Source organism: Paenarthrobacter sp. NPDC089988 (genome assembly GCF_044748465.1).
In the GTDB taxonomy this organism is placed as follows: Bacteria; Actinomycetota; Actinomycetes; order Actinomycetales; family Micrococcaceae; genus Arthrobacter.
Genome location: NZ_JBIVGD010000009.1, coordinates 22,109 through 79,263 on the forward strand (window position 1 = coordinate 22,109; position 57,155 = coordinate 79,263).

49 protein-coding genes and 1 pseudogene (1 of these 50 cut by a window edge) are annotated in these 57,155 nt (G+C 64.3%); 27 read left to right on the top strand and 23 right to left on the bottom strand.

Features of this window, described 5'->3' with window-relative positions:
* The first annotated feature begins 203 nt into the window (after positions 1 to 203).
* Positions 204 to 1,208, top strand: coding sequence for an aldo/keto reductase (locus tag ACIPV6_RS12100; protein WP_400271114.1), 1,005 nt, complete (start codon positions 204 to 206; stop codon positions 1,206 to 1,208).
* 4 nt (positions 1,209 to 1,212) lie between these two features.
* The gene (locus tag ACIPV6_RS12105; protein ID WP_400271115.1) at positions 1,213 to 1,863 is read left to right on the top strand and encodes an MBL fold metallo-hydrolase; all 651 of its coding nucleotides are present in this window, start codon (positions 1,213 to 1,215) and stop codon (positions 1,861 to 1,863) included.
* 183 nt (positions 1,864 to 2,046) lie between these two features.
* On the opposite strand, the gene ACIPV6_RS12110 is transcribed toward ACIPV6_RS12105, so the two are convergent.
* Together ACIPV6_RS12110 and ACIPV6_RS12115 are read right to left on the bottom strand one after the other, a co-directional pair.
* Entirely contained in the window at positions 2,047 to 3,789 is a 1,743-nt protein-coding gene (locus ACIPV6_RS12110; protein ID WP_400271116.1) for a DEAD/DEAH box helicase, read from the bottom strand.
* A gap of 328 nt (positions 3,790 to 4,117) precedes the next feature.
* A complete protein-coding gene (locus tag ACIPV6_RS12115; RefSeq protein ID WP_400271117.1) occupies positions 4,118 to 5,518 on the bottom strand; it encodes an MFS transporter in 1,401 nt (466 codons plus the stop codon).
* 63 nt (positions 5,519 to 5,581) lie between these two features.
* Between ACIPV6_RS12115 and soxR the strand changes: the two genes are divergently transcribed.
* Entirely contained in the window at positions 5,582 to 6,043 is a 462-nt protein-coding gene (gene soxR / locus ACIPV6_RS12120) for a redox-sensitive transcriptional activator SoxR (protein WP_397323528.1), read from the top strand.
* Positions 6,044 to 6,154: 111 nt separating this feature from the next.
* The gene (locus ACIPV6_RS12125) at positions 6,155 to 6,916 is read left to right on the top strand and encodes an SAM-dependent methyltransferase (protein ID WP_400271118.1); all 762 of its coding nucleotides are present in this window, start codon (positions 6,155 to 6,157) and stop codon (positions 6,914 to 6,916) included.
* Between the two features lie 122 nt (positions 6,917 to 7,038).
* Here ACIPV6_RS12125 and ACIPV6_RS12130 read toward each other — a convergent pair whose 3' ends face one another.
* Positions 7,039 to 8,076, bottom strand: a complete 1,038-nt coding sequence (locus ACIPV6_RS12130) for an Lrp/AsnC family transcriptional regulator (protein ID WP_400271119.1) — start codon at positions 8,074 to 8,076, stop codon at positions 7,039 to 7,041.
* A gap of 139 nt (positions 8,077 to 8,215) precedes the next feature.
* On the opposite strand from ACIPV6_RS12130, the gene ACIPV6_RS12135 reads away from it, so the two are divergent.
* Complete coding sequence (locus ACIPV6_RS12135) at positions 8,216 to 9,433, top strand: M20 family metallopeptidase (protein WP_400271120.1); 1,218 nt, start codon at positions 8,216 to 8,218, stop codon at positions 9,431 to 9,433.
* A 25-nt stretch (positions 9,434 to 9,458) separates the two neighbouring features.
* Complete coding sequence (locus ACIPV6_RS12140; protein ID WP_400271121.1) at positions 9,459 to 10,751, top strand: MFS transporter; 1,293 nt, start codon at positions 9,459 to 9,461, stop codon at positions 10,749 to 10,751.
* 71 nt (positions 10,752 to 10,822) lie between these two features.
* Here the strand turns inward: ACIPV6_RS12140 and ACIPV6_RS12145 are convergent, their stop codons facing one another.
* Positions 10,823 to 12,079 carry an MFS transporter gene (locus ACIPV6_RS12145; RefSeq protein WP_400271261.1) on the bottom strand — a complete coding sequence of 419 codons (1,257 nt, stop codon included), beginning with the start codon at positions 12,077 to 12,079 and terminating at the stop codon, positions 10,823 to 10,825.
* A 700-nt stretch (positions 12,080 to 12,779) separates the two neighbouring features.
* On the opposite strand from ACIPV6_RS12145, the gene trmB reads away from it, so the two are divergent.
* The 3 genes from trmB to ACIPV6_RS12160 are packed head-to-tail and all read left to right on the top strand — an operon-like array spanning position 12,780 to position 14,589.
* Positions 12,780 to 13,685, top strand: coding sequence for a tRNA (guanosine(46)-N7)-methyltransferase TrmB (gene trmB, locus ACIPV6_RS12150; protein ID WP_400271122.1), 906 nt, complete (start codon positions 12,780 to 12,782; stop codon positions 13,683 to 13,685).
* 21 nt (positions 13,686 to 13,706) lie between these two features.
* Positions 13,707 to 14,099 (top strand): hypothetical protein, encoded by a 393-nt coding sequence (locus ACIPV6_RS12155; RefSeq protein ID WP_400271123.1) that lies wholly within the window; start codon positions 13,707 to 13,709, stop codon positions 14,097 to 14,099.
* A gap of 1 nt (position 14,100) precedes the next feature.
* Positions 14,101 to 14,589: a type II toxin-antitoxin system RatA family toxin gene (locus ACIPV6_RS12160; RefSeq protein ID WP_400271124.1), complete on the top strand. Its 489-nt coding sequence runs from the start codon at positions 14,101 to 14,103 to the stop codon at positions 14,587 to 14,589.
* Here the strand turns inward: ACIPV6_RS12160 and ACIPV6_RS12165 are convergent.
* Together ACIPV6_RS12165 and ACIPV6_RS12170 are read right to left on the bottom strand one after the other, a co-directional pair.
* The gene (locus ACIPV6_RS12165; RefSeq protein WP_400271125.1) at positions 14,572 to 15,234 is read right to left on the bottom strand and encodes an anti-sigma factor family protein; all 663 of its coding nucleotides are present in this window, start codon (positions 15,232 to 15,234) and stop codon (positions 14,572 to 14,574) included. The two genes, ACIPV6_RS12160 and ACIPV6_RS12165, sit on opposite strands and share 18 nt — an antisense overlap.
* Positions 15,231 to 15,728: a sigma-70 family RNA polymerase sigma factor gene (locus ACIPV6_RS12170; protein WP_400271126.1), complete on the bottom strand. Its 498-nt coding sequence runs from the start codon at positions 15,726 to 15,728 to the stop codon at positions 15,231 to 15,233. The genes ACIPV6_RS12165 and ACIPV6_RS12170 overlap by 4 nt, the downstream gene beginning before the upstream one ends.
* Positions 15,729 to 15,862: 134 nt before the next feature.
* On the opposite strand from ACIPV6_RS12170, the gene ACIPV6_RS12175 reads away from it, so the two are divergent.
* Positions 15,863 to 16,384 (top strand): hypothetical protein, encoded by a 522-nt coding sequence (locus ACIPV6_RS12175; protein WP_400271127.1) that lies wholly within the window; start codon positions 15,863 to 15,865, stop codon positions 16,382 to 16,384.
* A gap of 750 nt (positions 16,385 to 17,134) precedes the next feature.
* Positions 17,135 to 17,335: a hypothetical protein gene (locus tag ACIPV6_RS12180; RefSeq protein WP_400271128.1), complete on the top strand. Its 201-nt coding sequence runs from the start codon at positions 17,135 to 17,137 to the stop codon at positions 17,333 to 17,335.
* Between the two features lie 186 nt (positions 17,336 to 17,521).
* Here the strand turns inward: ACIPV6_RS12180 and ACIPV6_RS12185 are convergent, their stop codons facing one another.
* Positions 17,522 to 18,370, bottom strand: a complete 849-nt coding sequence (locus tag ACIPV6_RS12185) for a hypothetical protein (protein ID WP_400271129.1) — start codon at positions 18,368 to 18,370, stop codon at positions 17,522 to 17,524.
* A gap of 165 nt (positions 18,371 to 18,535) precedes the next feature.
* Between ACIPV6_RS12185 and ACIPV6_RS12190 the strand changes: the two genes are divergently transcribed.
* On the top strand, positions 18,536 to 21,946 hold the full coding sequence (locus ACIPV6_RS12190; RefSeq protein WP_400271130.1) for an SNF2-related protein: 3,411 nt from the start codon (positions 18,536 to 18,538) through the stop codon (positions 21,944 to 21,946).
* Positions 21,947 to 22,411: 465 nt separating this feature from the next.
* Here the strand turns inward: ACIPV6_RS12190 and ACIPV6_RS12195 are convergent, their stop codons facing one another.
* Both ACIPV6_RS12195 and ACIPV6_RS12200 read right to left on the bottom strand, forming a co-directional pair.
* Positions 22,412 to 23,587, bottom strand: a complete 1,176-nt coding sequence (locus ACIPV6_RS12195) for an MFS transporter (protein WP_400271131.1) — start codon at positions 23,585 to 23,587, stop codon at positions 22,412 to 22,414.
* The gene (locus ACIPV6_RS12200; RefSeq protein WP_400271132.1) at positions 23,584 to 24,249 is read right to left on the bottom strand and encodes a GntR family transcriptional regulator; all 666 of its coding nucleotides are present in this window, start codon (positions 24,247 to 24,249) and stop codon (positions 23,584 to 23,586) included. Before ACIPV6_RS12200 ends, ACIPV6_RS12195 begins: the two co-directional genes overlap by 4 nt.
* A 269-nt stretch (positions 24,250 to 24,518) precedes the next feature.
* Between ACIPV6_RS12200 and ACIPV6_RS12205 the strand changes: the two genes are divergently transcribed.
* Entirely contained in the window at positions 24,519 to 28,025 is a 3,507-nt protein-coding gene (locus tag ACIPV6_RS12205; protein WP_400271133.1) for a discoidin domain-containing protein, read from the top strand.
* Positions 28,026 to 28,209: 184 nt separating this feature from the next.
* Here ACIPV6_RS12205 and ACIPV6_RS12210 read toward each other — a convergent pair whose 3' ends face one another.
* From ACIPV6_RS12210 to ACIPV6_RS12225, 4 genes are all read right to left on the bottom strand, one after another.
* Positions 28,210 to 29,010 carry a GNAT family N-acetyltransferase gene (locus tag ACIPV6_RS12210; protein ID WP_400271134.1) on the bottom strand — a complete coding sequence of 267 codons (801 nt, stop codon included), beginning with the start codon at positions 29,008 to 29,010 and terminating at the stop codon, positions 28,210 to 28,212.
* 112 nt (positions 29,011 to 29,122) lie between these two features.
* Complete coding sequence (locus ACIPV6_RS12215) at positions 29,123 to 31,015, bottom strand: DUF2264 domain-containing protein (RefSeq protein ID WP_400271135.1); 1,893 nt, start codon at positions 31,013 to 31,015, stop codon at positions 29,123 to 29,125.
* On the bottom strand, positions 31,015 to 32,151 hold the full coding sequence (locus ACIPV6_RS12220) for a LacI family DNA-binding transcriptional regulator (protein WP_400271136.1): 1,137 nt from the start codon (positions 32,149 to 32,151) through the stop codon (positions 31,015 to 31,017). The genes ACIPV6_RS12215 and ACIPV6_RS12220 overlap by 1 nt, the downstream gene beginning before the upstream one ends.
* The gene (locus ACIPV6_RS12225; protein WP_400271137.1) at positions 32,141 to 34,096 is read right to left on the bottom strand and encodes a heparinase; all 1,956 of its coding nucleotides are present in this window, start codon (positions 34,094 to 34,096) and stop codon (positions 32,141 to 32,143) included. The genes ACIPV6_RS12220 and ACIPV6_RS12225 overlap by 11 nt, the downstream gene beginning before the upstream one ends.
* Before the next feature lie 161 nt (positions 34,097 to 34,257).
* Between ACIPV6_RS12225 and ACIPV6_RS12230 the strand changes: the two genes are divergently transcribed.
* From ACIPV6_RS12230 to ACIPV6_RS12250, 5 genes are all read left to right on the top strand, one after another.
* Positions 34,258 to 35,271 (top strand): hydroxyacid dehydrogenase, encoded by a 1,014-nt coding sequence (locus tag ACIPV6_RS12230; RefSeq protein ID WP_400271138.1) that lies wholly within the window; start codon positions 34,258 to 34,260, stop codon positions 35,269 to 35,271.
* A gap of 62 nt (positions 35,272 to 35,333) precedes the next feature.
* The gene (locus ACIPV6_RS12235; RefSeq protein ID WP_400271139.1) at positions 35,334 to 36,617 is read left to right on the top strand and encodes an ABC transporter substrate-binding protein; all 1,284 of its coding nucleotides are present in this window, start codon (positions 35,334 to 35,336) and stop codon (positions 36,615 to 36,617) included.
* An 8-nt stretch (positions 36,618 to 36,625) separates the two neighbouring features.
* Positions 36,626 to 37,555, top strand: a complete 930-nt coding sequence (locus ACIPV6_RS12240) for a carbohydrate ABC transporter permease (RefSeq protein WP_400271140.1) — start codon at positions 36,626 to 36,628, stop codon at positions 37,553 to 37,555.
* Positions 37,555 to 38,490: a carbohydrate ABC transporter permease gene (locus ACIPV6_RS12245; RefSeq protein WP_400271141.1), complete on the top strand. Its 936-nt coding sequence runs from the start codon at positions 37,555 to 37,557 to the stop codon at positions 38,488 to 38,490. Before ACIPV6_RS12240 ends, ACIPV6_RS12245 begins: the two co-directional genes overlap by 1 nt.
* Positions 38,487 to 39,191 carry a hypothetical protein gene (locus ACIPV6_RS12250; protein WP_400271142.1) on the top strand — a complete coding sequence of 235 codons (705 nt, stop codon included), beginning with the start codon at positions 38,487 to 38,489 and terminating at the stop codon, positions 39,189 to 39,191. The genes ACIPV6_RS12245 and ACIPV6_RS12250 overlap by 4 nt, the downstream gene beginning before the upstream one ends.
* Positions 39,192 to 39,300: 109 nt before the next feature.
* Here ACIPV6_RS12250 and ACIPV6_RS12255 read toward each other — a convergent pair whose 3' ends face one another.
* Complete coding sequence (locus ACIPV6_RS12255) at positions 39,301 to 39,669, bottom strand: hypothetical protein (RefSeq protein WP_400271143.1); 369 nt, start codon at positions 39,667 to 39,669, stop codon at positions 39,301 to 39,303.
* A 59-nt stretch (positions 39,670 to 39,728) separates the two neighbouring features.
* Between ACIPV6_RS12255 and ACIPV6_RS12260 the strand changes: the two genes are divergently transcribed.
* Entirely contained in the window at positions 39,729 to 40,379 is a 651-nt protein-coding gene (locus ACIPV6_RS12260; RefSeq protein WP_400271144.1) for a hypothetical protein, read from the top strand.
* Between the two features lie 84 nt (positions 40,380 to 40,463).
* Positions 40,464 to 40,934, top strand: a complete 471-nt coding sequence (locus ACIPV6_RS12265; RefSeq protein ID WP_400271145.1) for a hypothetical protein — start codon at positions 40,464 to 40,466, stop codon at positions 40,932 to 40,934.
* Here the strand turns inward: ACIPV6_RS12265 and ACIPV6_RS12270 are convergent.
* A complete protein-coding gene (locus ACIPV6_RS12270) occupies positions 40,931 to 41,248 on the bottom strand; it encodes a DUF3040 domain-containing protein (RefSeq protein ID WP_400271146.1) in 318 nt (105 codons plus the stop codon). The genes ACIPV6_RS12265 and ACIPV6_RS12270 overlap by 4 nt on opposite strands.
* Before the next feature lie 272 nt (positions 41,249 to 41,520).
* On the opposite strand from ACIPV6_RS12270, the gene ACIPV6_RS12275 reads away from it, so the two are divergent.
* A complete protein-coding gene (locus ACIPV6_RS12275) occupies positions 41,521 to 41,916 on the top strand; it encodes a hypothetical protein (protein ID WP_400271147.1) in 396 nt (131 codons plus the stop codon).
* 9 nt (positions 41,917 to 41,925) lie between these two features.
* Here the strand turns inward: ACIPV6_RS12275 and ACIPV6_RS12280 are convergent, their stop codons facing one another.
* From ACIPV6_RS12280 to ACIPV6_RS12310, 7 genes are all read right to left on the bottom strand, one after another.
* A complete protein-coding gene (locus tag ACIPV6_RS12280) occupies positions 41,926 to 42,357 on the bottom strand; it encodes a heat shock protein transcriptional repressor HspR (protein WP_397323575.1) in 432 nt (143 codons plus the stop codon).
* Between the two features lie 10 nt (positions 42,358 to 42,367).
* On the bottom strand, positions 42,368 to 43,342 hold the full coding sequence (locus tag ACIPV6_RS12285; protein ID WP_400271148.1) for a DnaJ C-terminal domain-containing protein: 975 nt from the start codon (positions 43,340 to 43,342) through the stop codon (positions 42,368 to 42,370).
* An 87-nt stretch (positions 43,343 to 43,429) separates the two neighbouring features.
* Complete coding sequence (locus ACIPV6_RS12290) at positions 43,430 to 44,083, bottom strand: nucleotide exchange factor GrpE (RefSeq protein WP_400271149.1); 654 nt, start codon at positions 44,081 to 44,083, stop codon at positions 43,430 to 43,432.
* 2 nt (positions 44,084 to 44,085) lie between these two features.
* The gene (gene dnaK, locus ACIPV6_RS12295; protein ID WP_400271150.1) at positions 44,086 to 45,954 is read right to left on the bottom strand and encodes a molecular chaperone DnaK; all 1,869 of its coding nucleotides are present in this window, start codon (positions 45,952 to 45,954) and stop codon (positions 44,086 to 44,088) included.
* Positions 45,955 to 46,142: 188 nt separating this feature from the next.
* Positions 46,143 to 47,039 (bottom strand): DUF817 domain-containing protein, encoded by an 897-nt coding sequence (locus ACIPV6_RS12300; protein ID WP_400271151.1) that lies wholly within the window; start codon positions 47,037 to 47,039, stop codon positions 46,143 to 46,145.
* Positions 47,032 to 47,832 (bottom strand): oxygenase MpaB family protein, encoded by an 801-nt coding sequence (locus ACIPV6_RS12305; protein WP_400271152.1) that lies wholly within the window; start codon positions 47,830 to 47,832, stop codon positions 47,032 to 47,034. Before ACIPV6_RS12305 ends, ACIPV6_RS12300 begins: the two co-directional genes overlap by 8 nt.
* A gap of 22 nt (positions 47,833 to 47,854) precedes the next feature.
* Complete coding sequence (locus ACIPV6_RS12310) at positions 47,855 to 48,568, bottom strand: TetR/AcrR family transcriptional regulator (RefSeq protein WP_400271153.1); 714 nt, start codon at positions 48,566 to 48,568, stop codon at positions 47,855 to 47,857.
* A gap of 134 nt (positions 48,569 to 48,702) precedes the next feature.
* Between ACIPV6_RS12310 and ACIPV6_RS12315 the strand changes: the two genes are divergently transcribed.
* Positions 48,703 to 49,635: an NAD-dependent epimerase/dehydratase family protein gene (locus ACIPV6_RS12315; RefSeq protein WP_400271154.1), complete on the top strand. Its 933-nt coding sequence runs from the start codon at positions 48,703 to 48,705 to the stop codon at positions 49,633 to 49,635.
* Between the two features lie 13 nt (positions 49,636 to 49,648).
* Here ACIPV6_RS12315 and ACIPV6_RS12320 read toward each other — a convergent pair whose 3' ends face one another.
* Positions 49,649 to 50,668, bottom strand: coding sequence for an Abi family protein (locus ACIPV6_RS12320; RefSeq protein WP_400271155.1), 1,020 nt, complete (start codon positions 50,666 to 50,668; stop codon positions 49,649 to 49,651).
* Between the two features lie 343 nt (positions 50,669 to 51,011).
* Between ACIPV6_RS12320 and ACIPV6_RS12325 the strand changes: the two are divergent.
* The 5 genes and pseudogenes from ACIPV6_RS12325 to ACIPV6_RS12345 all read left to right on the top strand — a co-directional run.
* Positions 51,012 to 52,593, top strand: a pseudogene (locus ACIPV6_RS12325) (alkaline phosphatase D family protein).
* A 186-nt stretch (positions 52,594 to 52,779) separates the two neighbouring features.
* Complete coding sequence (locus tag ACIPV6_RS12330; RefSeq protein WP_400271156.1) at positions 52,780 to 53,442, top strand: hypothetical protein; 663 nt, start codon at positions 52,780 to 52,782, stop codon at positions 53,440 to 53,442.
* Between the two features lie 32 nt (positions 53,443 to 53,474).
* Positions 53,475 to 54,722 carry a phage tail sheath family protein gene (locus tag ACIPV6_RS12335; RefSeq protein ID WP_400271157.1) on the top strand — a complete coding sequence of 416 codons (1,248 nt, stop codon included), beginning with the start codon at positions 53,475 to 53,477 and terminating at the stop codon, positions 54,720 to 54,722.
* A 1-nt stretch (position 54,723) separates the two neighbouring features.
* A complete protein-coding gene (locus ACIPV6_RS12340; RefSeq protein WP_397323589.1) occupies positions 54,724 to 55,203 on the top strand; it encodes a phage tail protein in 480 nt (159 codons plus the stop codon).
* A gap of 1,235 nt (positions 55,204 to 56,438) precedes the next feature.
* On the top strand, positions 56,439 to 57,155 hold the 5' portion of the coding sequence (locus ACIPV6_RS12345) for a hypothetical protein (RefSeq protein ID WP_400271158.1). Its footprint extends 42 nt past the window's final position; 717 of the gene's 759 nt are visible here — the first part of the coding sequence; it begins with the start codon at positions 56,439 to 56,441; its stop codon lies beyond the right edge, outside the window.

Below are 57,155 nucleotides of genomic sequence, written 5' to 3' on the forward strand. Positions count from 1 at the left end.
GAGAGCGGGCGAGGCCCGGCGAGAGCGGGCGAGGCCCGGCGAGAGCGGGCGAGGCCCGGCGAGAGCGGGCGAGGCCCGGCGAGAGCGGGCGAGGCCCGGCGAGAGCGGGCGAGGCCGGGCGGTGCTCACATGAGACGCAGGAATACCCCAGCGCGCCCTCGGGTTCACGCCTTCAAGAGCACCCGAACGCATTGGAGATCTTCATGAACGCAGTTCAACTCGGCGACGGCCTTACCGTGAGCCCACTCGGATTTGGCGGCATGGCGCTCACCCCGGTCTACGGCGGCATCGAGCCTGAGGAGGGCTTGAAAACCCTCCGGCACGCGGTGGATGCCGGTATCACGTTCATCGACACTGCCGATGTCTATGGCGCGGGAAGCAATGAAGAACTTGTAGGCAAGCTCCTCAAGGAACGCCGCGACGAGATCCAGTTGGCCACCAAATTCGGAATCGAGGGCAACCCCGCGGACGGATACACGGGCGTCCGCGGGGATGCTCCCTACGTCAAGCAGGCAGCGGAAGCGAGCCTCCGCCGCCTGGACACTGACGTCATTGACCTCTACTACCTGCACCGCCGCGACCTCCGCGTTCCGATTGTGGAAACCGTGGAGGCCATGGCGGAGCTGGTCCGTGAGGGCAAGGTCCGGTACCTCGGCCTGTCCGAAGTGACAGCCGAGGAACTCCGGCAAGCACATGCCGTGCATCCCATTGCCGCGGTCCAGAGCGAATGGTCCATCTGGAGCCGGGATGTTGAACAGCATGTTGTTCCTGCAGCCAAGGAACTGGGGGTTGGCTTTGTGCCATATTCACCGCTGGGCCGCGGGTTCCTCACGGGAACCGTAAGCGCCAGCGACTTGGGCGATAACGACTTCCGACACAAGATCCCGCGCTTCGGCGAAGGTGCCCTTGATGCCAACCAGGCCGTGGTGGCAGCGGTCCGCCACGTAGCCGGGCAACTGGACGCAACTCCCGCCCAGGTGGCCCTCGCCTGGTTGCTCAGCCAAGGCGATCGCCTCGGCATCCCCGTGGTTCCCATCCCCGGCACGCGCAAAACGCAGCGGATCGACGAGAACCTGGGGGCGCTGTCCCTGGAGTTGGGTGAAGCGCACCTGGAGGTACTCGACCAGGCGGCTGCCGCCGTCGTGGGTTCACGCTCTGCCGACCCCAACTGGGTGTCGCAAGGCCGCGAAGCCAACAACGTAGGCTGAATCCATGGACTCGCTTATTCACTCACTGCGTGAGGTCACCATCCGGAGCATTTCGGTCAGCGAAATGAACAACAATGTGTACCTGCTGACGTCCAAGTCGACCGGGGCGCAGTTGCTGATCGACGCCGCCGACGACCTTCCGGCCATCCAACAGCTTCTCGAGGACAGCGCGGCCGACGCGTCCGAGCCCACCAAACTGCTCCGGATCGCCACTACCCACCAGCACTGGGACCACGTGAGGGCACTCCCGGAACTGGTGAAGGTTGCCGGGGCTACCACCTCAGCAGGAGCGGACGACGCCGATGCGCTGCCCGTTCCGGTGGATGTCCGCCTTGGTCACGGCGACGTTGAGCGGTTCGACGACTTCGAGATCCGGGCGGTCCACCTGCGCGGGCATACGCCTGGGTCGATCGCGTTCGTCTACCAGGATCCGGAGGGGCCGGCCCACATCTTCAGTGGGGACTCGTTGTTTCCAGGCGGTGTCGGCAACACACAGAACGATTCCGCACGCTTCACGTCACTGTTGAACGACGTGACGGAACGGCTGTTCGACGCCTACCCGGATGACACGGTGGTCCACCCTGGACATGGGCTGCCCACCACCCTCGGTGCCGAGCGGCCACACCTGGAGGAGTGGCGCGCCAGGGGCTGGTGATCCCCACACTTGCGGGGCCTGCTCCGCGCGCCATTCCTTAGCAGGGCCCACGCCGCCCGGTTCCCTGACTGAGCTTGCGAAGTCAGGGAGGCGGCGGGGATGTTGAGCGGGCCTTCCAAAGCAGGGCCCACGCAGGCAGGGGTTCCCTGGCCGAGCTTGCGGGGCGAGGGAACCTGCGGGGACCTAGCGGCTGCGGCGTTCGTTCGACGCCGGAGCCGAAGCACGGCGCGGACCACTGCGGGCCGGACGACCCGAGCCGGATCCCCCACGACCGGAGTTTCCGGAGTTCCCCGAACCGTACGAGCCACCCGAAGTCCCGCCAGTGTTCGACGACCACACGGCCTTGTTTCCGCTGCTGCGCGTCGTAGTGGCCGAGGCAGAACGCGGAGCCGAAGCCGAACGCTGTCCACCGGTTGCCCGCTGGCCCGTTGCCGGACGACCGCTGCGGCCGTTCTGCCCCTGCGAGCCGGGAACGTCGTTGCGGTGCGTGGCACCCGACTTGCCGCGACCGCGGGAGTTGCGGGCGACGTCGTCGTTCATTGCCGCGCGGCGCTCGGCACGCGGGAGGTCCGTGCGCACCGGCTCGGCCGCGACCTTGCCGCGACCACCACGGCCACCGCGTCCGCCAGCGGTGGGTGCAGCCTGGCCGGAACGGCGGGCGCGCTTGCGCTGGGCGTTGGCTCCGGTGGACGTTCCGCCGCCCTGCTGGGGGAGCTTGGCCGCAAGCAGCGCGGCGCGGGTGCGCGGATCGACCTTGTCCGCGACCTCGCCCACGAGCTCGGCGACCAGCGGGGAGCTGGCGGTGACGCGTTCGAACGACACATCCACACCCGCTGCACGCATGAGCTTCTTGACGTCCTGCTGCTGGTCCGGGAGGGTCAGCGTGACCACGGTGCCGTCGGAACCTGCGCGTGCCGTACGCCCGGAGCGGTGCAGGTACGCCTTGTGCTCTGTGGGCGGGTCCACGTGGATAACGAGTTCGACGTCGTCAACGTGCACGCCGCGGGCTGCGACGTCGGTGGCCACCAGGACGCGCACGTCGCCGCTGGAGAACTCGGCAAGGTTGCGGTCGCGGGCGTTCTGCGACAAGTTTCCGTGCAGGTCCACGGCGGGGATACCGGCATCCGTGAGGGTCTTGGCGAGCTTCCGGGCGTGGTGCTTGGTGCGCATGAAGAGCACGCGGCGGCCTGCGCCGGAGGCCAGTTCGACGATGAGCTGCTTCTTGACGGTCTGGTCATTGACCACGAAAACGTGGTGTTCCATTGTGGTCACCGCGGCCTGCGGATCGTCCACGGAGTGGGTCAGCGGGTTGGACAGGTAACGGCTGACCAGCTTGTCAACGCCGTTGTCCAGCGTTGCCGAGAACAGCAGTCGCTGGCCCTGCTTGGGGGTCATGTCCATGAGCTTCTTGACCACGGGGAGGAAGCCCAGGTCCGCCATGTGGTCGGCCTCGTCCAGCACGGTCACCTCGACGGATTCGAGGGTCAGGATGCGCTGGCGGATCAGGTCTTCGAGGCGGCCGGGGCAGGCGATGACGATGTCGACGCCGGCACGCAGGGCCTTCTCCTGACGTGCCTGGGAGATGCCACCGTAGATCACTGTGGTGTTCAGGCCCATGGCCTTGGCCAGCGGCTCAACCGTGGCGTTGATCTGGGTTGCCAGCTCACGGGTCGGCGCGAGGACCAGGCCCATGGGACGGCCCGGCTTGCGGAAGTAGCCGGCTTCGCGCTCGGCCAAACGGGCTACGAGCGGGATGGCGAAGGCGATGGTCTTGCCGGAGCCGGTGCGGCCACGGCCCAGGACGTCGCGGCCTGCCAGCGTGTCCGGCAGGGTCTTGACCTGGATGGGGAATGCCTCTTCGATGCCGTTTGCAGCGAGGGATTCGACGATTGCCTTGGGCGTGCCAAGGGCAGCAAAAGTAGTCATGTACTTCATGTCTTTCGGGCGGTGTCCAGTGACGGACATCGGCCCCCGACGCCGGTTGGGCCAGGGGTTCGCCGAGGAAAAGTCAGGTGGTCTACCGGTTCGCTGCAGCAGCGTTGGCCGGGACCAAATGGAACGCGTTCATCGACGCAGGATGTGCCTCTCACATGAAAAATGCCCTGCATTGCGCTCTTGCGAGCGAACATTCAGGGCGTCACCGCACATCAAGTGATCCCATTCTAGCAGTGTTTGAGGGCCACCCCTTGCAGCGGGCCCCCAACTGGGGGACAGCAAACGTTCTTCTGAGCCCTCAGTGCGACGTTTGCTGTCCTTAGTTGGGCTGGGTGAGGGAGAGCTCGGGTTCGCCGTCCCGGGCACCGGATGACACCGTGCGGGCGGCGACGCGCGGCGCCACCACCACCCCGACGACGGCGATGATCGCCGTCAGTGCGAAGACCGCCGCAAACGAGTCCGTCGTCGTAAATGCCGCGAAGACCAGTCCCGTAGCGGCGAGGGACAGCGCACCGCCGAGGGAATCGGAGATGGACATCGCAGCACTGTTGAAGCCTTGGTTGTCCGGGGTGGAGAGGGCAAGGGTCATGACGCTCAGCCGCGGGTACATGAGGCCCATGCCAAAGCCGGCGAAGAGCCAGCCGGCAATGGCGATTGCGGGCGTGAGGCTCAATGCGGCCGTAACGAAGGCAAGCGCAATGGCCGCGAGCACCAGGATGGCGCCCGTCCTCACGGCGTACGCGTCAGCCAACCGGGAACCAAGCCGGCCCTGCAAAGCAGAGGCGCCCGCCCAGGCCAGCGCCGCACCCGTGAGGGTCAACCCGGCGAAAGTTGGTGTGAAGGCGTAACGCTCGGTCAGCAGGTACGGCAGGTAAACCTCGGCACCAAAGAACGCCGCTGACGCGAGCCCACGGGACAGGATGACGCTGGGAAGCCCCCGCCGTGCCGTCAGGGTCCCGCGTGGAACCAGCGGACGCACGGCGATCAGCGCGAGGACAAGCGCGACGGCGGCAATCGCCACGCCGAAGCCAAGTACTTCCGCGGACAGGTTCAGTGCAAGGACAGTCAGTGCGGCCAGCGCTGCCCAACCAATGCGCCCGAATGCCCACGGCACGGGTTCCTTGGAGTCGGCAGACGCCATGCCACGCATGGCCGGCACCACCATGGCGAGCGCGGGAATAACCAGTCCCACCACGCCCAGGAACACCCAGTGCCAACTGCTCAACTGCGCCACTACACCTGCCGCGAAGGGGCCGACGAGTGACGGAACCACCCAGGACGCGGCGAAGGCGGCGAAGATCTTGGCGTGCAGGACCGGCGGATAGATCCGGGCCACCAGGACATAGAGGGCCACGGTCATAGCACCTCCGCCAAGGCCTTGGACCAGCCTGCCGAGTACCAGCATCGGCATGGTGCTTGCCGTGCCCGCGATCAACAGGCCCATCACAAACAATCCCACGGAGGCGTAAAGCGGTGCCCGGGGACCCCGACGGTCGGACCAGTTGCCCGCGCCCACCATGCCCATCACGCCCGTAGCCAAGGGACCGGCAAAAGCCAACGCGTACAGGCTGGCACCATCGAGATCCCTGCTGACCACTGGCATGACAGTGGTCACGGCGAGGGATTCGAAGGCACTCAGGAAGACGAGCGCGCACGTGCCCACGGTGGCCAGAAGGTAGGGACGGCGCAGAATACCGGCCGTTGAGGTGTCAGGGGTCATGCACGTTACCCTAGAACCTCAACTATAGTTGAGGTCAATTCACACGCCGCTGGAGGTTGGATCATGCCGCAGGTATCCGGCGACGCCCACCGGGCCCTCACCGTAGGTGAATTGTCCGAGCGCAGTGGCGTCTCGGCGTCGGCTCTTCATTTCTACGAACGCAACGGACTCATCAGCGCCGAACGCACCCCGGGCAACCAGCGCAGGTACGCCCGCGAGACGCTCCGACGGGTGGCGTTCATCAAGACATCGCAGCGGGTGGGCCTGCCGCTCAAGGACATCCGTGAGGCCCTGGATTCCTTGCCCAACAGCAGGACGCCCACCAAACGCGACTGGACCAGGCTCTCCCTGCGCTGGCGGAAAGAACTCGACGAACGGATCGCGGCGCTGCAGCACCTGCGGAACGATCTCGATGGCTGCATCGGCTGCGGATGCCTGAGCCTGAAATCGTGCACGCTGCAGAATCCCTCGGACGAACTCGGGGTTGGCGGTGCGGGCGCCCAGCGCTGGAACGCACCCAACTGACTGGCAGTTGTGGTTGCTCCCAAGGCTGAGAACAACCGCAAATGCCAGTCAATTTTGCCAGAACAGCAATAGGTGTTGCACGCCTTTGCCAGCGACCGGCACGCTTGGGTCATGGCTGAACACACTCACGACGGCGGCACCCACCAACACGCGCACACTCACGACGGCGGCACCCACCAGCACGCGCACACCCACGACGGCGGCGCTCACCAGCACGGCGACCAGCAGGGTCGCTTGAACCTCCACGAGGACGCGGACAACGCCGTGGACATGTGGGACGGCATTTACCGCGAGCGCCCGAAGATCTGGAGCGGCAACCCCAATCCGCAACTGGTGCTTGAAGTGGGCGGCCTGGAACCGGGCACGGCGTTGGACCTTGGCTGTGGCGAGGGCGGCGACGCGATCTGGCTTGCGAAGCAGGGCTGGACGGTCACGGCCATGGATGTCTCCGCCGTGGCCCTGGAACGTGGCACAATCCACGCAGCCGAGAATGGCCAGCAGGACCGGATCACGTGGCGGAAGCAGGACCTGGCCGAATGGATTCCCGAGCCGGTGTACCACTTGGTCTCTGCACAGTTCCTCCACTCCCCCTTGCTGCCGTGGCAGGACTCCACCGCAAAGGCAGCGGCTGCGGTTGCACCCGGTGGCACGCTCCTGATCGTTGGGCACCACCCTCATGGGCTTGCGCCTTGGGGTCATCACCACGAACCGGGAATGTTCTTCACTCCGGACGAGCTGGCGGAATCGCTCGGCCTGGAACAGGGGCCCTGGCTTATCGACGTGCTGGAAGCCCGGGAGCGGACGATCGACGATCCCGACGGCAACCCCGCGACCATCCTGGACACGGTCCTGCGGGCGACGAAGAAGGCCTAGCGCACCGGGAGCCGCCCGGCCTCGGGTCGCTCCGAACACCGCCGCGGCACTTGGCCTCCCGGAGCAATGCCAGCCCAAGCTTCGCCGGGCCGGGGCGCCCAAGCCGCGCTCCGGCGTCGTACCTAAACAGCGTCCGGCAGCAGTTCGCCGTAAGGTGCAACCACCGTTCCCGTAGCCGTCGAGTCCGGATTGAGCATCCAGCCGACGCGTTTGGCCGTGTTGAGCATGACCACGCTTTCCACGAGTTCCACGCCGGGAATGCGCTGCTGGATGGCGAGTTCCATTTCCATGACCTCGGCCAAAGTGCGGAGCCACATGATCATGGTGAAGTTGGTCCGACCCGTGGTGGAGGCGGAAAAGCGGACGTTCCTGATGGCGCGGAGCTCGGTGGCGGCGGCCTCGTGCTGGCCCGCAGGGACATTCGCGAACCATTGGACGGTGACGGGGTAACCGGAGAACTTCTGCGCGATCTCGCAGCGGAAGGACAGCATCCGGCTGGCGAGTACCCTGCCCAGTTGCCGCTGCACCGTGGCTGGGTGACGGCCCAGGGCGCGCGCAATCTCGGCGGCTGAGGCACGTCCGTCGCGGGCCAGGAACGGAATGAGGGCCAGGTGGCTTTCCGGGAGCGGGACCACGATGGCGTCTGGCGCCGAGGGGTTGGCCGACTCCGGCCCGGCGAGCGCGCGGATCGCTTGCTGCTCGGCCTTGCTCAGGACGTTGAGCCGCCAGGCGTAACCGCTCGTGTGGATCCGCGTGCAGAGGGACGTGTGGTACTTGGTAAGCCCGCGGACTTCCTTGAGCCGGGGCAGCAGGCTGGTGCTGAATTCGTCCAGATCCTGGGTGATCACCGTCAAGGTGAGGTCACGGTTGCTCGCGGCTTCCTCCACGGTGATGACCTCGGGAAGCTCGGCGACGGCAGTTGTGACCTGCGGCCGAAGGTCCATTTCGCAGTCAATGTCCACCATGGCCAGGCACATGTTCTTGGGGTCGCCCATGAGGTGGGCGGTGGTCCACGCTGCACCATTTGCCCTCAAACGGTCCCATCGCGCGGCCAGGGTGGTGGCGTGGACGCCCAGGACATCGCCGGCGTCCGACCAACTGATCCGCGGTGAAATCTGCAGCGCGTTGATGAGGCGCAGATCTTCTTCACTGAGTTCCATGGGTCTATTCTCCCGTACTCATGCATGAATCCTGTGATTTGTAAGATTCCATGCGTATTTCCAGATGTTTTCTGAATTGTGAATCAGGTCACCACAGAATGGCATAAGGAACCCGTAGCCGAGCACCACAGGAGAACACATGACCATCGCCGCCGACGCCAAGGAACTGCAGGAAGACATCGTTCGCCTCCGCCACGACCTCCACCGCGAACCGGAGATCGGCCTGCAACTCCCCCGCACGCAGGAAAAGGTGCTCAAGGCGCTGGACGGACTCCCGTACGAAATCACGCTTGGTAAGGACACGACGTCGGTCACCGCCGTTCTGCGCGGAGGCGCGTCCCACGCTTCGGCCGAGAAGCCGGTGGTCCTCCTGCGCGCCGACATGGACGGACTGCCCGTCCAGGAAACCACCGGTGTTGATTACACCTCGCGGCTGGACGGCGCGATGCATGCCTGCGGACACGATCTCCACACCTCCATGCTTGCCGGGGCCGCGATCCTGCTGGCAGAGCGGCGGGACCAGCTGGCCGGCGACGTTGTACTTATGTTCCAGCCCGGCGAAGAAGGCTTCGACGGTGCGAGCTACATGATCAACGAAGGTGTCCTGGATGCCGCCGGTCGTCGCGTGGACACCGCCTACGGCATGCACGTTTTCTCTTCGTTGGAACCGCACGGCCAGTTCGTCACCAAGAACGGCGTGATGCTCAGCTCCTCCGATGGCCTGGTAGTCACAGTTCTTGGCGCAGGCGGCCACGGCTCGGCGCCGCACTCGGCCAAGGACCCCGTGACTGCCGCCGCTGAGATGGTCACCGCCCTGCAGGTCATGGTCACCCGGCAGTTCAACATGTTCGATCCCGTGGTCCTCACGGTCGGTGTCCTGCACGCAGGCACCAAGCGCAACGTCATCCCGGAGACCGCCCGTATCGAAGCAACCATCAGGACCTTCTCCGAGGACTCGCGGCAGAAGATGATGGTTGCAGTACCCAAACTGCTCAAAGGCATCGCGTCGGCCCACGGTTTGGAGGTGGACGTGGACTATCAGCAGGAATATCCCCTCACCATCAACGACGAGGACGAGACGAACACGGCCGAAAAGGTCATCGCCGGAATATTCGGTGAATCCCGCCTCACCCGCATGGCCACTCCCCTGAGCGGCTCCGAGGACTTCTCCCGCGTCCTCGCCGAGGTTCCCGGAACCTTCGTGGGGCTCAGTGCCGTTGCCCCCGGCGCCGACCACTCGACGTCGCCCTTCAACCACTCGCCGTACGCAACGTTCGACGACGGCGTCCTCACCGACGGTGCGGCGCTGTACGCCGAACTCGCCGTTTCCCGCATCGCCACCCTTTCCGCCAACTAGCCCCACGGCCCCTTTGGAGAACCCCATGACCGCCACCGTTGGAACGTCCCCTGACGTCAAGGTCCACAAATCCCACCTGCGCACACTCGTGGGCACCGGCATCGGCAACGCCGTGGAATGGTACGACTGGGCCATTTACGCAACGTTCTCGCCGTTCATCGCCAGCGCCCTGTTCAGCACCTCGGACCCAACCTCGGCCGTCTTGTCCACGTTGGCGATCTTCGCCGTCGGGTTCGTGGCCCGGCCGTTCGGCGGCTTCGTGTTCGGCTGGATCGGTGACCGGATAGGCCGCAAAACCTCCATGACCATCGCCGTTGCCCTTGGCGCGGTTGGCAGCCTGCTGATCGGCATCGCACCCACTTTCGCTGCCGTTGGCGCCTTCGCATCCGTGATGCTGCTGGTGGCCCGCCTGATCCAGGGCCTCGCCCACGGTGGCGAGCTGCCGTCGTCGCAAACGTACTTGTCCGAGATGGCACCCAAGGAAAAGCGCGGTTTCTGGGCCACCCTCATCTACACCTCCGGCACCGCCGGCATCCTTGCGGGTACGTTGCTCGGCGCGATCCTCACGGCCGTCCTGAGCAAGGACGACATGAGTGCCTGGGGCTGGCGCATCCCGTTCCTGATCGGTGGCGCGCTGGGCATCTACGCCCTGATCATGCGCTCCAAGATGAAGGAAACCGAGGCGTTCGAAGCCGAAGCTCCCAAGGAGAAGCGTGCCCCCATGTGGCCGCAGATCGTGAAGTACCGCAAGCAGGCGCTGCAGGTCATCGGCCTGACCGTTGGGCTCACGGTGGTCTACTACATCTGGGGCGTCGTGGCACCGAGCTACGCAGCGACTGCCTTGAAGATGGACCGTGGAGCCGCGCTGTGGGCAGGGGTGATCGCGAATGTCATCTTCATCGCAGCCCTGCCGTTCTGGGGCAAGCTGTCCGACCGGATCGGCCGCAAACCCGTCCTGATCATGTCCTCCGCCGGCTCAGCGCTGCTCCACTTCCCCATGACGTGGCTGCTGAAGGACTCCCCGTGGCAGCTCGCGGTGACCATGTCAGTGATGTTGTTCTTCATCGCAGGAAGTGCCGCCATTGTTCCGGCCGTGTACGCCGAACTGTTCCCCACGCACATCCGCACTGTGGGCGTCGGTGTTCCGTACTCCATCTGCGTCGCTGCATTCGGTGGCACGGCTCCGTACCTGCAGACGTGGCTGGGCACCATCGGCCAGGGCTACCTGTTCAACGTGTATGCCGTGATCCTGTTGGCGCTGAGCATCGCGTTCGTGTTCACCATTCCGGAGACGAAGGGCAAGGACCTTACTGTCTAGGCTCTCCCAAGTAGGGGACAGCTCCTGTCGCTATGAGCCCTCATTGCGACAGGAACTGTCCCCTACTTGGGTTAAACGAAGCGGTCGCGGCCGGCCCGGTACCCGAAGAACGCCGCGAGCGAACCGACCACCAGGAACAGGATTCCGGCGGCCGCAAAACCACCTGTTGCCTGGTGAAGCTGGCCCACCATCAAGGTGCCCGTGGACCCCAGCCCATACCCGACGCCCTGCATCATTCCAGACAGGTGCGCAGCCGTGTGGGCATCACGGGTGCGGATCATGATCATCGTCAGGGCCACCGCCGTGAGCGAACCCTGACCCAGGCCAAGCAGCCCGGTCCAGAGCCAGATCAGCTCGGTTGGCCCGAAAATGCTGAGTGCGAAACCACCGCCGGTCATCAGCGCCACTACCGCATTGATGGCCCGCTGGTCCTTGAACCGTGTGGCCAGGGCCGGAGCAAACAACGAGCCCAACATCTGCAGCACGATAGAGACCGACACGATCAGGCCGGCCGTTCCGCCGTCCACGCCTCTCTCGCGCAAGATAGGCGCCAGCCACGCGAACACGCTGAACGACATCATCGCCTGCAGCACCATGAACGCCGTCACTTGCCACGCCACCGCGGAACGCCAGACGTTGACGCCTGACTTGGTTGCCTGGTGATGCACGGGGTGCTGCCTGATGGCCGGCGGCAGGAAAAGCAAAAGCACGACGGCGGCAGGCACCGCCCAGAACCACAGCGCCGAGGTCCAGTGGCCGGTTGCCGCAAAGACCGGATACGTGAAGCCCGCGCCGAGGGCCGCCGACGCGCAGATGGCCGTGGTGTACAGCCCACCCATGAGGCCCAACCGGTGCGGGAAGTCCCTCTTGACTACGCCCGGCAGGAGCACGTTGCACAGTGCTATTGCTGCGCCGCATGCAGCTGTTCCCACCAGGAGCGTTGGTACGTGGCCCGTTCCGGGGAGTTCGCTGGGCCGGATGAGGAGGCCCGCCGTGAGGACAGCCATGGCTCCCAAAAGCACCCGTTCAGCCCCGAACCTGCGGGCCAGGACCGGGGCAAGGGGTGCGAAGACACCGAGCAAGGTCACTGGCACGGTCGTCAGGACCACAACCGCCCAGCCCGGCAGACCGGCGTCGGACGTTATTTCCGGGAGGACGGCGGAAAAGCTGGAGAAGACCGTTCGCAGGTTGAGGCCGATGAGGATCAAGCAGACCGCCAGATACACCAGGCCGCGTTTGCCTCTTAGTGCGGTGGGGGCTGCGGCGGGATCGTCGTCGATCTCGGCATCCACCGCGACCTCGGGGAAGGGGCGTTTGTTCGCGGACATCTGTGGGCGCTGCGCTGACGCGGCGGGCTTCTCTGCGTTGGCGGGCGTCTGGGAGGAGGTCACACGTCCTATTCTGTCAGCCGCCTTCTCCTGTCCCGAAAGGGCGCTTCACCGGCACTATATGACTCCCGGGCAGTTTTCCACATACGGCCAATAGCACCTGTGGTCGTAAGTTCGCGCTCCATACCGTGGATGCATGAACCAGCCTCCTGCCCAGTCGTCCGGTCACTCCAAACGCTTGGAGCCGCAGCCAACTTCCTCGTTGATCCCGCCCTATCCATCACGGGGCCTGAACCACGGAATCGCAGGCCTTGTTGTCGGCCTCGCGATTCCGTTCGCCTTTTACGTAAGCCTCCCCTTCGGGCTATGGGCTGCTTTCCTCACCAGATCACCTACGTCATCAGGTCCACGGTGGTGGGTTGCTCCCCTCGTTCTCTGGCTCCTACCCACACTCTGCGCTGCAGGGGCAGTGGCGTTAGGAAGCCGATCACTGTGGCTGGCCCGCCGCCGTGGCCGCAACGGGCCAAGGACCAAAGCATGGAGATGGGGAATTGCTAGCTTCGTCATCGTGGGTCTCCAGGCCGCGCTGGTATTCGTTTGGTTCCTGGCCACACGTCGCTACATGGTCGTCTTTTGAGAACCCAGGCTCAAGGATCGTCATGCAGCCCGGTTTTGCGGGGCAACGTATTCTGGATAAGAGATGAGTGACACCCCAGAATCCCCGCGCCCAATTACCCCCGGCAGCCAGGCCTCCTTCGGAACCTACGGCGGCCGGCCGGTCAGCTTCGTGCGCCGCGGCACCCGTCTTCAGGGTCGCAGGCAGGCCGCCTGGGAAGAACACGCAGAGCGATGGGCCATCCAGGTTCCGCGGCACGTAGCCAACACCTCGGTGCACCCTGAATACGTCTTCGACGCCGAGGCAGTGTTCGGGCGCAAGGCTCCCCTGGTCGTGGAGGTTGGTTCCGGTTTGGGCGACGCAGTGGTCCACGCAGCGGAGCAGAATCCGGACAAGGACTTCCTGGCCGTGGAGGTCTACACCCCAGGGCTGGCCAACACCATCATCAAGATCAACAGCCGTGGACTGACCAACGTGCGCGTCGTCGAAGCCAATGCTCCCGAAGTCCTCGAATCCATGCTCCCTGCAGGATCCGTCAGCGAACTCTGGGTGTTCTTCCCGGATCCGTGGCACAAAGCGCGGCACCACAAACGCCGCCTCATCCAGCCGGCGTTCGCATCCGTTGCGGCGAAGGCCCTCGAAAAGGGCGGCTACTGGCGCATCGCCACTGACTGGTCCAACTACGCCGTCCACGTCCGCGAAGTCCTGGCGGGCTCCACGGAATTTGAGAACATGCACGACGGCGAGCGCAGCGGCGAGGAGAGCCCGCTGACGCAGGTGTGGCAATCCGGCGTCGAATCCGTGGTGGGAGGTGCGCCGGTCAAGGAAGGCCGCGCCCCTGTCAGCACGGAGCACACCGGCCCGAATGAGGGCGTTGACCAGGAGGGCGGCTGGGCGCCACGGTTCGAGGGCCGGATCCGGACCAGTTTCGAGAACAAGGCGCATGAAGCCGGGCGCATGATCTTCGACCTCACGTACCGCAAGATCTAGCGAACGGATTTCGGGGGAACCATGAGCTACCAACCGCCGGCTGATTATTATCAGCAGCCGCCACGGACCCGGACACTTGGGTTGGGCGCAGGGATCACGAGCATCGTGGCCGCGGTGCTTTCGCCGGTGGCCGCAGTGGTGAGCATACCCTTGGGAATCGCGGCAGTTGCTTCGCAGATCAGCCGATACAACCAAGGCAACGACGCATGGTGGGTGGGCGCACTGGCTTTCGCTGCTTTGGCAGTCCTCCTGGCCGTGGTGTCCATGGTTTCCGGATTGATCGCCGTGTTCCGGTCCGGCCGCATGAATGCCGGACGTGTCACGGGCATCATCGGACTGTCCATCATGGCCGTCAACGTGTTCGGCGTGGCATTTCTCGTGATCCTGCTGCTCGGTTCCGGGCAAGGGGTCTGACATGCCTCAGGTGCGCGCGGAGCGGTTCATTCGGCTCGACCCGGAAACGACGTTTGCCCTTTCCCAGACCACGGGTGCTTTCCGGCTCAAATGGGATCCGTTCATTTCGGCACAGTCCTTCGTTGACGGCGCCAGGAGTGCAGGCAAAGGGGTCCGGACCAGAACGGTGTCCCGGATGGGGCTGACGATGGTCACGGAGTACGTCTCCTACACACCACCCCGCAACGTGGGAATGACCATGGTGGCCGGGCCGTGGTTCTTCGACAACTTCGGTGGCGGCTGGCGGTTCACCCCTGAGGCCGACGGCACCCGCGCTGTCTGGAAGTACACGTTCTCCTGCAAGCCGGCCTGGCTGAAGCCATGGGCCGAGCGGATCGGGGCGAAAGTCCTGGGCCGGGAAATTGAACGACGCATCGAAGCATTCGCCAAGGCGTGCGAGGACCCGGCACTGGTGGCCGAGCTGCACGCCGCATCACGGCACGGAGATTGACGCCACCGTCTTATCCGAGTCGTCCCTCAACTCCACTCCCGCAATACCAGTCAGCTGCACCGGCGTCGCACCCGTGATCTTGATGCGCCCACTCGGCGTGGCCGTCCACCCGCACGTCCGTTCCTCGGCGCCGTCACGACCCTTCACCCACAGGTAGAGCGTCCCTTCCAGGGGCATGCTCCGGCCCTCAACGTCCAGCTCAGTCCCCCAGGTCTTCTTGACCATGCCCACGGTCAATTGCAGGCCGTTCCCCGACTCTACGGAATAGCTGGCATCAGGCTTCTGCGGCTGGTTCAGCAACGGACCGGCAAGGACACCCACAGCGAGGCACGCCGCAGCGACGGCACCTACAACAGCCGCCCACCGCCGTCGTGATTTCCGCCTGCGGGCCGACAGATCAACCAGGAGGGCCTGCGGAGCGGATTCCAGGGGTGTGAGTGGTTGGGTTCCGCCAGCAGCGGTGAGGGCGACGGCGTCCGCGGCCGGCACGGCGTCGAGCAGCGCGGGTAGGCTTTCGAGTTCCTCCAACTCCTTGCGGCACTCGGCGCAACGCGTGAGGTGGTCCTCAAAGGCGCGGGCCTCGTCCACTTCCAGACCACCCAGCAAGTAGGCCCCCAGCAATTGGTGGACGGATTCGCCGTTCATTTCTCCACCCCCATTTCATCAAGGATCGTTCGGAGGGCCTTCACTGCGTAAAAGGCCCGGGATTTCACGGTGCCAGCCGGAATATTCAGCTGCAGGGCTGCCTCCGTGACGGTGTACCGCTGGTAGTGCAGGGCCACAAGGACCTCGCGGTGTTCGTGGCTGAGCCTCAGAAGCGCCTCCTCCATGAGCACGCGGTTGAGGAGTTCGTCCACACGTTCTGTGGCGCCTTGGTCCGGGAGGCCATGCTCGCCCGTTTCCTTGGGGCGCCGCTGGGCTTTCCGGTAATTGTCGATGATCACGTTCCTCGCGGTCCTGAAGAGGTAGCTGCGCAGGCTGCCCGTGATCTGAGGGGCGTGCTGCCACACCTTCAGGATGGTTTCCTGCACCACGTCGTCCGCCAGATGCGCATCCGGCGTGCAACTCAGGACGAAGCGTTTCAGGGCCGTGCCGTGGTCGCGGTAGATCGCTGCCACCACGTCTTCGTCCAACGGCATAGCCATCTCCTTCGCTTGTCACCCCGTACGACGCGTTTTATGCCCCCGCGGTTCACCCTTGAACCATTCTTCACCCCACGGCGTCGTACGGGTTAGCGCCGACCCGTCCGGCCGGCTCGTCATAGGAGCTAGGGATGAAAAAGCAACTCAGCCTGGGAATCGGGGCACTTGCCCTCGTGGCCGCTTTGGCAGGATGCGGCGGGAGTTCGGGATCCTCTACGTCGGCGCCGCCGGCTTCTGCGTCTTCAGCACCGTCTTCCGCTACGGCTTCCAGTACTGCCGCGTCCGCAGAAATGAAAGTGGCTTCTTCCAGCGCCGGCCAGATCGTGGTGGACAGCAAAGGAATGAGCCTCTACTTCTTCACCAAGGACGTCAAGGACTCCGGAACCAGCGCTTGCACCGGGGCTTGCCTTGCGGCTTGGCCGGTATTTACGACGACGGCGGACGCCCCCACCGTTGACGGCGTCACGGGCACAGTGGGAACCATCGCGACGCCTGACGGGAAGAAGCAGGTCACGCTGAACGGGATGCCGTTGTACTACTACGCCAAGGACCAGGCCCCCGGCGACGTCACTGGCCAGGGCGTGAGCAACGTCTGGTATCTGGTGAGCCCGGCCGGCGAAATGGTCAAGGATGCCGCGACCACGGGGTACTGAGTCTGGTCCGGCTGCCCCGCCCGCGCCGGGTTCGCGGCAAACCCTCCGTTCCCCGCTGAGTTCGCGGAAAACCTGCCAGCATGCCGGAAATTCCGTACGAGCACCAACGGTCAGCGGAGGGTCGGACCGGGTGCAACACATGGACCTTGTCGTTGACGCCCCACAGAAACAACCCGTGGAGTCGTGCCGCAGACAGGTGGCTGTAGGTGAAAGCCCCGGTGGACGTTGTCAGGGTGCCGTGTGCGTGGGCAGCAATCCGTTGCAGGGCACGCTGGCGCGGACCCAAGGCATCCCAACGGCTGGTCCGGATGTAGCACCCGTACCTCAAGCGATGCAATTGCCCGGAGTCCAACAACGCTTTGATGCTTCGACTGTTGTGGCCCATGCCAAGCAACTGCTCGGTTCGCCACATGTTTCCGCGCGCAGGGAGTCCCCGAACTTTGGGAGATCTGGATGTTTCTGGCGGTGTGCTCATCTGCCCAGCATCGCCACACACCGGGGACCGGCAAAAGGCTGAAATGAGCCTATGTGGACAGTCACGGGTGCCTCAGGAACCGGGTTCGCTGGAAGCATGCCCACCGTCCGGAAACCTCCGCGCGATCAGGCAGTGTTCCCGCGAACCCGGCGCGGACAGCCAGAGCGGCAGCGTACGGTAAAAGAACGGCAGACGACGCCGACCATGAGTTGCCAGGGTAGCCGGCCCTCACCAGGTCAGAGTCGCTGGGAATGCAACACTACGGGGGAGAGAACGTGGCAGAAGGCGAGACCACCAGGAATCCGCAGAACCTGGGATTCCTGGCATTGCAGGAGTCGGCCTGGATCTTGGGTGCCATAGCCATGGTCATTAATGCTGGAAACCGTGGCTTTGACTGGGTCTGGATAGGCCTGCTTGTCTGCTGGCAAGCATCTATTGTCTGGGGCTTCGTCAAGCTGCGGCGGGCCAGGGCATGAGCAACGTCTGGTAATTGGTGAGCCCCAGCGCTAGATGGTGAAGGGGACGGCGACGACGGGCCACTGAGGTTGGTCTATGCCGGCACACCCCTCGCACCGGGTTCGCTGGAAACGAGCCAGTACCCCCGGAAACTTCCGGGGGTCCTGGCAGTGTTCCCGCGAACCCGGCGATGAGAACAGGGAAGCTTACGCCTCCACGAACTCGTCCGACTCCTCGAACTCCACGGCCGCGATGATTTCCTTGGTCTCCGGGTGGATCATGAAGGCCTCGTCTTCGTCCTCGATCATGATGTAGTCGCCGTGATCAGTGGAGAAGTGCCATGCGAGGATCTTCTCGCCGTCGTGCTCGTAGTTCGGGTCGCCCATGGTGATCTTCTCCAGGGAGTAGCCCGCAACGTCGCACAGTTCGCGGATGATGACCTCGAATTCGGGTGCGTTGGCGAGGGCCTCCTCCTCGGCCTCGGCCTGGCGCTCTTCAAGGTCAGGAATGAGGGCCACACGCTCGGCGATGTGTGCCTCGATTTCTTCGTCGTTCAGGACCAGAAGGCCGGGCTGGCTGCGGAGGTATTCGGCGTTGAGGTCCACAATGTCCTCTTCCTCCAGGAGTGACTCGAACTCTCCGTCGAGTTCATCCAGCAACGCCACCGATGCAGGCGTGGCCTCGGACTCGTCAAGCTCGCCATCGAGGTAGGCCTCGGCCTCGTCTTCGGACAACGCGTCAAAGGCAGCAGCGGTTCGGTTGAAAAGCTCCAGGTGCCGGGAAGCGCCGATTCCCACCAATCCGGCGCGGACAAAGGCATCCACTTCATCGCGCTCGGGAGCGGTGAACACGTATTGGGCAAACCCACCGGCGAGCGCCTGCGTCAGGTAGAAGTCAACAAAGTAACTGTTGAGCGCGGCCGGTGCGATTTCGTCGCTGTTGAGGAGCTCCGCGTACATCTCATTCACTACGTTGACGTTGGAATCCACTACGTCCCCATTGCCGGCTTCGACGGCGGTCTTGTTCAGGACGACGGGGTACTCGTTGGTAGTCATGGGAAATCCTCACTGCTGAAAGCTGATGGTGCTCCGGACACCTTCAACGTACGCGCGCGAATGGCGCCGCAAACGAGGTTGAGGTTAACGGTGGGCGAAGTTTGGGGGCCGCTCCGGGCTGACTAAGATTGAGCAGATAACCTCCTGCCGAAAGTAGCCGCCTGCATGCCGTCCCACCCCGATGACAATTGGGAACTGGCCATACAAACACCTGCCATTAACGACCGCTCCCTCGCGGCCGGGCTGGCCTATGCCATGGGAAGCCGCGTCACGGGGATCACGTTCGATTCGGCCACGGGGCTTCTCCTGGGCAAGGTCCGCGGCAACACACCGCAGCCTTATTCCACCTCGGCAAAACTCGTCCGCAAACCCAGCGGCTGGAGCTGCACGGTGGGCATTTGCAGCTGCCCGGTGCGCAAGGACTGCAAGCACGTTGCCGCCCTCCTCTTCACCGCTGAGGACCACCCGAGCATCCGCGCCCAGCTTTTGGCCCAGGCTCCCGGCATGCAAACAGCCCGCCCGGACCAGGCCGGCACCCGCCCGGCATGGGAACTCGCCCTCAACAGGCTGATCGCCAAGCCGGGTCCGACGCAAAGCCCCGCCGGGATCCAGCTCGCGCTGCAATTCGAAGTGGAGGAACCGGCAGCCCACTTCTCCTACACAGGCCGTCGCGACCCCGTGCGCAGCGTCCGGCAACTCAAGGTGCGCCCCATGATGATGGGTGCCAAGGGCAAGTGGATCCGTGGCGACGTGTCCTGGAACAACCTCAGCTACGTCAGCTTCCGCCGCGAGTTCAACGAAGCGCAGGTGGAGTGGCTGCAAACCTTCCTCGCCGCCCACGGCTCCCCCAACGGCCGACAGCAACCGTCCGGTGCCATGTGGCTCAGCCTGAACGACTTCACGGGCAAAAACCTCTGGGCACTGCTCGATGAAGCAACAAAGGCCGGAATTCCGCTGATTCACGCCGCTGGGAGCGAGCTTGTCCGCGTCGAGTCCCAACCCGCCGTCGTCGGTCTCAGCCTTGCCCGGCCCAGCGCGAACGGCACCACAAGCGGAAAGCACGACGGCGGCCTGCAGCTTGCGCCGTCGGTGACCGTAGGCGGGGAGGAGGTTGATGCCGGAACCGTGGGCTTCCTGGGCAAGCCGGCGAACGGGATCTTCTTCACGCAATCCGGGGCGGAAACGTTGCCCGGCGTGACGGCGCAGAAGAACCTGATCACCCTGGCTCCGATCGATGGCGGCATCAGCGACGAGCTCCTGGAGTTCGTCACTGATGGTTCCACACTGCAGATCCCGGCGGAGGACGAGAGCCGCTTCCTCACCTCGTTCTACCCGAAGCTTCGGCAGTCCACGCCCGTGCAGGCGGCTGACGAGTCCGTGGAACTGCCCACGCTGGCGGTGCCCACGTTGTCCCTCCTCGCCAATTACGGCAACGACCACAAGGTCCGGCTCCACTGGGAGTGGCATTACACCTCGGGAACGCTGGTCACGGCACAGCCTTTGTGGCGGCATCCCGATGACCGTGGCTACCGCGACGATGCCGCCGAGGCCCGCATTCTTGAATCGCTGGGGCACCCGTGGGAGACCGTTCCCGCCCTGGCAGAGTCCGCCACCGGGGGTTGGGGCGCGCCACGACTTACGGCCACCGCGGAACTGGGCGGCCTGGACACCCTCGCGTTCACCGAAGAGGTGCTGCCGGCACTCAGGGAACTGCCCGACGTCGTGGTTGAAACCTCCGGCGATATCGCCGACTACCGCGAGGCCGAAGAAGCACCGGTCGTCTCGATCTCCACCAAGGAAACGGCGAGCGGCGACTGGTTCGACCTGGGCATCGTCATCACCCTCGAGGGCGAACCGGTGTCCTTCGCCGCAGTATTCTCCGCGCTCGCCGCCGGACAAACGCGCATGCTCCTGCCCAGCGGCGCCCACTTCTCGTTGGACCTCCCCGAACTCCACCAGCTACGCGCGCTGATCGACGAGGCCCGCTCCCTCCAGGACAATCCGGACAACAAGGACGGCAGCCTGCAGATCAGCCGCTTCCAGGTGGGGCTTTGGGACGAGTTGGCGCAACTGGGGATTGTGGACGAGCAGGCGGCTGCGTGGCGGGAGTCGGTAGGTGGACTGCTCGACGACGGCGTGACCGGGCTGCCGCTGCCGGCCGGCCTCAACGCTGAGCTCAGGCCATACCAGCATGAAGGATTCAACTGGCTCAGCTTCCTGTACAAGCACAGCCTGGGTGGAGTGCTGGCTGACGACATGGGCCTGGGCAAGACCGTGCAGGCCATTGCGCTGATGTGCGCGGCCCAGGAGTTGGCCGTAGCCGGCGGAAACGACAGGGCGCCGTTCCTGGTGGTTGCCCCCACCAGCGTGGTCAGCAACTGGGCCTCCGAAGCGCAGCGGTTCGCTCCGGGCCTGGTGGTGCGCACCGTTTCGGAGACTTTCGCGAAGAGTGGCCTGTTGCCGTCGGAAGCGATGGCGGGTGCCGACGTCGTGATTACCTCCTATGCCCTCTTCCGAATCGACTATGAGGCCTACGCCTACTTCCAGTGGGCCGGGCTCATGCTTGACGAGGCCCAGTTCGTGAAGAACCACCAGTCCAAGGCGTACCAGTGCGCGCGAAAACTTCCAGCGCGGTTCAAGCTGGCCATCACGGGCACGCCTTTGGAGAACAACCTCATGGAGTTCTGGGCCCTCACTTCGATCGTGGCGCCCGGGCTGTTCCCGAGCCCCAAGAGGTTTGCCGAAAATTACCAGAAGCCCGTGGAGAAGAACGGTGACACGGCGCAACTGGGCAAGCTCCGCCGTCGTGTGCGTCCGCTCATGATGCGCCGCACCAAAGAGCAGGTGATCCAGGACCTGCCGCCCAAGCAGGAACAGGTCCTTGAGGTAGTGCTCAACCCGCGCCACCAGAAGGTCTACCAGACCCACCTGCAGCGCGAGCGGCAAAAGATCCTGGGGCTGATTGACGACGTCAACAAGAACCGTTTCACGATCTTCCAGTCGTTGACCCTGCTGCGGCAGCTGAGCCTGGACGCTTCGCTGGTGGATTCTTCCCTCTCCGCTGTCCGGTCATCGAAGCTGGATGTCCTGTTCGAGCAGCTCGAGGACATCATCTCCGAAGGACACCGCACCCTGATCTTCAGCCAGTTCACGGGGTTCCTGGGCAAGGTCCGCGAGCGGATGGATGCCGAGGGCATCGAATACTGCTACCTCGATGGCAGCACCCGGAACCGTGGCGACGTGGTGAGTGAATTCAAGAACGGCAACGCACCCGTCTTCCTGATCTCGCTGAAGGCGGGCGGGTTTGGGCTGAACCTGACCGAGGCCGACTACGTGTTCCTGCTGGATCCGTGGTGGAACCCCGCATCCGAAGCGCAGGCAGTGGACCGCACCCACCGCATTGGCCAGGCCAGGAACGTCATGGTCTACCGGCTGGTGGCCAAGGACACCATCGAAGAGAAGGTCATGGCGTTGAAGGCCAAGAAGTCGCAGCTCTTCGCGGATGTGATGGAAGGCGATGCCTTGGCGGGCGGTTCGTTGACGGCGGAGGATCTGGCAGCGCTGTTCGCGGAGTAGCCTGCCAACTGACTGGCAGTTGTTGTTGTTCTGAGCGCTCAGAGCAACCACTACTGGCAGTCAGATGTCTGGGCGGGGGACCTTCCGGACCGCCCTGATTTCTACGTCTTCCTCGGCGCCGAACAGTCGCCTGCCAACTCCGTTGACGTAGATCCAGACGCCAGTTCCGTCAGGCATGACGTCCTGTACCAAACCAGCCATTACCCCCCCCCCCCCGCAAAGTCGATCTCGACTTCGTCACCGGGCAGGAAGTACTCCCACGCCTTGTCACAACGAGTCGACAGGGTCTCCGGATCCATCATCCGGAACACTGTGCTCTTTTCCATGGCAAAGGCCCCCTCCACGTCTGCCTAATTAGCAGTGAAGGGTGCCTGCGGAAAATGACGGGCACAGCTGACTGGCAGTTGTTGTTGCTACGAGCGCTCATAGCAACCACAAATGCCAGTCAGTTGGAGAGGACATTGGTCAGTCCAGCCGCACACCCCGCAGCATCAGCATCGTCCCGCCAACAGCAACGGCAGAGGCCAAGAAGACACCGCCCGCGCCGAGCCCAACAGCAACCACACCGATGGCACTCGGCAGGACCACTTGGCCTACCCTGTTGCCCGCGAGCCGCAGTGCCAACGCCCGCCCGCGCTGCCCAGGTGGCGCCTGTGCGGAGAGCCAGGACATGGTGAGCGGTTGGCCAATTCCCAAACCGAGGCCAAGGAATGCCATGACAACGAACAGCAACCACTCCGGCATGGGAATCGCGGCAACGGCCAGGGACACTGTGGACACGGCCAGGCTGAGGATCAGCAGCTTCAACCGGCCCAGCGTCCGGGACACCCGGCCAAGCCCAAGCCGGGAAACCATGGAGAACACCGCCCGCACGGTCAGCATCAGGCCAACCGTGGCGGCGGTGATGCCGCGTTCGGCGCCCAGCGCGGGCAGATAAACAACAGTCAGGTCCACCACCGCCAACACCGTTGCACTCGTGGCGAGTGCACGGGCCACGCCGGGTGTCCGTAGCAGGGAGAAGGCGCTCCCCCGCGGCGCCTCGGTGGACCGTGAGGCACGTCGACCGCTGCTCACCCGGGAGGAAACAAGGAACGTGGTGCAGAACAGGACCAATCCCATGGCTACGGCCAGGATGAAGATCGCCTGGGTGTCCGGCCGAACGGATGCACCGCCAACAAGCGAAATGGCGAGCGGTCCCAGCGCCTGCCCCAACGACGCCGCGAACGTCAGGTAGCCAAAGGCTGAGTCGAGCCGCGAAGACACCGCGTTGTTCGCCACCACCGCCTGCTGCCCTACAACACAGGCCAACTGGCCCGCGCCCAGAAGCGCCGTTCCGGCGATCAGCGCCGCTAAGGACGACCCCCAAAACAGCAGGAAAGTTGAGCAAAGAAGAACGACGGCGGACCCTGCAGCCATGAGCCGACGCTCGCCCAGGCGATCCACCAGGTTGCCGATGGGCAGCGCCAGCAACAAGGGAAAAACGGCGTAGCTGGCCGCGAGAACACCGAGGGCAAAGGCAGGGACGTCGAGTTCAAGGGCCCGATACGTGGCGGCCGGCCGGACCAGGAACGTCACGGCCTGGATCAACGCAGAATGGACGAGGAGTGCCGTGGACGACCGTCGCCCGAGTTCGCCGATCATTCGACGTCGAGGCCCTTGACCGAGATCATGCGCACTGTCTCGTCCCGGGCTCCTATGACGTGGTCAAATGCGATCTTCGCCGCAGTGTCCGCGTCCTTCGCGGCCAAAGCGGCCACCAACCGGCGGTGGTCAGCCAAGGCTTCCTCACGCCGTTCCGGGGAGTTATTGGTGAAATATCGGTATCGTTCCACCTGACTGGCGATCTGCCCGTGGAAACGCAACGCCCAGGAGTTGCCGGCGATCGAGGCAATGGTGGCGTGGAGGGTGACGCCGTACTTCATGGCCTCGTCCGCGAAGCCCACCAGGGCAGCGTTGCGCTCAAGGATTCCCTGAAGTTTTTCGATGTCGGCCTCCGTTGCGCGGGCACACGCTTCCCGGGCCATGAGGGATTCAAGTGCGGCCCGCACGTCGTAGAGCTCGGAGATGGCAGTCGCATCAAGCAGTGGAACCAGCACACCGCCGGTGGGCTGTTGTTCCAGGAGGCTTTCGGAAATCAAACGTCGGATCGCTTCGCGCAGCGGCGTGCGGCTGACCTGCAACGCGGCTGCCATCGCGGGTTCGTAGATTCGTGTCCCGGGTTTGAGCTCCAGGTCCAGGATCTGCCGTTTGAGTTCCGTGTAAACGAGGTGCGCCCCGGTGTTACGAGGTTGAGGATCTGCCAAAAGGTGCCGCCAAGGAAAGTAGGTGTACTTGTATACATCTATACAGTTGTTGCCCGCACAAAAGCAACGCGGGGTCAGATACGGCCCACCCAGACGGCAAAAGGGGCCGTAGGTGACCCGCGTTGCAGTCGGATGAGAACACTTCGGACCAACCTCGATCGACCCTGTTCGACTCCCTTGTGACACCACAGACCGCCTCATAGTCTCGGCAGAACCGGTTCACCAGAGCAGCCGGTTTCACCCGCAGACCCCGATGATGAGGTACCCCTATGCCGATTCCACGATTCCGAAGGCCCGTGGCCGCCCTGGCCGCAGCCGTCACAGCGGCCACCGGCCTGGCCCTCCTGCCCATAGGCCCAGCGGCCCAGGCAGCAGACGCAACCCCGATCACCATCACCCCGAACCCGGCCAGCCGCAGCGAAGCGTTCGAAGGCTGGGGAACCAGCCTGGTCTGGTTCGCGAATGCGACGGCGGGATACTCACCGGAACTGCGGGAGGAGCTGTACCAGAAGGTCTTCGGCGAGGATGGGCTGAACCTCAACATCGCCCGTTACAACGTCGGTGGCGGCAATGCATCGGATGTCGCAAACTACCTCAACGACGGCAGTGCTGTGGAGGGATGGTGGAAGCCGGTCGCCGAAGCGCAACCCGGCCATCCGGCGTCGAACCTTTACAACCCGGACGGGAGCGTCGACAAAACCCAAGCCAACAAGCTGGCCTTCCTGAACGCGTGGAACCCGGACGACCCCGCCTCCTACAACCCCGACGCCGACCGGAACCAGCGTTGGTGGGTGGAGCGGCTCGCACAAGACCAGCAGATCACCCACTGGGAAGCCTTCAGCAACTCGCCGCCCTGGTTCATGACCAAGAGCGGCTACGTGTCCGGACAGGTCAACACCAACAAGGGCGAAAACCTGCTGCCCGAAGCGGAGGGCAAGTTCGCCGCGTACATGCGGCACGCCGTCGAGCTTCTTGAGCAAGGCAGCGGGATTAAGGTGGATACCATCGATCCGTTCAACGAACCCAATTCCGGCTACTGGGGCACGGACATCAACGCGAGCACCGGGAAGCCACCCACAACGTACACGCAGAAGCAGGAAGGGGCCCTGATCTACCCAGCCGCGCAGGACCGCGTGACCAAGCTGCTGGCCGCCGAACTCGCCAAGGGAAGCACGGACGCGGTGATCTCGGCGATGGACGAAACCGATCCCACCAAGTTCATGACCAACTGGAACGGCTACAGCCAGGATGCCAAGGACGCTATCTCGCAACTCAACGTCCACACCTACGGAACCAATGACCGTCGCAGGGTCCGCGATTTGGCCAACTCCACGGACAAGCCATTGTGGATGAGCGAAGTGGGCGGTTTCTGGACCGGCAACCCGGCTCTCGGAGATTCCACCAGCGGTTGGGACCGCTCCAACATCACCAATGGCTTGGGCATCGCGAGCCGGATGGTCAACGACCTCCGTGAACTTGAGCCCAACGCATGGGTGTTCTGGCAGCCTGTGGAGGACACGTACAAGCAGGAGAAGGCCGACAAGGGCTGGGGTTCCATCTACGTCGACTTCGACTGCAACTACGCCGGCCGCGAGGGCTACTCCAACCGTCGGCTCAACGACGGCGCCGCTCTGGACTCCGCGAAATGCAAGGTCCTGACCAACCAGAAGTACAACACCACCCGGAACTTCACTCACTACATCCGCCCGGGCGACTTCCTCATCCAGAACACCGACGCCAAGACGGCCAGCGCTCTCCGCGCCGACGGCAGCGGTGCCACGCTGGTCCACTTCAATGACACGCCGACGCCGGAGAAAGTCACCATCGATCTCAGCCGGTTCGGCAGCATCGCTCCGGGTGCGAAGGTTACGCCGGTGGTCACCACCAAGTCTCCGTTGGACGACATCGAGAAGAACGCCCTGGTGAAAGGCGCGCCGGTCGCCGTCGACGCCGCGGCGAAGTCCGCCACGGTTGAGGTGCCTGCCGCGTCCGTGGTGACGTTCGTCGTCGACGGCGTCAGCGGTGTTTCGCAGGACGCCGCACCTGTCGAGGACGGTCACCGCTACCACCTCTCCGGTGAGGCTAGTGGCAAGTACCTGACGGCCGGCACGGGCGGCGCTTCGATTCAGGACCTCGGTTCCGACGCCGCCGGAGTGGCTCCGCAGATCTGGACGTTCAACGCAGTTCGCCCGGACGACGAGTTCGCCAATGACCGGCGCTGGGTTGTCTCTTCAGCCGACGGACGCGTTCTGACCGGCAACGGCGGTGTGTTGAACGGCAGCCAATCCGGCGCGGCTTCCTTGGTTTCCCTCACGCTGGAACAGGCCAAGTCCACTCCGGCAGCACAGTGGATAGTGACCACGGAGAACGGGAAACAGTGGACGTTGGTCAATGCTGGAGCGGCGATTGCGCTCCAGGTTTCCGGCAACCAAACGGCGGCCGGGACATCCGTTGCGTTGGCGTCCTCCACGGGAACCACGGCAACGGCCCTTGCCAGCCCGCACCAAGCCTGGGCGTTCACGGACATCGCCGATCTGAAGCTGTTGGGAGTGGCTCCGCTGGACGTGAGTACTCCTGTTGGGACTGCGCCTGCGCTGCCAACCACCGTCACGCCTGTGTACAAGGCCGGTCCGGGCAAACCGCTTCCTGTGACGTGGGCACCCGTCGATCCGGCTGCGTGGCAGAGGGCCGGGAAAGTGACGATGTACGGTTCCGGCGTAGATCCCTATGGGCAGGCGTTTGAGGCAGTCCTCACGGCGACCGTGGGCAGTTACATCGCGACCGATCCGGCCTCGGTGACGGTGGGGGTCGGTTCTTCGGTGGCAGCCGTGCAAGCTGCGGCTCCGGCCACCGTGCCCGGCCAGATCGCAGATGGTCCGGCCCGGAACCCACTGGCTGTGGCATGGGACTGGTCTTCCTTAAGTGCAGGGGCCTTGGAAACCGCGGGAACGCTGACCGTCCCGGGCAAAGCCGGCTCACTTGATGCCACCCTGACCGTCATCGCGGTGGACCGCGTCCCCGTGGCCAACATCTGCAAGGACGACCCCGCCACTACCGTGACGGCAAGCTACACCGAGGGCTCGTACATCGCGAAGAACACGTGCGACGCCAACCCCTCCACCCGCTGGTCCAACTGGGTCAGCGGCGGCCGGAACGAAGACAGCCTGTCCTACGCTTTCGCACGCGAGTACACCGTTTCCTCGGTGGCAGTCACCTCTGCGGAGAAGGCCGCGACGAGCGTCAAGGTCCAGTACCAGGACGCAGCGGGAACGTGGAAAGACACCTCCGCGGGCACGGTGACCGGGCTCTCCATTTCCGCTCCCACCACGGTGTCCTTCGAACCGGTCACCACCCGCGGGATCCGGGTTGCGTTCGTGACCACGGGGTCCTATACGAAGGTCGCGGAGGTGGCCATCGCCGGATCCCGCCTGGCAGATGCAGGACTCGCGGACCTCGGCAGGCTCCTGGTCAACCAGGCATCCGTGGTCGGCTTCGCTCCCGGAACCACCGCGTACCGCGCGTTGACCTCCTCGACGACTCCCGCCGTCGTCGGCTACCCGCTGGACACCGACGCGAAGGTGACCGTCCGGCAACCCACCGCGGAAAGCCCGACGGCGGTCGTCACCGTGACCGCGCCGGACGGGACCGTGAAGGAGTACCGGGTGGACATCTCCACAGGAAAGGAAGCCTGCAAGAACGACGGGTGGAAGTGGAGCCCGTCGCCGGTGTTCAAGAACCAGGGGCAGTGCGTGAGCAGCTTCGCCGCAGGTAAGTAGGAATCTGCCTTCTCCAGCGAGGCCCCCTCGGAGGTGTTCCGAGGGGGCCTCGCTTTGCTCCGAACGAGCAATACGGGGTTCCTTATTGTTATTTTCGGGCACAAATAACAAAAACAGGCCTCCTTATTCACATTTGTGGTCCTAAATGTGAATAAGGGAACCGCTACTCACCGTCCTGAGCCGGTCAGCTCCGTATCCAACGATAGGGCGTGGTGGTTGAGACCTTGACCAGGCCGGAGCGCTCGAGGATCGGGCGGGAAAACTCGGTGGAGTCGCTGTTGATGAGCGTTTTGCCGTGCGCCAACGCGGACTGGGCCCGACGGGCAGTCAGCGCACGGTAGATCCCTCGGCCCCGCCACTCCGGACGCGTTGCACCGCCCCAGATCCCGGCGAAGTCGGTGCCGGGTATGGGTTCCAGACGGCCGGCGCTGACGATGACGCCGTCCGCCTCGGCAACCCAGAGTTCCGTGGCATCATCAAGCGAAAGCCGGCGAAGCAGCGCCTCCGCCATCTCGTCCGAGACGGGCTCGCCGAAGACCTCGTCCTGCATGGCGCTCATGGCCCGGACGTCAGGTTCATCAACCACCCGGCGCAGTGTCACGCCTTCCGGCAAGGGCACGTCCTGGCTGAGCGCACGGGCTTCGCCGATCATGATCGACTCCGGCGGGTCAGGTATGAAGCCATGCTCAAGGAGTGCTTCGTGGAGCCGCGGGGCATGGTCGTGACCGCGGGATTTCCATTCCACCTTGGTGATTTCCGGCAGACCGTCAAAGTAGGCCACGGCGTCCGAGACCAGCCCGCGGACTCCCTCTTCATCGGCCCCACCCAAGTCCCGGTACGTGATGAACCCGCGGCCACCCAGGAAGGTCACCAGACGGAGTGGTCCGTGCTCAGTCACCGTGAGGGCGCTCGGCGTTTCCGCGTCGGTGCGGAGTTGGGCATCGTAGGCCGCGAGAAGGCGGGCTTTGGTGTCGGTTTGAGTCATCTGGAGAGCCTACCCATGGGATTCTGCTGAATCATTTCCTGAATCAGTGGCCGTCTGCCGCATCATTTCAAGGTCGGTCCCGGGTGAGGACGGAATGATCCAGCAGAACCTTTCACTGGTCGTCGAATCGGGTGAGCAGATCGGCCGGGATGCGTTCCCCGTCGGGGAATTCGAAGTGGCCGTCGGTGTAACGCACCGTGTCCGAAGCGTCTCCGGCACCGGCGAGAAGTACGACGGCGGCGTAGTCGCCGTCGCGCGCGGGCCCGGCTGTTCCGGCCCAAGGGATGGTGAGCTCCGAGCCCATCGGGTGCTCACCGGACCGGACGAACGTGCCGGAGTCATCCAGGACATGAACGAACCCGGGCACGGCGCGGACCGAACTGACGGTGGCTGAGGCAGCATCTACTGGCCAGCCACCAATCCGCAAGGGAGCACCTGCCCCGGGCCCGGAGGAACCGGAAACCCGCACCAGTCGCAACTCCAGAGCACCACGCGTCGCGGACACCACGGTCACAGTAGGCCCGGCAGTCGCCGTGCCGGAGACGCCGCTGCCGTGGTCCGGACCGGCGTTGGGATCGGGAGTGATCCAGTTGGCCGTGAACCGGGACGCACCAACGGAAACACCACCCAAGGAGAAGGACCCGAGGTGCTCGAACCCGGTCCGATGCGTCAGGCCGCCTTCAGGGCCAACGAACGCCACCGCGTTGTCCAGTGACTCAGGCGTGAGGTCCGGGAACGTGTGTGTCGAGTAGCCAATCCGGGCATACAGGGGCGAATCCGCCAAAACGGCCCCCGGAACGGCATGGTCCGTCCCGTGATTCCGGATCCGCACCACTCCATCTGCAACGGTGCCATTCACTTGCCACCCCGGCGCCGCGATGATCCGTTGTGTGTCTCCCGCCTCGACAGGCAGTGGCGCTTCCACGGCAGTCCACGCCGGGTGGTCGGCCGGGAGTGCCAAACCGAGCATCCCCTTCGCTGCCCAGTACGGCGATCCGAACCCGGAGTACGCCTGCTTCATACCTGGAAAAGAGCCATGGAAGCCGATGGACAGCAGGCCTTCGGAGGTGACGGAGCCGTGCTGGACGAAGTAGTCGAGCATTCCCGAGGACGCCCTCCGTGCCAAACCCGGAGCCAGGCGTGTGTGTCCGGACAACTCCCCCACCCAGAAGGATGCCGCGGCCGCGAAGCGGTAGATCAGGCTCCGGCCCTGGATCAGCGGAGCGCCGTTGGCTCCGACCAGGTAGGAGAAGTCGTCCAGGAAATCAGCCAGCCGTTCGCCGTCGAGCTTCTTGCGGGCAGCGACCCGTGGATCGTTGGGGACCATCAACGCCCAGAGCTGCGGGTACACCTGGAAGGCCCAGCCCACATAGTGGTCGTAGGCACGCTCGGGACCGTCAGCGAACCAGCCACCGCCGCGGTAGAGGGAATCGTGGATGGCGAGCCCGGCATCGATGTCCTCGTCGGAGTACCGCCCGCCGACGGAAGCCAGGAAGGTCTCCACCACGATCTGGAACCACACCCAGTTGATGGGCGGATACTCCTCGCCGATCACGGTCTCGAACCACGCGATGAGCTGCTCCTGGACGCGCTGGGGCAGTTTGTCCCACAGCACGTCCCGGGTCAGAGCCAGGCCAACCGCCAACGACGCCGCCTCAACCTTCGCCTGCCCCAGCTCGCCTGGCGTCGGCCACCGGCTGGGATTCGCGGGGTTGGTCCCGGCATCCAGGCCGGCGGCGTACCATTCCGCGATCCAGCCCGTGTTCGCAGAGTCGCCGGCGATCCGGAAGGAGGCCAAAAGGAAGGTCCTGGCGAAGGCTTCAAGCGAATCGCTTTCCCGTCCGTACCGGCTGTTGGGCCCGGGCAGGTAGATATTGGCGTGATCCTCGGATCCGAAGCGGTGGGCCGAGCGCAGGAGGTAGTCCGCGTAGGCGGTCCAATGGGAACGGGTCAGGCCGGTGTACGGGGACAGCAAGTGATCCAACGGTGGGAGTTCAAGAACCATCAGAGCGCATCCTCCAAGACAACCCTTGGAGCCCCCACGGACGACTCCCGGACAATCAGTTCAGGGTTCAGGTCGATCCGGTGGACGGGCCGCATCCTTCCTTCCGCCAGGCGTGCGGCCATGAGCTGCACCGCCACCTTCCCCACGTAGCTCTTGGGCGGCCGCACTGCCGAGATGGCGGGCTCGGCCAGATAGGCAACCTCGTCGTCGTAGCCCACAATCGCCATGCTTCCCGGCACATCCACGCCCCGGTCCACGCAGTGCTGCACGAAGGCCACAGCCTGGGTATCGGAGTGCACCAACATGGCGGTGGTTCCCGATGCGCGGCACAGCTCCAGCACGCGGTCAAAGTGCTTGGCGCGGTCTCCGTTGTCCAGCTTGGCCGAATCCTCGTGGATGGATTTGTCCAACGGAATCTTCAAAGCGTTCATGGCCTGCTTCCATCCACGAACCACGTGCGGGCTGGTGGGGCTGGTGGAATCGGTGAGGCATCCGATCATGCGGTGCCCCTCCTGCCACAGATGCCGCACGGCCATTCCCGCGCCGAATGCATGGTCCGTTGCCACCCACTCAAGCTTGTGCGCAGGAAGCTCCGACGGCGCCCGGCGTTCGGCCAGGATCACGGGAATGGGCAGGGCGTTGAGCCAGCGGAGCAACTCTTTGCCGTGCTCGCCGCCCATGTCCGGCGCAACGATGAGTCCGTCGATGTTCTGGGTATCGAGCAACGCCTGTACCTGCCGGCGGTTGTCGGCGGCGTCGTAGGCCGAGCCGCGCACCACGATTCTGAGGTTCTGCACCTCGGCCTCGCCCCGGGCGCCGCTGATGACCTGCGGCCAGTAGTAGTCCAGGGACGGGACAACCATGCCGATCGAGTAACTGTGGGAGGTGGCCCGCCCGGCCGTGGAGCGGTCCAGCGGGCTCGGAAGGGTTGCGCCGCCGTGTACACGCGACACGAGTCCTTCGTCGGCGAGGATGTTCACGTCTCGACGGATGGTCAGTTCGCTGACTCCCAGTTTGGCGGCGATGTCGCGGACGGTGATGGCCCCATGGGCGCGCAACTCCTCCATCAACCGCTCACGGCGTTGCAGCGAGAACAGCGACTTTCCGCCGGATTCCTGGCCTGGTTCAGTGCTCATGTGTTGCCTCCAAAGTGAGGGTGAACGCGCCGGAAGCGCGGGTTTCGGCGGGCATGCGGAACCGTAGACGGGTCAGCTTTTCGCTCCAGATATCGCCCAGCAGCGGATCGTCGAGGTGCCACTCGTCCACGAGCACGACGGCGGTCTCCGGCTTCCAGCGCAACTGGACTCCCCGGCCGCCCACCACAGTCGGGATGCCCTCCGGGGTGATGGTCGCCGTCGCGTCCCGGCCCAAGCGGACGGTGCCGGCCACCAGGTAGGTGATGTCGACGTCGTCCGTTCCTTCCGGTGGCGGGGACGGGAGGTTCCAGCGGTCATCGATGACCACAGTGCCGCCTTCCCGGTTGAGGAGCGAGGTGCGGATCCACTGCTCAGGATGGTCAAGACCGTAGGCAGCGCCGAGACCCAGCGCGAGCGTTGGCTCGTCAGGAGTGGGTTCCTGCAGGACGGTTGCCGCGTACTCCCGGCCAGTCCCCTGCTCCAGCCCGAACGGCGCCGGGACGCTGTGCCAGGCGCTCTGCATGGCGCGGATCAGGTACCTGTCAGGGCCGAATGTTTGCGCGGTGTAGGTGGGTTGCCCGGCGTCGACCAGGAGGGGCACACCGTCCATGGCAACCACTACGGAACCTACATCGCGGTGGTTGTGGTGTTCGCCGTTGTGCCCGCCCTTGGCCGCGAGGGTGAGCCCGTCCGTGGATCCGGGGGTTTGCCGCGCGACCATGATCTGCACGGATGGCAGCCACGTCCCCCAACTGGGGGACAGCACCTGCTCCACTGAGGGCTCGTAGCGACGTTTGCTGTCCCCCAGTTGGGTGAGGACGCGGCCCAGTCCGGCGGCCGGGTTGGGTTCAGGCTCGACGGCGGCAAAGGTTGCGGCGAGTTGGGCGGCGTCGGAGTCCCCCAGTCGAACGGCCCAGCGATGCAGCATGTCCCAGGGCAAGGAGTCGGCCGCGCGGGCAGGGCCGTCGGCGACGTTGAGGAACCACGAACCGCCCAGATGCATGCTGCCGGGGAAGGCGACGAGCGCACGGACCACCGGGAGGTCAGGATTGAGCCCGGCGGCTTCCTCAAGTAGTGCCAAACCTTCCAGCGCGCGGCCGGCCCCGTTCCACCAGTAGGCAAAGCCCTCGTCGATCGCCCCATCTGCTGGAATCGAGGCAAGGAAGCGGTCCAGCCCCTCGATGCAGCGGGCCACCACAACAGCCTGCAGCTCGGCATCGTCAACCAACAGCAGTGCCGTAGCGATGATGTTCGAGTGGATCCACGGGTTCCAGTTGTGCACGTCGCCATTGAGGCCAAGCCAGTGCCAATCGAGCCTGTCCAGGAAGGGCCGGATCACCCGCTCGTGCGCCTCGAAGCGAAGTCGCTTCCGCAGGCCGGGTGCCCGCTCATCCAGCTGCGACCCCAGGACATGGTCCAGCCAGGCAAGCTGTGCCACCACTTCCCCGGCGCCCAGATCGAGGTACGGACGCGAACGGTCCGGGACCACCTCGCCGGAATGGGTGAACACGTCGTCGTGCGCGGCCCAGCTCCAGGAGCTCTGCTCGCACAGCACGTACGCACCGTCGATCACTTCGTCCAGCCAGCCCTCGCCGAAGTCGGGCCCGGAGACAGCGGCCATGACGACGGCGCGTGTCAGCCGCTGCTGCCGGCTCGCCACGAGTCCCTCGTAGGCTGTGCGGTTTCCGTCGCGGAAGTAGCGCGCGTAGTGGGATACCAGCGGTTGGGGCCATGAAGTCCCCTTCTCCGCGGTCGCTTGCTCAGCGAGCGACGACACAGAAGCCAAAGAGACGTGCTGCCACCCGCTGTCAGACGCCGGGCGCACGGTAAGCCGGGAGCGGGCGTCGCGGAGCGAGGTAAGCAAAGCCGGAACGGAGGCCTCGGTGCCCCAAGCGGTGCGTAGCGGCGACGCGTCGACAGTGACGGCGCCGGGAGGTTTCAGCATGGAATTCTTCTCTCAGGTGTTCGAGTGTGAACGTTTTGGATCAAGCTCGATTGAATTGAATGAACTGTCTTGTTCATGAGTATGTACTGATTATTAGATGTGATGCAACACATAATCACGGTCGAACAGACCAAATGAAGAACCGAAGGGAGGGTCCCTGAATGTCGCTCAAGCCCCAGGCACTGCTGGTCATGAATAGCGGAACCTTTGCTGACCAGTTCGATTCCGCACGACTGGAGCGGCTGGCAGGAATGGTGGACCTCGGCGGGCAACCATGGACGGATTCCCTCGATGCACCCGAACTGGCGGGCCGCTTGGAAGAGGTGGAAATCCTGCTCACCAGCTGGGGCGTTCCGCGCCTCAACGCGGAACGACTGGAACGCATGCCCAAACTCCGGGCAGTCTTCCACTGTGCAGGGACGGTCCGCAGCTTCGTGAGCGAGGAATTGTGGGATCGAGGCATCACCGTAACCAACGGAGCAGACGCCAATGCGATCCCCGTCGCCGAGTTCACGTTCGCTTCGATCGTGCTCGCCGGCAAGAAGGCCCACGTCCTGGCCAACGACGCCCGTACCTTCCGCGAGGACTGGGACTACGCCACGGCCCGCGGCGAACTCGGGAACATCGGCCGGGTCATTGGAATCATCGGGTTCTCCCGCATCGGCCGCCGCGTGGTGAACCTGGTCCAGCAACTCCAGGACGTCACGTGCCTGGTCAGCGATCCCCACGCCAACCCGGCGGACGTCGCCGCCGCCGGTGGCAGCTTGGTGACGTTGGAGCAACTGCTGCGGGAGTCCGACGTCGTGAGTATCCATGCGCCGGCCCTCCCGGAAACCCGCAACATGATCAGCACCCGCGAGTTGGACATCATGAAGGACCACGCGACGCTCATCAACACAGCACGCGGCTCCCTCGTGGACACAGCGGCGCTCGAAGCCGAATGCCGCAAGGGTCGCATCACCGCGCTCCTTGACGTCACCGAACCCGAACCGCTCCCGGCGGACTCGGTGCTGTATGACCTCCCCAACGTCATCATCACGCCACACATCGCCGGCTCGCTCGGCACGGAAACCCGGCGGATGTCGGATGCCGCCCTGGATGACCTTGAACGGTACCTCGCCGGGAAGGACCTCCTGGCCCAAGTAGTGCACGCGGACCTGGGCCTCAGCGCCTAAGTCCGCACGAACCAACCTGCCGCACGTGCGGCAGAATTAAACCAGTACTAAAGGAGAACGCAATGAAGCGCACAACCCTCGCCGCGATCGCCCTTGCGGTGACTGCAGGGCTTGGACTCGCCGGCTGCTCAGGCGCAGCAGGCCCCGCCGACCAACCGGCAGCAAACGGCAAGACCAAGCTGACGGTCTCTGTCTGGAACTACGAGGGGACCCCGGAGTTCAAGGCATTGTTCGACAGCTACGAGGCTGCCAACCTGAACATCGACATTGAACCCGTGGACATCCTGGCCGACGACTACCCCCAGAAGGTCACCACCATGCTGGCAGGTGGCGACACCACGGACGTCCTGACCATGAAGAACGTCATTGACTACTCCCGCTACGCCAGCAACGGCCAACTGCAGGAAATCGGCGACGTGGTGGACAAAGTTGGCAAGGACAAACTCGCCGGCCTCGACGCCTTCGACATGGACGGCAAATACTATGCCGCTCCGTACCGCCAGGACTTCTGGTTGCTGTACTACAACAAGGACCTGCTCAAGGCAGCCGGAGTGGAAGACCCCAAGGACCTGACCTGGGACGAGTACACGGCGCTGGCTAAGAAACTCACCACAACCGGCGCGGACGGCAAGAAGGTATACGGCACCTACCACCACATTTGGCGTTCCGTGGTCGAAGCCATCTCCGCAGCCCAGAACGGCCAGGACCAGAACAGCGGGGACTACGGCTACTTCGAGGACCAGTACAACACCGCGCTGGACCTCCAGAAGAGCGGTGCCACCCTGGACTTTGGCACGGCCAAGAGCCAGAAGACCAGCTACCGGACCATGTTCGAAACCGGCCAGGCAGCCATGATGCCCATGGGCACCTGGTACATCGCCGGCATCCTGCAGGCCAAGAAGGACGGCAAGACCAACGTCAACTGGGGCTTGGCACCCATGCCCCAGAAGAACGACGACGGCAAGGTCACCACGTTCGGTTCACCCACGGCATTCGCTGTCAACAAGAACGCCGTGCACTCCGATGAGGCCAAGAAGTTCATCGAATGGGCCGCCGGTGAAGAAGGCGCCAAGGCAATCTCCAAGATCGGCGTCGTCCCGGCCCTGCAGAACGATGCGGTCAAGGACGCCTACTTCAAGCTGGACGGCATGCCCACCGACGATCTGTCCAAGAAGGCCTTCACGCCGGATACCACTGCACTGGAAATGCCCGTCAGCGACAAGTCCGCCGCAACGGACAAGATCCTCAACCAGGAGCACGATCTGATCATGGTTGGCGAGCGCTCCGTCACGGATGGAATTGCTGAGATGGGCAAGCGCGTCAAGAGCGAAGTCCTCGGCCAGTAAGGCTCGTCATGGGTACAGAAACAATCTCCAAGCCAGTTGCCCCGGCTGTTGCCGGCCGGGGCAACAGGAAGCAGGCCAGGCGCAACACCCTGATTGGCTGGACGTTCATCCTCCCGAACTTCATCGGCTTCCTGGCCTTCACCCTGGTTCCAGTCCTCGCGGCCTTCGCCCTCTCCTTCATGGAGTGGACCTCGTTCAGCGCCCCCAAGTGGGTTGGGCTAGCCAACTTCCAGCGGATGTTCGCCTCTGATTCCTTCTGGATCGCGCTGCGCAACACCGTGGTCTATGCGCTCGGGCACGTTCCCCTGACCATGGCCCTGGCCTTGCTCCTGGCGATGCTGTTGAACCGGAAGCTCAAGGGCATCGGCTTCTTCCGGGTTGCGATCTTCTTCCCGTACATCACTTCCCTGGTGGCCGTCGCCGTCGTCTGGAACATGCTGTTCAGCCCTGACAACGGCCCGATCAACCAGTTCCTCCACGCGATCGGCATCGCCAATGCACCAGGCTGGACGTCAAGCTCGGACTGGGCGCTCCCGGCCGTGATCATCACCAGCGTGTGGCGGGACATGGGCTATTACATGGTCCTGTACCTGGCAGGACTGCAGGCCATCCCGACCGAACTCTACGAAGCCGCGGAAGTCGACGGGGCCAGCGCCTGGCAGCGTTTCTGGAACGTCACCATCCCGTCGCTGCGGCCCACCACGTTCTTCGTGGTGGTCATGCTGACGGTCTCCAGCTTCAAGGTGTTCGACCTGATCGTCGTCATGACCAACGGTGGCCCCGGACGCTCCACCACGGTCCTGTCCCAGCTGATCTACCAGGAGGGCATCGGCGAAGGTAAGTTCGGCTACTCTTCGGCCATTTCGCTGGTCCTGTTCCTCATCGTCCTGACGGTCACCGTCCTGCAGTTCAAGATCCAACAGCGGAGGGAACGCTGATGACCAACATGGCCGAAGACCTCAAGGCTGAGGCCCGCTTCGCCGGGTCGGGCCTGCCTCCCGCAGGTGCGGAAGACCGCCGTCGTACAGTCCGCAAGCGTTCGCCGCGTGCGCAGAAGAAGCGGACCGCCAATGTGATCATCTACGGCGTCTTGGTGGTCCTGGTGGTGGCGCTGATGGTGCCGTTCATCTGGATGGTGTCCTCCTCGCTGAAGGAGAACAACCAGGTCCTCACCGTCCCCATCCAGTGGATCCCGCAGGAATTCGTGTGGAGCAACTACACGGACATCTGGACCCGCATCCCCATGATGGGCTACCTGCAGAACTCCCTCTACCTCGCGGTCATCATCACCTGCCTCCAAGTCCTTACGGGCTCGCTGGCGGCCTACGGTTTCTCCAAGGTCCGCTTCCCCGGACGTGACGTGCTGTTCCTTTGCTACATCGGCACCATCGCCGTCCCGTGGCAGGCCTACATGGTGCCGCAGTACATCATGATGCAGAACCTGGGCCTCACCAACAGCTTCAACGCCCTGATCCTGCTCCAGGCTTTCGGCGCCTTCGGTGTGTTCCTGATGCGCCAGTACTACATGACCATCCCGGACGAGCTCTGCGAAGCGGCCCGGATCGATGGCCTCAGCGAGTACGGCATCTGGGCCCGGGTGATCCTGCCACTGTCCAAGCCGGCGTTGGCCAGCCTGGCGCTGCTGACGTTCGTGAACACGTGGAACGACTACATGGGCCCGTTCATCTACCTCACGTCCAACCGCCTCTGGACCGTCCAGCTGGGCCTGCGATCCTTCGTGGGCCAGTTCGACGCCGAGTACGCCATGATCATGACCGGTTCGGTGATCTCCGTGATCCCGATCCTCATCATCTTCCTGATCGGCCAGCGCTACTTCATCCAAGGCATCGCGACGAGCGGCATGAAGGGATGAGCACCGTGCGTGCTCCCCGCAAGCGCCGCTGGTCAGGGCCTGGATTCGAAACCTTCGGCAGCATCTTCGGTTTCGTCTACACCTTCCTGGCCGGCAACGCGCTGCTGGCCGTCGCCAACGCGCCGCTGGTGCTCTGCCTCTCCCTGGTGGCAGACCCAGCGGCCGCTTGGCCGTTTTTCCTTGCACTCTCGGTCACCATCGCGCCGTCCCTCGCCGGCATCTTCGCGGCCTTCCGGTCCTTGAACGACGACGGCGGCGCGGTCACCCCTGTTGCTGCCTTCCTTTCGGGATACAAGCGCAGTTTCACCCGCACGGCACCGCTTGGTGTGGGCGCGGTGGCGCTGCTCCTGTTCCTCGGCGTAGACCTCGTGGCCATCCAGTCCCTTCCTGGTACCGCACTTCTGTTGCCGCTCATCGTCGTAGCAGCCGCCGTGACGGTGAGCCTGACGGTAACGGCGATTGCCGGCGTCGTACTCCTGCCCCAGGCGAGGCTGAAAAGCATCCTGAAGGCCTCCCTCTACCTGGTGGTGCAGCGCTGGTACCTGAGCCTGGCCATGCTGGTGCTGCTCGGCATCAGCGTGTCCGCGGCAGTGCTGCAGCCCGTCCTGGGCACCGCCCTGGCACCTGCTCCGCTGCTGTTCGTGATCTGGAGCAACGCCTCTTACGCGTTCCACGCCGTACTCCGTGCCCCCTCCAACTAAAAACGCTCTCTCACCGAACCGCCCTATCAACGCAATCGCTCTCTCATCCGATAAGAGAGCGTTGGCGTTTAAGGGGTGGAAGGTGAGAGAGCGTTCTCGACAGGGGGCGTTACTGGGCGCCGCGGCAGAGCTCGCCGTACTTGGTGCCGGCCTCCTGGAACGACTGGGTCAGGCCCTCCATCTTCTTTGCGCGTTCCGCCTTGGCAGCCTCATCGGTTGGCTCTTCCTTGGCCTGCTCATCGAGGTAGTCAAGAACTGAGACCACTACAGGCTTCATGTCATCCGAGGCCACGCCTTCGATGGGGCGAATCGCGTTTGCCACCCGGTTGGCTGCCGTCTTGTTCGTGTCCTGACCCAGCCCGGATACGGCGGCTGTCATCCTGTCGCAGGTCTGCGCGGTGGTCAGCTGCGGTGCTGAACAAGCGGAAGCCGAGGCGAGCAGCCCGGCGGCGATCAGGACAGTGGTGAGTTTCTTCATGATTCCCTCAATGGTCGACGTCTCTTCGATTGTAAAGGGCGTGGCCTAGGCTGGGGGACATGGCGATCATCCACAAAGCAACCCTGTCCCCCACCAAGCTTGAACTCATCGCTGGCTACCTGCCCACGCAGCCGTGGTTCATCCAGGACGGCGAACCAGAGCTTATTGGCGCCTACCGTTTTGACGATCCTGCTGGCGAGGTTGGCATTGAAACCCATGTTGTTGCCGCGGGTGAACGCGTCTACCAAGTTCCGCTGAGCTACCGCGGACACGAACTCGGCGGCGCCAACGAGTGGCTGATCGGCACCATGGAGCATTCAGTTTTGGGCAAGCGCTGGGTGTACGACGCCTGCGGCGATCCTGTCTACGTCAAAGCCCTGGCCACTGCGATCCTCACCGGACAGAAGGAAGCCGCTTTGCTGGTGGACGGTGAGCCCGAGCCGCGCCCCAGCACCGTACAGGTCAAAGGCAGTGGAAAGCTCGACGGCGGTGTCCCCGGGTTGAGCGCTTCGGCGCCCGTATCCGGCAGCGGCGTCACGATCATCGATGCGGGGGCACTGCGCCTGAAGGTAAACCGCGTGGTGGATGTGGCCGCGGATGCTGCCACCAACACTGCTGCAGCGCCGGAGCTGCACGTCGAACTCGCGCTGCACGGCTCGTGGGCAGGGCTGGAAAACCCGGTAGAGCTTGCGTCGGTGATCCGGGACTAGAGTCCGTCCGCGGCGGCACTGTTTGTCACCGGGCGGGTAGCGTAGGCTGGCACACGGGGCCATCTACTCCGTGAAGGGGTCATCGTGTACTCAGCCAAATCAATTGTTCCCGCCGTGCAAGACCTCGCAGGTGAGTGGGTTAAGCACGCCACCGAAGGTACTGCTTCGCAAACTGACGCCGTGGTGGGATGGGCGTTGTCCCGGATCAACCATGCCGACGTGCCTTCGGTGGTACACGGAGTTGTCCTCACGCTGACCGGTGACCGGAAGGCAGCCAAGCATGCGCGGGGCACCGCAGCAAAGGCCGTCAAGAAAGCAACACAAACGCTCCATCGTGGACGCAAACAGAAGTCCGGGAGTGCGGGATTGGTGGCGTTCCTGGTTGGTGCCGGATTGTGTTTCGGTGCCGTCATGGCTTGGCGGATGATGGCCCGGCCTGGTGAGCCCACTCCAGTTCCTGCGGACACCACCCTGCCCGATCAGGCCGCCACAAACTTGGACGCCTCCACAAACTTGGACACGGTGCCGTTCAAACCGGACTCACCCGTCGTTTAGGCGCCTCGTCCGGCCTCGTTTCCCGTCTCGCCGTTCCTGCGGATCCGCCGCCTGAGAACCAAGCGGCTCAGCAAAAGGTAGGCTCCTCCACCAGCGACGAGGAATCCGGCCACGCCCACAATGAGGATTTGGGTGATGATTCCAGTAATTACCAAGGCAAAGCCGACCAACAGGGCCAGAGCGCCCAAGACCATCCTGGCCCCCGTTCCACGGAGGCGGCCAGACCTCAGCTGAAGGTCAAGATCCGGGTCCGATGCAACAAGTCCACGCTCGAGCTCTTCGAGGCTCCTTCGCTCCTCATCCGACAACGACATCGGAATCCATCCCCACCCCATGAGCATTCAACGCCACTGGCGCTTACGTTCCACGCTGAGGCACCTGCGCTGCTTGCCGTGCCATGCCTTTATTATCTGTCGATTCGACCGCCGTAGCCACAGCTTGCCCTGCCATCCTGCACGGGAAAGAACCACTCTGCGAGTACGGCGTACGGCCGCTGGGGATTGGCTCCCGGGCACGGCGATACTGTGACAAGCTAAGAACGTACCCAGCACGACGTACGGCAACCAACTGGAAGGCGATTCTTCCCATGGCACGACGATCTGCAAAAATTCCGAACAGCCTGGCACAGAACCCGACGCCACGACGCGGCCGCACGGCATGGCTCGTCGTCATGGGACTCCTGGCGGGCATTGCCGGCGGTGCGTTCGCCTGGCGCATGCTGGCCCCTGACGGCGAACCCGTTCGGCGCCTGCCCGTGGAAGACGCCCCGCCACAAGCCTTGGTGGTCCCCACCGAGCCCGTGGAGATCTCCACCCGCATGCGGCCCGGTGAATGGACGGAGGAGTCCCTGCAGGAACACGTCGAGGACTACAAGCAGCAGATCCGGGACATGGGCGCGTCCGAGTCGCAGATCATCGCCGAGGTGGAGCGCACGGAAGAGGGCGCAGCCAAGGTTGTGGTCCGCTGGGACCGTTCGGCTTAGTCCCTGCTGCTAACGCTGTCCCTCCCCCGGCCGCGGTCGCCATACGACGACGGCCTGGGAACGGGCGCGGGGACGCTGGCCCCGTGCGAGACTTACGACATCGCCCGCGGCACCCGCTGCGAAGATCCTCGCGTCCACGGGAGCCCGGCGGCGTGACAGTTCTTCGGTCAGTTCAGCCACGCGGTATTGCAGCGCGGCCACCTGGTTCTCGAGGTCCAGGATGCGCTTGATCCCCTCCAGGGAGACGCCGGATTGCGAAAGGCGTTGTACCTCACGCAGCCGGTCCACGTCGTTCTGTGAGTAGCGACGGGACTTTCCGGGCGCGCGGCTGGGCGAGACGATGCCCAAACGGTCATACTGGCGCAACGTCTGCGGATGCATGTCGGCAAGCTCCGCAGCGACGGAGATGACGAAGATCGGCTGGTTGACGTCGATAGCCATGACCTTCTCCTTACAACCGGGCCTTCGCGGCCAGGTCGTGACGCGGGTTGGCGTCGGAAGTCGCCGCAGCGAACGCCTTCACGGCCTCCTCCGCTTCCTTGCTCAGGTTCTGCGGAACGGCGACGTCGATGGTCACCAGCAGGTCGCCGGTCGTCTTGGACGTCTTCACGCCCCGGCCCTTCACACGCAGCGTGCGGCCTGCGGGAGTGCCCGCCGGGACGCGCAACTTGACGGTGTCGCCGTCGAGCGTTGGAACCTCGATGGTAGCGCCCAGCGCCGCCTCCCCGAACGTGACAGGCACATGGACGCGGATGTTGTCCCCGTCGCGCTGGAAGAAGTCGTGCGGCTTCACGCTGACGGTGATGATGAGGTCCCCGTTGCCGGCCGGGCCAACGTTGCCCTTGCCGCGCTGGCGGACCTTCTGGCCATCCTTGATGCCGGCCGGGATCTTCACGTCGATGACGTTGCCGTTGCTCTCGCGCAGGCTCACCGTAGTGCCCTTGATGGAACCGGCGAAGGAGATGGACGTGGTGGCGGTACGGTCCGAGCCCTTCTGCGGGGCGCGCTGGAAGCCGGTCTGGCCTCCCCCGAATCCACCGCCGAAAAGGTCAGCAAACTCCGGCGGAATGCCACCGCCCTGCGGCTGGCGTGCGCCTGCGCCGCCACCGAACAGGCCACCAAACAGGTCCTCGAAACCACCGTTGGCCCCGGCGCCGCCTCGACCACCTGCACCCGGAGCGAACCGGGCACCACCCATGGCGCGGATGGCGTCGTACTGCTGCCGGTCCTCAGGACTCGACAGTACCGAGTAGGCCTCGGAAATGTCCTTGAACTTCTTCTCCGCGACAGCGTCCCCGGCATTGGTATCCGGATGGTACTGCCGCGCAAGCTTGCGGTAAGCCTTCTTGATGTCAGCGTCGGACGCGTCCTTGGCAACACCAAGGATCGCGTAAAAATCCTTTTCAACCCAGTCCTGGCTGGCCAAGAGCGTTTCCTTTCATTCGGGAACGAGATGGCAGTTCATGCCAATGTTTCATTGAAACACTGTCACAAACTGCCATCTCGAAGAGTGCTAAGCCGGTACTGCGACGATCACTTGGGCTGCCCGGAGGACACGCTCGCCTGAGCGGTATCCGGAGCGCAGCACCTGGCTGACCGTGTCTACTTCGATGTCCTCGCCGGGCTGCTGGATGAGTGCCTCGTGGATGGTGGGGTCGAATTCGACTCCGGTGTCCGCGATGCGCTCCAGTCCGTACGTCTTCAGCGCGTTTTCCAGCTTGGTGGCGATGGCGGCGAAGGGGCCGTCTTCGAGGTCACCGTGCTGGCGTGCGGCGTCGACGTCGTCCAGCACCGGGAGCAGGGAGTTCAGGACGCCGATGACGGCCATCTCCCCTGCTACGGCGCGGTCGCGTTCCACGCGCTTGCGGTAGTTGACGTACTCAGCCTGCAGGCGGAGGAGGTCGTTGCGCAGTTCGGCTGCCTGGGCCTCCGCCGCGGCACCGGGTGCGACCGACTCTTCAGCCGGAACCTCTACCCCGTTGAGGATTTCCTCAGCCTGGGACAGGGCGTCGCCCTCGGTGGACGCAGCGTTGCCTTCGGCGTTCGCTTCGCCTTCAGGGTGGCGGGCGGCCCCGGTCTCCGGGTCAACCTTGCGGTTGTCCCGAATGACCGGCTTGCGCTGCTCGTTGCCTTCAGAGTGCTCTGCTTCGTTGCCGTGATGAGGCATGGTTACTTCTTCGCTTCGTCTTCGTCGATGATCTCGGCGTCGACGATGTCCTCGTCGGCCTTGTCGCCAGCGGCACCTGCGGAAGCACCTTCAGCACCGGCACCCGGGGCGTCGGCTGCTGCAGCCTGCGAGTAGATGGCTTCGCCGAGCTTGGTCTGGGAAGCCTGCAGCTTCTCAAACGCCGTCTTCACGGCTGCGTCGTCGGTGCCTTCGAGCGCGGACTTGAGGGAGTCGACGTCGGCCTTGACCTCGGTCTTGACCTCTTCAGGCAGCTTGTCCTCGTTTTCGGCGATGAGCTTCTCCACCGAGTAGGCGAGCTGCTCTGCGGAGTTACGGGTATCCGTAGCTTCGCGGCGTGCCTTGTCCTCTGCAGCGTGCTCTTCGGCTTCACGGACCATGCGGTCAATGTCGTCCTTGGAGAGCGCCGTGCCACCGGTGATGGTCATGGATTGTTCCTTGCCGGTGCCCTTGTCCTTGGCGGACACGTGCACAATGCCGTTGGCGTCGATGTCGAAGGTGACCTCGACCTGCGGAACACCACGCGGTGCCGGGGCGATGCCGGTCAGTTCGAACGTGCCCAGCGGCTTGTTGTCGCGGGTGAATTCACGCTCGCCCTGGAAGACCTGGATGGCCACGGACGGCTGGTTGTCGTCAGCGGTGGTGAAGGTCTCCGAACGCTTGGTGGGGATAGCCGTGTTGCGCTCGATCAGGTGCGTCATGACGCCACCCTTGGTTTCGATGCCGAGGGACAGCGGCGTGACGTCGATGAGCAGTACGTCCTTGCGCTCGCCCTTCAGGACACCGGCCTGGAGCGCGGCACCAACGGCCACAACCTCGTCCGGGTTGACGCCCTTGTTGGGCTCCTTGCCGCCAGCGAGTTCCTTGACGAGCTCGGAGACGGCAGGCATACGGGTGGAGCCACCGACGAGCACGATATGGTCGATGTCCGAAACCTTGATGCCGGCTTCAGCGATGACGTCGTGGAACGGCTTCTTGGTGCGGTCCAGCAGGTCCTTGGTGAGGTCCTGGAACTTGGCACGGGTGAGCTGCTCGTCCAGGTGGACCGGGCCGTCGGGGGTGACGGAGAGGTACTGGAGGGAGATGTTGGTGCTGGTGGAGGAGGACAGTTCCTTCTTGGCCTGCTCTGCGGCTTCACGGAGACGCTGGAGGGCGATCTTGTCCTTGGAGAGGTCGATGCCCTTGACCTTGAGCTGGCTCAGGAGCCATTCGACCACGCGGTTGTCCCAGTCGTCGCCACCGAGGCGGTTGTCACCGGCGGTTGCGCGGACCTGGATGGTGGAGAAGTTGTCTTCGTCCTTGCCTACCTCGAGGAGGGAAACGTCGAAGGTACCGCCACCGAGGTCGAAGACCAGGATGAGTTCATCTTCCTTGCCCTTGTCCAGGCCGTAAGCCAAGGCAGCCGCGGTGGGCTCATTGACGATGCGGAGGACGTTGAGGCCCGCGATCTCGCCGGCTTCCTTGGTGGACTGACGCTCGGCGTCGTTGAAGTAGGCCGGAACGGTGATCACAGCGTCGGTGACCTTTTCGCCCAAGTAGCTCTCGGCGTCGTTCTTGAGCTTCATGAGGATACGCGCGGAGATTTCCTGCGGCGTGTACTTCTTGTCATCGATGGCGACGGTCCAGTCGGTGCCCATGTGGCGCTTGACGGAGGCGATGGTGCGGTCGATGTTGTTGACGGCCTGGCGCTTGGCGATCTCGCCAACCAGGACTTCGCCGGACTTGGAGAACGCGACGACGGACGGCGTGGTGCGGCCGCCTTCTGCGTTGGCGATGACGGTGGGCTCGCCACCTTCAAGAACAGAGACCACGGAGTTGGTGGTTCCGAGGTCGATACCTACTGCACGTGACATATCTTGTTTCCTTTCAATGACCGATGTTGATGATTGCACTCGACAGCACTCCGCTGAGGCGGGTTTTGCTGTCGGGAGCCCACTCAACAATCGGCTAGTTGAGCGTTCTGCACTCAACTGTACTCAGCCTCGAAAAGATGTCAATCCAAAGTTGAGTGAGGTACGCTCAACTTTGGTTTTGGACGTCGCTACTTCCCTGTATTCACGCGGGTTTCGGCGTTCGTTTCGCCCACGGTGAACTGCTCGGGCGGCTCCGGCTTGTACACCCATGCCACCAGCACCACCGAAATAATCATCAACAGGAACCACGCCAGCAGCTTGTCGATCGAGACGGCCTGCCACCCGTTCAACTGGTTCGGATAGAGCCACGCGCGGGACCACGTGCCGATGTTCTCCGCGAACCAGATGAAGAGCGCCACCAGCAGGAACGACACCAGGATGGGCATCCGGAAGCGCTTGCGGAACACCCGGTAGTGCATCACGCACCTGCCGTAAACGAGTACGACGGCGGCCAGCAGCACCCAGCGGAAGTCGACGATGTAGTGGTGCGAGAAGAAATTGATGTAGATCCCGGCCGCTACAAGGGCTGTGATCCATCGTCGAGGGTAGCGGTCGAAGCGGAGGTCGAACAGCCGGAACACCCGGACCATGTAGGAGCCCACGGCGGCATACATGAAGCCGCTGAACAGTGGAACCGCGCCGATGCGGAGGATCCCCTCCGCACCATAGGACCAGGAGCCAACGTCTGTCTTGAACAACTCCATGACTGTTCCCACCACATGGAACAGGACGATCACGCGAAGTTCGCGCAGGGTCTCCAGCCGGAAGACCACCATCAACACCTGGATTGCCACGGCCGCGAGGGTCAGGAAGTCATTGCTGGCCAGGCCCGCCCCGGAGGGGTACCAGAGCCGCACCGCGATGATCACAGCCAACAGCAAGGCTCCGAAAACGCATGCCCACGCCTGCTTCAGCCCGAAGACAACAAATTCGGTAAGTCCTGCACGCAAGCCACCTGCCGAGCGGTCCAGGTAGCGGTGGGCGAGGGCATCGATCGACCGCTCAACGGACGTGGAATTACGCATGCCGAACCGCGCCCCTGAGCGGCGCCGGCTTCAGCGTGCTCAGGCAATAGTCCCGTGGCCAGTACCGGATCCGCTGCGGCAATCGTGGGTACACGCGCCCCACAAGGCGCATTGCGCGGTCGAAGCGGCGCGCCTGAACCGGCGTCCAATCGAAGCCGAACCCTTGCCGCAGATCGTCAGGCAACAAACCAACCGTGAGAAAGCGGGCAACAGGCATCACGAGTCGCATGAGCGCCGGACCGCCGACTGGATAGAGCAAGTCCCTGGCGACCTTCCGTGCCTTATCGTCCGGCTGCAGCACCGCCATCTGCGCATTCCAGTACTGGGCAAACGCCGCCCGATCCGCCGGCCACATATCCGCCGGAAGCTGCAGGGCTGTGCCGATCCGGGCGTAGTCGCGGTACATGAGGTCGGCGGTGTCCTCGTCGAGCTTTCCGTGGACTTGCTCGTAGACAGTGAGGGCCGTGTTGTAGAGGGTAGCCACCACCCAGAGTTGCGACGAGGCATCGAAGGCGCTGTAGCCCTTGGACTTGTCGTCGGCTGTTCGCCGGACGGGGGCGTGGGCCCGGTTGACCGCCCGACGGACGGCCGCCACTTGCTCCTCCGTCCCATACACCACTGCGTAGACGTAGGTCAGCGTGGCTTTGAGCCGGTCCTGCGGCCGATCGGCGAAATTGCTGTGCTCCGCCACGCCGTGACCCACCCGGGGATCGGCGATCTGGAGAAGGATGGCACGCCCGGCACCGGCGAGCAGGACGCCCTCCGCACCGATGTCAACCAGTCCACGAGCCATCCGAATACTCTACTTCCGCCCCTTACAGCCCCGCGACTCCCTGCAGCACGCCAAGCTGATGCTCGAAGAGTTCTTCACGGGCGGCAAAAGTGTCAGCGCCGTACTGACCGAACACCTCAAAGCTCACCGCCCCGAACAAGGACGTCCACACCAGCACGCCCCTCGCGAGCGACGCATCCGGTGCCGCCAGCCCCATCTCCGCGCGGATTCTCGCCAGATCCCCGGCGAGCTTGGGAGGAATTACGACGTCGGGAGGCAGCTCTGCGGTCAAGGCGCCGGCGCGAAAGGCGGCGTCGAAAATTCCAACGAGGCGAACAATGACGCGGGTGCCGGGCACCGTGGTGCGCTCCCCAGGGGCTTGGTACCCGGGGACTGGACTGCCGAACAGGAGTGCGTAGCTGGCTGGCTCACGAAGTGCCCATCTCCTGACGGCCATGCCCAACGCGTGGAACTGCCCCGCGAAGTCCTGTCCGCCGGCGGAGTCCACCGCCGCGTCCACCTCGTCACCGAGATCGTTGTAGGCATCGATGAGGAGGAGGGTCAGCAATTCATCGCGGCTCTCGACGTAGCGGTAAACGGCCGAGGAGACCACTCCCAGGTCGCGGGCAACAGCGCGAAGGGAAAGCGCGGCAGCTCCATGCGTGGCCAGATGTTCCCTGCCGAGCCGGACGATGTCGGCGATGGTTTGGGCGCGGGCGCGTTGCCTGGGGGTAGGTGGTTTGGCGGTCTCAGGCATGTGGACAGCTTGCCACACTTGAGAGCGTCGTCAACAAAAGAGAGCACTGCTCTTGACTTTCTGTGCAGCCGGGTTCATTCTGGATTTATGAGAGCACTGCTCTCTATTTCAAAGGTAGCCAGGAAAGGAACCCCATGTACGTCGTCACCGGAGCAGGACCTGTTGGATGGACCGTGGCTGAAGCTCTAGCCATGCAAGGGAACGAAGTCCGCGTGGTCACCAGATCAGGCAGCGGACCGGAGCATCCCCTGATCCAACGCGTGCGCGGAGACGCCTCTGACGCCGCTCAGTTCAGCGAAGCAGTTCGCGGCGCGCAGGCCATCTTCCATTGCATTCACGGTTCCAAGTACCGCGCAAAGGAATGGGCAGCTGAACATCCTGGGGCCGAGCAGGTGGTGATGGACGCAGCGGCAGCCGCGGGCGCCGTCGTCGTTTTTCCCGAAAGTCTCTACTCCTACAGCGAGCCTGACCGCATCATGACGGAGGCCGGCCCACGCGAGGCGACCGGCGGCAAACGTGGCGTCCGGACGGAGCTGCTCAAGGCGCGGCAGGCCCATGCAGCGAACACCGTGAGCATCGTGGCGGGCGACTTCTTCGGGCCGCGGGTCATGATGGCCCACGCCGGGGAACGCATGGTTCCGCTGGTCCTGGCAGGGAAGACGGTCCAAGTGGTGGGAAGTGCCGACCAGCCGCACTCCTTTACCTTCGTCCCCGACCTGGCCGCGGCCATGATTGCTGCGGCCCAAAGGCCCGAGCTGTGGAACCGCGTGCTGCATGCGCCGACGGGTCCGGCGATAACCCAGCGCGGACTCGCCGGCGCCTACGCTGCTGCGGCCGGTGTGCGGACCCCCAAGGTCACTGCCATTCCCGGCTGGGTCCTGCGCGCTGCGGGCGTTTTCGCCACGGACATGCGGGAACTGGCGGAGTTGCTTTACCAGTTCGAGCGGCCGTTCGTCATGGATTCGAGCGAGAGCCAAACGCTCCTTGGCTTGGAGCCAACCCCGCTCCCAGATGCATCGGCGGCAACGGTGGCGTGGTGGCAGACGAAGCGGGCGACGCTGGCTTAGAACCTGCTCGAAGTCACCGCGACTGCCATAATGCGAAGTTCTGCCAGTCCTCGGGAAATCCCATGCTTACACACGGAGAAAGGAGTTCAGCCCCACCTGGGGCGCGAAGTCTGATATCCAACTTCTTAATGTGGGTTCTAAAGGTCAGGTGCCAATTGGTTCCGCCGGAGTGCGACCGAAGCATGAAGGCCAGGGTTGCTGCATAAATGTAGAGTCTCTGATGTGCTTTGGGCGTGGCCGTAAAGTCAGGTCGAGTCAGATGTGCCAAAAAGGCACCGATGGTGTCGTGCTCCTTGAGCGAGATAGCCCTTTTGAAGGCCCGATTGAAAAGCCGGGAGCCGTGCGCAGACGCGTTCCGGAAGTCAACCATCATCCGGAGCACTGCACCGAAGCGCCGCGGGTGGGCGAACCCAAACATGCGCGCTACCTCGCGAGCATCAGGTGTCTGCATCAATTCAAAGAGATACGGCAGATTTCCGAAGCTCAGCACCTCGGTGACGGCCCAGATAGGGACCTCTTGCTGCGGATACTTCAGCAAGTGATGCTTGAGGAAATCTTCGTCTTCTGCCGCTGCCCCGACAGCGCCCCGCCAGGTGGACGTCCATGCCTCAAACTTCGTACGACCTCCCGCGGGCCGATCACAATTGTGCTCATCAAGGAACCTCTTGGACGCATGTGCGGCCACATCCTTCGCCGCGAGGGTATGGCCAATCGCAGCCCTCAGACGAACTTCGAAGTCCATCAGGCCTTCTTGGCAGACGCGGGCGAGCTTGAAATCGAACGCTTCCAACGCCATGACATGGTCGATACTTGCGCCGGGGATGTAGTCATCCGAACGGTACTGGTGGAGTCTGGTGTCGACTTCGTGGGCCGGAAGGAGTCGTCGAAAGATGTATCGGTACGCACCCGACCGGAAGTAGCCCACCCTGGTAAGGAACGTCAGCGCTGTATCGCGGTCAGGAACTGCCAGACCACGGTCCTCCAGATGTTGAAGCAACTCTTCGCGCTCTTTGAATTCCTTGGTGTACTCCACACTTCACCGACTCGTCCCGTTAACGAAAATTGCCCCCTTGAGCCGAAGCTCAGAGGGGGGCAATGTCTGATGGATAGAACCTAACACATTTACCTGTGAACCACTGATGAGCAGACCGACGCTGACTTATTCAGTCCTTGTTTTGGGGTTCGCTGGGCGGGTCGTGTTCGAGCGCTGCGGTGATGGCCGCTGGCGAGGGAAGAGTTGCTTGTTCGTTGGCGGGTCAGGCAGGTTTCTCGATCGGAGCAGCACCGACATGGATTAACCGCTTTTGTCACACAGTTAACTCCCCATTCACACCACCCTCGGCAGCTGTCAACTAGGGTTCCTTAGCGTCGAGGCCATGGAAAACATCACCCGCAGATCCCTGATTTCCGCCGGCCTCGGCGCCGGCGTGGTTGCCGCACTCCCCAACAGTGCGGTGGCCGTTTCAACAGCGGACGACGCCGGTCTCCGCACAGATCCGTTTACGCTGGGCATCGCCTCCGGCGAGCCTTGGCCCGATGGTTTCGTCATCTGGACCCGGCTGGCCGTGAACCCCGTGGCCGAAGATGGCCTGGGCGGCATGCCCTCGCGAAAAGTTGCCGTTGCCTGGGAGGTGGCCACGGACCAGGCCATGCGCCGGACAGTAGCCCGCGGCGTCGAACATGCCCGCATCGAATCCGCCCACTCAGTCCACGTGGAAGTAAAAGGCCTCAAGCCGGGCAGGGAGTACTTCTACCGGTTCCGGACGGGCCGCCACGTCAGCGCCGTGGGACGAACCCTCACCAGCCCGGCCCCCGGAGAAACTCCGGCCGCCCTGGCCATGGCTTTCGCCAGCTGCGCACAGTACGAGCACGGCTACTTCACGGCGTACTCCCGCCTCGCGGAGGACCACCCGGACCTGGTGCTCCACCTGGGCGACTACCTCTACGAATACAAGAAGGACAGCTACGTGATCGGCGGCGGCAACCCGCGCGACCATGAAGGCCCCGAGACCGTGGGACTGGCCAGCTACCGCCAACGGCACGCACAGTACAAGGCCGATACCGACCTGCAGGCAGCCCACGCGATCGCCCCGTGGCTGGTGGTGTGGGACGACCACGAGGTGGACAACAACTGGGCTGACGACATCCCGGAGAACAGCGACCCCGCCCAGCTCAACGACACCACCGAACACTTCCGGCAACGGCGTGCAGCGGCGTTCCAGGCGTACTACGAGAACATGCCACTGCGCCGGTCCTCGTTGCCGGCAGGCTTCGACATGAAGATCTACCGCACCATCCAGTGGGGTCAGCTCGCCAACTTCCACATGATGGACACCCGGCAGTACCGCGACGACCAGCTCGCCGGTGACGGATGGCGGAAGAACGTTGCCGAGCGCCTGGACGAGAACCGCACCATCACCGGCGCCGAGCAGGAAAAGTGGCTGCTGGACGGTTTCAGGAACTCCACGCAGCGCTGGGACATCCTGGGCCAGCAGGTCTTCTTCGCCGAGCGGGACCGCGACAAGGCGGCCGACGTCGACGACGTCTCCATGGACGGCTGGGACGGGTACGCAGCCTCCCGCCGCCGCATCACCCAAGGCTGGGTGGACGCGAAGGTGCGCAACGCCGTCGTGCTTACCGGCGACGTCCACCGCCACTGGGCCACCGACCTCAAGGTGGATTACAAGGATCCGGCCTCCCCGGTGGTCGGTTCAGAACTGGTGTGCTCCTCCATCACGTCCACGGGCGACGGCAGCGGCTCCACCACGGACCCGACCATGGCCTGGAACCCGCACCTGAAGTTCTACAACGACAACCGCGGCTACGTGAACACCCGCATCACCAAGGACTCCATGACGGCGGATTTCCGCGTGCTGGACTACGTCACCAAGCCCGGCGCACCGGTCAGCACCAAAGAAGTCCTTCACCATCAACGATCGGGTTCCCGGCTTGGCCTGACCCGTACGAGGGGACCCCACGCAACTGGGGGACAGCGCATGCTCCATTCACGGCTCAGTGGAACGTTTGCTGTCCCCCAGTTGGGCCGTCCTCAAACGAATGGAGTTACCCCTGTTTCCCCAGTGACTGCGGGAGTAACCTATTCCCAGTTACGTTTGTGGATCACCTAACCGCTGGGGTTCTGCCGTGGGCTATGTGCGTTCGTCGCTGTCCGACCTGCTCGGGGTCCTTTCCGACGCCGTCGCTCCCCACCGCGTCAGGTTCGACGACGGCTCCCCCACCGCAGGCGTCCCGGCACCCGACGCTCCCGTAGTAGTCCACGCCGTCGCCCTCAACCGGGTGGGCCGCTCACGACGGGACGGACCGGTGCTCGATCTCGAACTGCGGGTGGCCATTGAATGCCACGGCCCCGAACAACTCGACAACATGGAACGACTCCTGCTGTCCGTGGAACGCCACAGCCAATACTCCATTGTTTCCAGCAACGAATACCGTCCCGGCGAATACCAGGAAAGCATCGAAGACGGGCTCGGGTTCCTGGTCCGGATCCCCGTCGCGCTGCGCTTTGAAGAACCTTCGGGCCCACCCGTCCTGGAGCCACTCATCGCCAAGACCGGCGTTGCCCGCCGCATCCACGGACGCTTGGTGGACGTCCACAACAAAGGCATCCCCGACGCCTACATCCACGCCCATTCCTCCGCCACGGCCGTCGTCAGCGATGCGACCGGCCACTTTGAGGTCCTGGCCTCGGCGGACGAACTCCAGCACTTTGCCGTAGCGGTACGCGGCACTGAACGGGAAGTCTCGGCCAGCACCAGCAGCCTGCCGGTCATCATCCGGTGGACCTGAGCCCGCTTGACGGGTAGGAAAGGGAGCGCACCATGGCGAACTATCAGGCGCCAGGCGTTTATGTACAGGAAGTGCCCAGCGGCGCGCGAGCCATCGGGCAAGTGAACACGAGCATCGCCGGCTTTGTGGGCCTGGCCCCGGACAAGAACGCCTTGGTGGGTGAACTCCGCGTGCTGGACAACTGGACCCAGTTCGTGGACCAATACGTCGGCAACGCGGCTGCGGGGACGCCCCTTTCCAACGCTGTTTACGGCTTCTTCTCAAACGGAGGAAGCCGTTGCTATGTGGTGAACATTGGGGCGGACGGCAGCCTCACCGGGACCGCTTCGGCGCCGAACGGACTGACGCTCTTCGAAGCCGTGGACGACATCTCCATGGTGGCAGCCCCCGGCTACGCCACCGCCGAAGCCTACGCGGCACTGCAGGCGCACGTGGAACACCCGTTGCGTCAGGACCGCATGGCGATCATGGACACGCTCGAGAAAATAGACGACGTCGGCGCCCTCACCCGGGCGGCGACGTCCGGGGTTCCGGAGGACACGGGTTCGGCCTCGTCGCCGAAGAAGAGCGACAGCACACCCGACGCCGGGGCGGACGGCCAGGAAGACTTGGGAGCGCCGCAGTCACCCGGCGGCTACACGGCACTGTACTTTCCCTGGATCGTGATGATCGATCCCGTCTCCGGCCAGAAGGTGACCCAACCGCCGTCGGGCCATATCGCCGGGGTGTGGGCGCGGGTGGACGCCACCCGCGGAGTCCACAAGGCGCCAGCCAACGAGCCCATCCAGGGCGCGCTCGACCTGGTGCGGCGGGTGAGCCGGGGCGAGCAGGAAGTCCTCAACCCCGCGGGCGTGAACTGCATCCGCTACTTCCCCGGCGAGGGCATCCGGGTGTGGGGTGCGCGGACCAAGGCCCCCGAAGCCAGCGAATACCGCTACGTAAACGTCCGGCGGCTTACCAACATGATCAAGGAATCCGTGGCGGACGGGACACGCTGGGTGGTCTTCGAACCCAACGACCACACACTGTGGAAGTCGATCCGGCGGGACATCGGCGCGTTCCTCACCAACGTCTGGCGGGATGGCGCCCTGCTCGGGACTACTCCTCAACAGGCCTTCTTCGTCAAGTGCGACGAGGAAACCAACCCACCCGAAGTCCGCGACGCCGGGCAAGTGGTCACGCTGATTGGCATAGCGCCTGTGAAACCTGCCGAGTTCGTGATCTTCAAGCTCATGCAGTCGGCCGAGAACACCAGCCAGACCGAGAACGCAGGAGCCTGACATGAGCACCCCAACCCCTGCCGCCCAACCCGGAAACGTAGTGGACCCGTACCGCGCGTACAACTTCAAGCTCGTGATCCAGGGTGTGGTGCAAGGACATTTCACCAACGTCGAGGGCCTTGGCCTGAAGATTGGCCGCATCCTCTACCGCTCAGGCGGCGAAAACAGCACCGTCCGCGTGATCCCCGGCCAAGTCGAATACACGCCCGTCACATTGAAGTACGGCCTTACCGATTCCACGGAAATGCTGCAGTGGCTGTTCAAAGCAGTGAACGGGACGGTGGAACGACGCAACGTCTCCATCGCCATGCTCAACGACGCCGGTTCCGCGGAAGTCCGGCGCTGGAACCTCTTGGGCGCCTGGCCGTGCGACTGGTTCGGAGCACCCCTCGACGCGCTGGGGAAGGACCTCGCGATCGAGACCCTGAGCATCGCCTACGACCGTCTGGAGCTCGACGATGCCCGCGCTCCCGTCGCCTGACCTCTTCTCTTGGCGGCGGGCGCTGGCCGGGCGGTTACGCCGCGTGGCCGCATGGGTGGAGCCGGTTCGCGGGTCTGACGCCGCCTGGACGCCGGATGCCAACCCGGGCGGGGCGGGTGCCAGCGACGTGTCCGGCGTGGATCCGGGTGCCAGCGTCGTGTCCGGCCCGGATCCCGCCTCGGGGTTCTTTGAGGAAGGCGCGACGGCGGCCCGCGGCTTTGATCTCGAAGGCGCACCCGAGCATTGGGTTGCCTTGCTGCGGGACGCAGGGCTGGCCCCTAAGGTGGCCGGCGGCTCCGTTCCTTCCAGACCCGCCCCACCCACCCTCCTTGCAAGGCCCGCTCTGCGTGGCATTCGCCGTCTATGGCGGGCAAAGCAGGCCCCACAACACGAACCCGCTCCCGTAGCGGGGTCCGCCGTACGTGCTTCCGAGCGCCCAACAAACGCAGAGCAGGCCCCACAACGGACACCTGCCCTGCGGCTTCGCACACCATCCCAACCCGAAAGACCCCACACACCCACGAGCACTCCCCTTGCCGGGCCCGTTTCACGCCCTAACCAGCCACCACAGAGCGCAGACCAGGCCCCACAACACGAACCCGTTCCCGTTGCGGGGCCCGCTGTGCGCGCTTCGGAGCATCCAATAAGCGCAGAGCAGGCCCCACAACGGACATCTGCCCTGCGGCTTCGCACACCATCCCAACCCGATGGACCCCCATCGCCTACAAGCTCTCCCCTTGCAGGACCCGCTTTACGCCCGAACCAGCCAACAAAGACCGCAGAGCGGGCCCCACAAGGCGGTCCCACGCAGGCGCCTCACCTTCCGGGGCCCGCTGTCCGTGCTTCGGAGCGTCCAATAAACGCAGAGCAGGCCGCACAACGGACACCTGCCCTGCGACGTCGCACACCATCTCAACCCGATGGATCCCAAACGCCCGCAAACGCTCCCCTTGCAAGGCCCGCTTTACGCCCCAACCAGCCAACAAAGAGCGCAGAGCGGGCCCAACAACGCACTCAACCCCAGCAGGACCGCACGCCAGCCACCGCACGCACCCCCGCTGCCACGCACACGCCAGCCACCGCACACACACCAGCCCCCGCCCAACCTGGTACCTGGCCCGAACTGGCACCCCGGCCACCCCTTCCGCCAGCCAACCCAACGAATGCGGCGAACCCCGTAGCCCAGGCGATGGCCCGCCAAGCCAGGCTGGCCCGGGAACAGGAAGCGGTGTGACATGGAACGGGTCGCCTTCCTGATAGAGGACACCGGGGAACACCTGGGCTGCCTGCTGAACCCCGAGACCGTGGTGATGCAGCGAACGGCAGGCGTGGAGCCGCGGCGCAGTGCGGGCGGCAAGCTCAGCGGCACGGGATTGGCGGACGATCCCCTCCTCTTCACTGGCGGCGGCCACACGGAATTGAGGCTGGATCTCCTGTTCGACGTCGACCTCGCGCCGGCGTCGCTGCATGTGCAGGACGTGCGGCAGATGACCCGGCCCATTTGGGCGCTCGCGGAAAACAGCGCCGAAGTGGAGCGGCAACGTCGGCCGCCGTCGGTCCGTTTCGTCTGGGGCCGCGCGTGGAACGTGCCGGGCATCGTCACGGAGGTGGCGGAACGTTTCGACCGCTTCGCACCGGACGGCTCGCCCCTGCGTTCGTGGATGCGGATGGTGTTTGTCCGGGTGGGCCAAGCCGCGGACGAGGAAGGCGGCGAGAATTACGAGCTCGCCCAGCGTCTTCCTGCCGTGGACCTGACGGCACCACCCGTGGACACCCTGCCGGTGACCGGCGACGGCAGCACAGACCGGGACGCGTTAATGCCCGACGGCGGCGACCTCCTTCCCGAGGTACCGCCGGCTGAGCTTGGGCGGCTGTCCATTGAAGCCTTTGGCACGCCCCTGCTCTGGAAACTCCTCCTTGAGTACAACAGCATCGACGACCCCGCCCACTTC

Bases quoted from the DNA above. Each gene is read 5' to 3' on its own strand.
- ACIPV6_RS12100 (WP_400271114.1), top strand. From the start codon at position 204: ATGAACGCAGTTCAACTCGGCGACGGCCTTACCGTGAGCCCACTCGGA.
- ACIPV6_RS12105 (WP_400271115.1), top strand. From the start codon at position 1,213: ATGGACTCGCTTATTCACTCACTGCGTGAGGTCACCATCCGGAGCATT.
- ACIPV6_RS12110 (WP_400271116.1), bottom strand. From the start codon at position 3,789: ATGACTACTTTTGCTGCCCTTGGCACGCCCAAGGCAATCGTCGAATCC.
- ACIPV6_RS12115 (WP_400271117.1), bottom strand. From the start codon at position 5,518: ATGACCCCTGACACCTCAACGGCCGGTATTCTGCGCCGTCCCTACCTT.
- soxR (WP_397323528.1), top strand. From the start codon at position 5,582: ATGCCGCAGGTATCCGGCGACGCCCACCGGGCCCTCACCGTAGGTGAA.
- ACIPV6_RS12125 (WP_400271118.1), top strand. From the start codon at position 6,155: ATGGCTGAACACACTCACGACGGCGGCACCCACCAACACGCGCACACT.
- ACIPV6_RS12130 (WP_400271119.1), bottom strand. From the start codon at position 8,076: ATGGAACTCAGTGAAGAAGATCTGCGCCTCATCAACGCGCTGCAGATT.
- ACIPV6_RS12135 (WP_400271120.1), top strand. From the start codon at position 8,216: ATGACCATCGCCGCCGACGCCAAGGAACTGCAGGAAGACATCGTTCGC.
- ACIPV6_RS12140 (WP_400271121.1), top strand. From the start codon at position 9,459: ATGACCGCCACCGTTGGAACGTCCCCTGACGTCAAGGTCCACAAATCC.
- ACIPV6_RS12145 (WP_400271261.1), bottom strand. From the start codon at position 12,079: ATGTCCGCGAACAAACGCCCCTTCCCCGAGGTCGCGGTGGATGCCGAG.
- trmB (WP_400271122.1), top strand. From the start codon at position 12,780: ATGAGTGACACCCCAGAATCCCCGCGCCCAATTACCCCCGGCAGCCAG.
- ACIPV6_RS12155 (WP_400271123.1), top strand. From the start codon at position 13,707: ATGAGCTACCAACCGCCGGCTGATTATTATCAGCAGCCGCCACGGACC.
- ACIPV6_RS12160 (WP_400271124.1), top strand. From the start codon at position 14,101: ATGCCTCAGGTGCGCGCGGAGCGGTTCATTCGGCTCGACCCGGAAACG.
- ACIPV6_RS12165 (WP_400271125.1), bottom strand. From the start codon at position 15,234: ATGAACGGCGAATCCGTCCACCAATTGCTGGGGGCCTACTTGCTGGGT.
- ACIPV6_RS12170 (WP_400271126.1), bottom strand. From the start codon at position 15,728: ATGCCGTTGGACGAAGACGTGGTGGCAGCGATCTACCGCGACCACGGC.
- ACIPV6_RS12175 (WP_400271127.1), top strand. From the start codon at position 15,863: ATGAAAAAGCAACTCAGCCTGGGAATCGGGGCACTTGCCCTCGTGGCC.
- ACIPV6_RS12185 (WP_400271129.1), bottom strand. From the start codon at position 18,370: ATGACTACCAACGAGTACCCCGTCGTCCTGAACAAGACCGCCGTCGAA.
- ACIPV6_RS12190 (WP_400271130.1), top strand. From the start codon at position 18,536: ATGCCGTCCCACCCCGATGACAATTGGGAACTGGCCATACAAACACCT.
- ACIPV6_RS12195 (WP_400271131.1), bottom strand. From the start codon at position 23,587: ATGATCGGCGAACTCGGGCGACGGTCGTCCACGGCACTCCTCGTCCAT.
- ACIPV6_RS12205 (WP_400271133.1), top strand. From the start codon at position 24,519: ATGCCGATTCCACGATTCCGAAGGCCCGTGGCCGCCCTGGCCGCAGCC.
- ACIPV6_RS12210 (WP_400271134.1), bottom strand. From the start codon at position 29,010: ATGACTCAAACCGACACCAAAGCCCGCCTTCTCGCGGCCTACGATGCC.
- ACIPV6_RS12215 (WP_400271135.1), bottom strand. From the start codon at position 31,015: ATGGTTCTTGAACTCCCACCGTTGGATCACTTGCTGTCCCCGTACACC.
- ACIPV6_RS12220 (WP_400271136.1), bottom strand. From the start codon at position 32,151: ATGAGCACTGAACCAGGCCAGGAATCCGGCGGAAAGTCGCTGTTCTCG.
- ACIPV6_RS12225 (WP_400271137.1), bottom strand. From the start codon at position 34,096: ATGCTGAAACCTCCCGGCGCCGTCACTGTCGACGCGTCGCCGCTACGC.
- ACIPV6_RS12230 (WP_400271138.1), top strand. From the start codon at position 34,258: ATGTCGCTCAAGCCCCAGGCACTGCTGGTCATGAATAGCGGAACCTTT.
- ACIPV6_RS12235 (WP_400271139.1), top strand. From the start codon at position 35,334: ATGAAGCGCACAACCCTCGCCGCGATCGCCCTTGCGGTGACTGCAGGG.
- ACIPV6_RS12240 (WP_400271140.1), top strand. From the start codon at position 36,626: ATGGGTACAGAAACAATCTCCAAGCCAGTTGCCCCGGCTGTTGCCGGC.
- ACIPV6_RS12245 (WP_400271141.1), top strand. From the start codon at position 37,555: ATGACCAACATGGCCGAAGACCTCAAGGCTGAGGCCCGCTTCGCCGGG.
- ACIPV6_RS12250 (WP_400271142.1), top strand. From the start codon at position 38,487: ATGAGCACCGTGCGTGCTCCCCGCAAGCGCCGCTGGTCAGGGCCTGGA.
- ACIPV6_RS12255 (WP_400271143.1), bottom strand. From the start codon at position 39,669: ATGAAGAAACTCACCACTGTCCTGATCGCCGCCGGGCTGCTCGCCTCG.
- ACIPV6_RS12260 (WP_400271144.1), top strand. From the start codon at position 39,729: ATGGCGATCATCCACAAAGCAACCCTGTCCCCCACCAAGCTTGAACTC.
- ACIPV6_RS12270 (WP_400271146.1), bottom strand. From the start codon at position 41,248: ATGTCGTTGTCGGATGAGGAGCGAAGGAGCCTCGAAGAGCTCGAGCGT.
- ACIPV6_RS12275 (WP_400271147.1), top strand. From the start codon at position 41,521: ATGGCACGACGATCTGCAAAAATTCCGAACAGCCTGGCACAGAACCCG.
- ACIPV6_RS12280 (WP_397323575.1), bottom strand. From the start codon at position 42,357: ATGGCTATCGACGTCAACCAGCCGATCTTCGTCATCTCCGTCGCTGCG.
- ACIPV6_RS12290 (WP_400271149.1), bottom strand. From the start codon at position 44,083: ATGCCTCATCACGGCAACGAAGCAGAGCACTCTGAAGGCAACGAGCAG.
- dnaK (WP_400271150.1), bottom strand. From the start codon at position 45,954: ATGTCACGTGCAGTAGGTATCGACCTCGGAACCACCAACTCCGTGGTC.
- ACIPV6_RS12300 (WP_400271151.1), bottom strand. From the start codon at position 47,039: ATGCGTAATTCCACGTCCGTTGAGCGGTCGATCGATGCCCTCGCCCAC.
- ACIPV6_RS12305 (WP_400271152.1), bottom strand. From the start codon at position 47,832: ATGGCTCGTGGACTGGTTGACATCGGTGCGGAGGGCGTCCTGCTCGCC.
- ACIPV6_RS12310 (WP_400271153.1), bottom strand. From the start codon at position 48,568: ATGCCTGAGACCGCCAAACCACCTACCCCCAGGCAACGCGCCCGCGCC.
- ACIPV6_RS12315 (WP_400271154.1), top strand. From the start codon at position 48,703: ATGTACGTCGTCACCGGAGCAGGACCTGTTGGATGGACCGTGGCTGAA.
- ACIPV6_RS12335 (WP_400271157.1), top strand. From the start codon at position 53,475: ATGGCGAACTATCAGGCGCCAGGCGTTTATGTACAGGAAGTGCCCAGC.
- ACIPV6_RS12340 (WP_397323589.1), top strand. From the start codon at position 54,724: ATGAGCACCCCAACCCCTGCCGCCCAACCCGGAAACGTAGTGGACCCG.